Source organism: Hanstruepera marina (assembly GCF_019880635.1).
GTDB classification, from domain to species: domain Bacteria; phylum Bacteroidota; class Bacteroidia; order Flavobacteriales; family Flavobacteriaceae; genus Hanstruepera; species Hanstruepera marina.
In genome coordinates this window covers 1-57,671 of record NZ_JAINVX010000005.1, presented here as the reverse complement: position 1 = coordinate 57,671, position 57,671 = coordinate 1, and the positions used below count along the sequence as shown (strand labels likewise).

Here is a 57,671-nt window from a genome sequence, read left to right as displayed (position 1 = left end):
ACCGTACAGGAAAACATTGAAACCCCTTTACTCTATAAAAACATAAAATCTTCCGAGCGTAAAGCTATGGTTGCCGATATGTTGGATAAGTTTAATATTGTTGGTAAAAAAGATTTATTTCCAGCTCAATTAAGTGGTGGTCAACAGCAGTTGGTAGGGATTGCTAGAGCCTTAATATCAAAACCAAAACTCATTTTGGCAGACGAACCCACTGGAAATTTAAACTCAAAACAAGGCATAGAAATTATGGAGTTGTTTTCGCAATTAAACAAAGAAGAAGGTGTGACCATTATTCAAGCAACACATTCTGAAAGCAATGCTGCTTATGGTTCACGAATTATTAATCTTTTAGATGGCAAAATTGTCACTGATTAAAAACAACATCAAAAATGTTTTCAAAACAAATACTATTTATAATTGCATTGGTTTTTTACGGAACTGTTTATTCTCAAACCGTTCAGAATAGAAGTTATACGTTGGACGAGTGTATTTCCATGGCTTTAGAGAATAATTTGAATTTAAAATCTTCTGAGTTATTGGCTAATTCAGCTAACATTAATCTAAAACAATCCAAAGCAAATATTCTACCTAGCCTAAATGGAAACTATAATATTGGTGTAAATAATGGAAGAAGCATTGACCCTTATACCAACCGATTTATAAATCAAAAACTAACATTCTCCAATGCGAATTTAAGTTTGGACGCTACCATTTTTAATGGGTTTCGATTACTAAATTCTGTAAAACAAGACAAGTTGAACAAGCTCGCTTCAGAAATGGAGGTTGAAGAATCGAAACAAGATTTAGTATTAAGGGTTACCCTAGCCTACCTTCAAGTATTAAACAATCGTGATTTATTAGAGCTGGCAAAAAACCGTTTAATAGCAACCAATGAACAATTAGAACGTCAAGAAAATCTATATAATGAAGAAGTAGGCAATCCTGCAGACTATGCAGACATTGTTGGGCAGAAGTCTATTGATGAAACCAACATTTTAAGCTCCGAGAGTGCATTGAATAATTCAAAACTAAATCTTGTTAGGTTATTAAACTTGCAAAATGAATTGTCAATAAACACACAAGATTTGATTATGGGTTTGGAAAAATACCCATATTCATCAGAAGATGTTTACAATGATGCCCTAGAGAATCTTGCTACATTTAAAGCAAGAACATTCAGAATAGATGCTGCAAAAAAGGGAATCAGTGTTGCCAAAGCACAATTTGCTCCTGAAATATCACTTTTTGGGCAGCTCAACACTAATTACTCTAGTGCTGCAGAAACGTTTACAGAAACAGGCTCCTCAGTTGTAGAAACCGATGATTTTGTAGTCGTAAACAATAACAATCTCCCTGTTTTTTCAAATCGCACACAATTTAGCAGTCAAAATATAAGTTATACGGACCAGTTTGAAAACAATGTAAATACAGTGTTAGGACTTTCTGTTTCTATCCCACTTTTTAATGGTTTTAGAGCAAAAAACAATGTAGCATTACAAAAAATTCAAGTTGAAGAATCCCTCATTGAGCTAGAGCGTACACAACTGGAAATTAAAAATGCCATAAAGCAAGTCCACTTTGATATGGAAGCTGCTTTTTTGCGTTATGAAAGTTTGCTAAAACAAGTAGAAGCGTTTAAGGAATCTTACAGGATAAACGAAATTCGTTTTAATAATGGCGCTTCAAATTTTTTAGCCTATATAACCAGTAAGAACAACCTAGACAGTGCACAAACAAACCTAGCCAATGCTAAATATGAATATTTTCTACGGGTAATTGTGCTGGAATATTACAGAGGGAAATCCTTTGCTTCTATTTAGTGTTTATTTTCTGTTACTAATAAAAACAAAAAAGCCTGAAAAACAGTAGTTTATCAGGCTTATTATGTACTCAAGGTGGGAATCGAACCCACACTTCCGAAGAAACTGGATTTTGAATCCAGCGCGTCTACCAATTCCGCCACTTGAGCGATAGAGATTGCAAAATTATAAAATAAATTAGGACTAACAATTAAAAATAGTCGCTTTTATGCTTTTGCAGTTGAAATAAATTCATAAATTTGCACCTCATTTACAAAAAGCGCTATAATTCGCTTTAAAACAAAAGATTAACGATGCCAAATTTCGCCACAGAAGCCAAAATTTTTACTTGTACACAAAGTAAAGTATTAGCACAGAAAATTGCTGATGCCTATGGCATTAGTATGGGCAATGTAATCACATCAACCTATAGTGATGGCGAGTTTCAACCATCGTACGAAGAATCTATTAGAGGCACTCGAATTTTTATTGTAGGCTCTACACATCCTGGGCCAGAAAATTTAATGGAAATGCTGTTAATGATTGATGCTGCAAAACGTGCTTCAGCTAGACATATTACAGCTGTTTTACCTTATTTTGGGTGGGCGAGACAAGATAGAAAAGATAAACCTAGAGTTCCAATTGCGGCTAAATTAGTAGCTAAAATGCTTGAAGCAGCTGGTGCAACCCGAATTATTACCATGGATTTGCATGCCGATCAAATTCAAGGGTTCTTCGAAAAGCCCGTTGATCATTTATTTGCATCGACTATATTTTTACCATACCTAAAAAGCTTAAACCTAGATAATTTAACCATAGCTTCACCAGACATGGGTGGTTCTAAAAGAGCCTATGCTTATTCTAAAGCATTAGAAAGCGATGTGGTTATTTGTTATAAGCAACGTGCTAAGGCCAATGTAATTTCTCATATGGAATTAATTGGAGATGTAACGGGCAAAAATGTTGTTTTGGTTGATGATATGGTGGATACTGCTGGAACTTTAACTAAAGCTGCCGATTTAATGATGGAACGCGGCGCTTTAAGTGTTCGAGCTATTTGTACGCACCCTATTTTATCAGGTAACGCTTATGAGCGTCTGGAAAATTCAAAACTAGAGGAGTTAATTGTTACCGATTCAATTCCTTTAAAACAAGAAAGCAGCAAAATACGTGTATTGAGCTGTGCAGATCTATTTGCCGAAGTGATGCATAATGTGCATCACAACGAATCAATTAGTTCTAAATTTATCATGTAAATTAATAATTAATATAAATTAAAATGAAGTCAATTACAATTAACGGATCTCAAAGAGAAAGCGTGGGCAAAAAGTCAACAAAAGCCTTACGTAATGCTGGACAGGTACCTTGCGTATTATACGGAGGTGACAAACCAGTGCATTTTTCTGCAGATGAAATTGCATTTTCAAAACTGGTTTATACGCCTAACGCGCATACAGTTGTGATTACTATGGACAATGGTGAAAGCTACAACGCTATCATGCAGGACATTCAATTTCATCCAGTAACAGATAGAATCTTACACATAGATTTCTATCAATTGCACGAAGGTAAGCCTATTACAATGGAGGTTCCTGTACACTTTGTAGGAAATTCTAAAGGTGTTAAAGCAGGTGGTGTTTTACGTAAAAACTCACGTAGATTACGTGTTAAAGCTTTACCTAAAAACTTACCAGATTTTATTGAAGTAGATATTACTCCTATGAAAATTGGTAATAAATTATACGTTACCGCTTTAGAAAACGATCTTTACAAAATAATGCATACTGAAAACACTGTTGTTTGTCAAATTAAACGCGCTAGAGCTGCTATGGCATTGGCAACGCTTGAAGATGATGAAGACGAAACAGAAGAAGGTGCAGAAGGAACTGAAGCTACTGCTGAAGGAGCAGAAGCACCAGCAGCTGAAGCTACTGAAGCTCAAGAATAGATTTCATTCACTTGAAATGACTAAAAAGCATTCTGATTACAGAGTGCTTTTTTTATTTTTACAAAAATTACTGTTATGTGTCATTTCATTTGGAAGTTATTTAGAAAACATAAAAACACTTCTATAACAGAAGAAACAGATACCATGAAAAAGTTTTTGATTGTTGGATTAGGGAATATTGGTGAAAAATATGCCAATACCAGACATAACATAGGTTTTAATATACTAGACTTTTTAGCCGAAAAAGAAGATTTAAAATTTGAAACACAAAAACTAGGCGATTTAACCACCTATAAATTTAAAGGACGAACGTTTATTTTATTAAAACCCAGTACTTATATGAATTTGAGTGGCAAAGCTGTTCAGTACTGGCTAACTAAAGAGAAAATTCCTCTAGAGAACCTTTTAATTATTACCGATGATTTAAACCTCCCTTTTGGAAGTATTCGTTTAAAAACAAAAGGAAGTGATGGCGGTCATAATGGCCTTAAAGATATCCAGGATAAATTACAAACCACTACATATAACCGCTTCCGATTTGGTATTAGCGATGAGTTTAGTAAAGGCAGACAAGTAGATTATGTTTTAGGTGAATGGAATGATGAAGAATCTTTAAAACTCCCTGAACGATTGGAAAAATCTGTTGAACTCATAAAATCTTTTGGTACAGCAGGTGTAAACAATACCATGAATACATTTAACGGAAAATAAAAAGGGAAGCTCGTAAGCTTCCCTTTTTATTTATATTATGTGAATATAATAAACTTATTCTATTAAAATCTTTTTGATTGTTTGCTTATCACCGTCAGTTACTTTAACCAAATATATACCAGATTGTGCATTATTTAAACTAATAACTTGATTAAATGCACCTGCATTTTGAAACGAATTGTTAAACACTGAACGCCCTTGAATATCATAAACTGACACATTAATCTCTGGGTTAGAAGAGTTAAGACTAAGTGTAAACTCTCCATTATTAGGGTTAGGATACAATGCAAATTCATCTACAGAAAATTCATCTACAGATAGTCCAGCTTCACCACAAATATAAATTGACCAATCGTTTAGAGTCCCTAAATCTGCATTCCAAAAATCACGTATGGAAATGGTCCAATCTCCAGCACTATTCAATCCAGAAAAGACAGAAAGCGGATTAGCCGGATTATAGGTTCCCACTGTAGGCTCTGCACACGCAATAGGATCTGCTCCATCTTCAAACGTTACATCTAGATTATTTTCACTGGCACAATTTCTATCCCAAACAATTACTGCGGAAGTTCCATTAGGATGAATTAATGTAATCTCTAAATCATTAATGTAAGTATGCGAAACATCTGTATTTAAAGTAATGAAATCTATAACGGTATCATCTCCCATTGGTACGTTTATAGTATGTGTAATTGGCGCGCCTGGAGAATTAGAACCTACCCCATCAGGAATTGAAAGCCCTAAATTAGGAGCTGAATCATAAGTTATACAAGAAGGGCAAGCATCTCCTGACACCACAGTAATATAATCTGTAAGTGTTAGAGAACTCGTACCATGTGAATTAGTCGCCTCTAAAGTTACATCGTAAACACCTTCAGCAGCATAAGTTACAACAGGGTTTTGATCGTTTGATGTTCCAGGCGTACCGCCTTCAAAAGTCCATGACCAAGATGTACCAGCAGGGGCAGACTCGTCAGTAAAGGTTACTGTATTTCCAGAATCTAAACAAAGTGTCTCCATATCTGCACTAAAAGCTATAATTGGTGGGCCATCTAAAGGTGGTAATGTATATCCACAAGCCGTCAATCCTGAATGGATTGCTTGAATTTCAACATCTGTATAACTTAAATTTAATGCGGCTTGATAAACCGCATTTGCAGCATCGTTTTGATTTGTAGAGCCATTGGTCATTCCTAATCCTTCGTAAAAGATCTTGTCCATTCTTTCTTGACCTATTTCATCCCAAACCGTCATTAAACAACTAGCCCAAATTTGACCATCGGTATGAATTTGACCTACCAGTCCACCAGGATATACCGCTCCATAACCTGTTGTCCTCCCTGGCCAACATGTATTATGCCCATCCCAATTAAACACATAGTTCCAAGCTGGGTCAGCAGAAGTCCAATACCCATTAGCAATATTTACACCTCTATTATAAGACTGTGCGACATAATCCCCACAACCTTCACTTAAACCATCTACTTGTGATAGGCCTCCAGAAGTAACCCAGTCATGTAATCCATGACCTAATTCATGATGTATTACGTCAGAGTCTTCAGCGTCGTCAACACAACCTTCTCCAAAAGACAATCGTCCAGCGCCTCCTGTATAATATGAATTATCTGCTCCTCCTGCTCCATGCGGATCATATTGAACACCGCCATTATATTGATAAGGTAATACATCACAACCTAAATCATCATTTATATAACCTATCAAATAATCAATATGATAATACACGTTTACAGGTTCAAAACCTTGATCTTGTCTGTTAAATTCAAATACAGATGAACTTTGCGTAAACAACCCTGTGTTTGGCGAATCAAAGTCAATAATCTCTGCACGTGGCCCAACCAAAGAATATGTACTTCCGTTTTGAGTAATATCTCTTAACGTCACATTAAATCTAGCCGCATCTAATGAGGCATTGGTTGCATCGTTACCATCTACATATTGACCTCCATAAGCAACCGTATTTGATGTTAATGGATCTGGGTTAAATACAAAACCTGAACCATCTATTCTTCTATAGTATTCTCTTGGCATAGGATAAATCACCTCAACATCATGAGAATCACTTTTACCATAATCGCTATGTTCATTATAATAATGATTCATATCAACTACTTTAAAAATCTCACCATTTAAAGCATCTACAAAAACATGCCACTCACCTAAAGGTTCTGTTGTTGATATTGTGACTTCATGAGCTAGTTTTTTTATTTTAGTGTTTTTATAAACCACTAAACTTGTGTTAGAATAACTAATATCACTTTGCACATTTAAATAATTTATAGCTGCTGAATACGCATCATTAGCTGATACTCTAGGTTGAACGTTAGCCATATCAACATTACTTTCATAACTGTTCATTACATAAACCACCTTATTTTCTGGCGATATGGTAATCGTAACTTCGTTTTTGTTAACTGGATAATTCCCAGAATACTGACGATATCTTACAACGTGTCCAGCATTAGTTGAACGTGTAGCATGATATCTTAAATTTGGTATCTCATTGGTTGGGACACCTAACTTTTTGGCTTCTCTTTCTATATAATACATAGCCATAGATTCTGGTGTGCCCTGCGGCACACTAAAATCCAACCCATAAAGCGAAAGAGGCTTTCCGGTATTAGTATTAAATCGACCGTTTGCCCTAATTTCTGTTTCTATTTTTTCATCTGCTTCTAATGAAATTTCTAAAGCCCGTTCTGGCATAGCTTTTTGAGCCACCAACACTTGGCCAAAAAATAATATGATTAAAGCAGTAAGGCTAAAACCATAATAATTAAAATTGTTTTTAGTAGTTTTTCGCATTGTAAGTAGTTTTAATTTAGTTAATTAAGGGATTGAATTTACTAAATAATAAATGATGTATTAACAATTGATTAACTTTTTTTTCTACAACCATCGTTTTTAAGTTAAAAAAATAGGAATAACACTTTATTTAAAGCTAGTTTTTGTATTTTTAAGGCTTTAATTTCTCTTATACTGAATATCAAATACTTAATTATGAAAAAAATTACTCTGTCCAAAATACTTTTTATACTCGTGTGTATACCAAGTTTTTTGTTGGCTCAAGAAAAAAATTCACGTGCAAACACTAAATGTCTAACCGACATTTATAATGCCGAATTAATTGCTACTAACCCAAATATGATGGGTAGTGAAACATTCAAACAACAATTGCAGTCTAAAATTCAAGAAATGCAAAACACGCCTCAACGTAGGGTTGTTATTTCTATTCCTCTTGTTGTTCACGTATTACACAATGGTGAGCCTGTAGGTACTGGTCCAAATATATCTGATGCCCAAGTACTTTCTCAAGTTACCGTTATGAATGAAGACTTTAGAATGATGATGGGCACTCCAGGAGAAAGTACTGAAGGTGGTGTAGACGTTGAAGTTGAATTTGTAATGGCTCAACGTACTCCAGATGGGTGTCCTACAAATGGTATTAACCGTGTAAATATTTGTCAGGATGGTACTAACCAATCTGATGTTCAATTCTGGAAAACACAAACATCTTGGGACCCAAGCAAATACATGAATATGTGGTCTTCTAAATATGTTGGAGATTTAGCTGGAATTTTAGGTTACGCACAATTTCCAGGCGGACCAGGCAATACTGATGGCGTTAGTGCTGGTCATACCTTTTTTGGAAGTTCTGATTATGACGATGGATCTTTTGAGTTAAGCCCACCATATGATAAGGGTAGAACCATGACTCATGAAGTTGGGCACTATTTAGGCTTATACCATACTTTCCAAGGTGGCTGTACAGCTCCTGGCGATGAAGTAGATGATACACCTGCTGTTCAGTCTCCAAACTTTGGATGTCCACCAAATAATATTACCTGTGGCTCTCGAGATATGGTTGAAAATTATATGGATTACAGTGATGATACGTGTATGAACACTTTTACTCAAGGGCAAAAAGATAGAGTTCAAGCTGTTTTAGCTACTTTCGCAAACCGCTCAACGTTAGCAGCTTCTGATGGTGCAGACCCATTACCTGGTGTTTCTGATGATGGTGCTATTCAAGTTGCCGCTGTCAACCCATCGACTTGTGGGCCAGAATTTACACCTTCGGTTACTATTACAAATTATGGTACTTCAACAATGACATCAGCAACTATTTCTTATGATGTAGATGGTGGTTCTTCAACAGATTATAACTGGTCAGGCTCATTAGCTGCAGGCGCTTCTGTTGATGTTGACTTGCCTACAATTGCTTCTACAGCTGGTGACCACACATTAAATGTTAGTATTTCTAACCCAGGAAATGCACGTACATGTAATGATGATGCAAGTGCTTGTGTTACATTAAATCCTGCACCTAGCATGGTTTCCACTACTCAAGTCCATTTAGAATTAACTACAGATAATTACTGTGAAGAAACTACTTGGGAGTTCCGTGATGTAGATGGTAACGTATTATATAATGGTGGTCCTTATGCTCAAAATGCTGAAGACAATACAACATTTAACTATGATTTTGATGTAACTCCAGGTGAGTGTTATTCATTTATAATATTTGATGCTTATGGCGATGGAATTTGCTGCGGATTTGGAAATGGATCTTACGAACTAACAACTGATGATGACACTGTTATTTTTAGCGGCGGCGAATTTGGATCTGACGAAACAACAAACATGGCTACACAGTCATTAAGTGTTGATGAGTATACTTTAAACAGTATTCGTATTTACCCAAACCCAACAACTTCTGAATTAAATATTAAATTGAGTAATACAAATGATTTACCTAATGGTTATAAAATTTACAACATGTTAGGTCAATTAGTTACCGAAAAAACAATTGATAGCAATTTGGATCTTATAATAAATACATCTGCTATGAGCAATGGTATGTATTTTATTAAAATTGCCAAAGGTAATAGTGCTTTAACTCTTCCTTTTGTTAAGGAGTAATTAAACGCTTTAATAACTTCAAAAGAGGATTGGCTATTATGTCAATCCTCTTTTTTATTTTTGTAAAAACACGTTTCTCAACTTGAAAATTATACAATCGTCTAAAAGCGAGACCTTACAAAATTCGGCAGTTACCATTGGCACCTTTGATGGTGTACATATTGGTCATCAGAAAATAATAAAACGCCTTATTGACACTGCAAAAAAAGAAGGGTTAGAATCTGTTGTACTAACCTTTTTTCCTCATCCTAGAATGGTCCTACAAAATGATGCTGACATTAAACTCATAAACACCATAAAAGAACGCCAAGACATTCTGGATGAATTGGGTCTTGATTGCCTTTTTTTAAAACAATTTACCAAAGATTTTTCCAGATGGTCTGCTGAAGATTTTGTTCAAAAGCTTTTGGTAAATCAGCTAAACGCTAAAAAAGTAATTATTGGTTATGACCACCATTTTGGCAGAAATAGATCTGCAAATATTGACGATTTAAAAGCCTTTGGAGAACAGTACAATTTTGAAGTTGAAGAAATTAGTGCACAAGATGTCAATGATGTTTCTGTCAGTTCTACCAAAATACGTAAGGCTCTATTAGAAGGCGATATAGCAAACGCCAATAGTTATTTAGGTTATAATTTTATGCTAAATGGTATAGTTGTAAAAGGGAAGGGGCTTGGGAAAAATATTGGCTACCCAACAGCTAATTTATATATTGAAGAAGCTTATAAACTAATACCAAAACAAGGTGTCTATATTGTTCAATCAACTATAAGCAACAAACGTGTTTATGGCATGATGAACATTGGTCAAAATCCCACAGTTAATAACAGCCAAAGTCAAAATATTGAAATTCATTTCTTTGATTTTAATCGCTCTATTTATAATTTAGAATTAAAAATAGAGCTGCTTGTTAGAATACGTGATGAAAAAAAATTCGATTCAATCGAAACTCTATCGCAACAGCTTGAACAAGATAAAATTACATCATTAGCTTATATAAAAAATCTAGATGGCAAATAATTTTCTTTTTAAACAAATTGATAACAGTCCCTTAATAGTGTTCCGTATCATTTTCGGATTGCTTTGTTTTTTAGAATCGGTTGGAGCCATTTTTACAGGTTGGGTAAGAAAAACACTCGTAGATCCTGATTTTACATTCTCTTTTATTGGTTTTGAATGGATACAACCACTACCAGGATATAGTATGTATGTCTATTATATTATTATGGGTGTTTTTGGTTTGTTTATAATGCTTGGCTACAAATATCGGTTTGGTGCCATTATGTTTACCACCATGTGGTTAGGCACATACCTCATGCAAAAATCATCGTATAACAATCACTATTATCTGCTAATTTTATTAAGCGCAATAATGGCCATATTACCGGCTAATCGTTATGCCTCTCTAGATGTAAAAAAGAATCCCTCGCTTAAACGTATTTCAATGCCCAATTGGTGTAAATGGATTTTAATTTTACAAATGTTTATTGTTTATACCTACGGATCAATAGCCAAAATATATCCTGATTGGTTAGATGCCAGTGTGCTTGGTATCTTGATGAAAAGCAAACAACATTATGTTTTAATTGGAGACTTTTTGCAACAAAACTGGCTACACTATTTTTTAGCTTATGGTGGCATTTTATTTGATGGCCTCATTATTCCGCTCCTATTGTTTAAACCAACAAGAAAGTTGGCTTTTTTTGCATCAATATTTTTTCATTTATTTAATTCCATTGTATTTCAAGTTGGTATTTTTCCATATCTATCTTTAGCATTTACTTTATTTTTCTTTGAGGCTAAAACAATTCACAGGATATTCTTAAAAAGCAAACCTTATTATGAAGGCAATGACATAGAAATTCCATCATATAAAAAACCTATGTTATTGGTGTTTTCAGTTTATTTTATAATTCAAATTCTTTTACCAATACGTCATCATTTTATTGAAGGCAATGTGTTTTGGACAGAAGAAGGGCATCGTATGTCCTGGCGTATGATGTTACGTTCTAAATACGGATTCGCCATTTATCAAGTGGTTGATAAAGACACCAACGAAAAGACAACCATTAATTTAAATGATTATCTAACCAAAAAACAACAGCGCCATGTAGCTACAAAGCCAGATTTTATCTGGCAATTTGCACAACGCCTAAAACAAGATTACGCTAAAAAAGGTAAGGACATTTCAGTTTTTGTTGATTGCAGAACAAGTTTAAATGGTAAGCCGCACAAAACCTTAATAAATCCTGAAACAGACCTTGCTGCAATAGAATGGTCTGCTTTTAAGCATAGCCCTTGGATTTTACCTTTAAAACAAGAATAAATCTGTTTGTAATTCCTTAAATTTGTGCCTTAAATTTTAAAGCACATGTTACAAGTACCTTTTATAAGAGAAAATAAAACGTTAGTTATCGCGCGTTTAGCAAAACGAAATATTGAAGCTACTCAAATAATTGAGGAGGTTTTAGCATTAGATGAAGAGAGAAGAGGTATTCAAACTCAATTAGATTCTATTTTAGCCGAATCTAATTCTATTTCAAAAGAAATAGGCATGTTGTTTAAAACTGGAGAGGTTGAAAAAGCAAATATTTTAAAAGAAAAAACTACCAATTTAAAAAACAGCTCTAAAGAATTAAGTGATAAACTTAATGATACGGCCAATGCATTAAATCAGTTGTTATACACAATACCAAATGTTCCCAATGAATTAGTTCCTAATGGAAATTCTGAAGATGATAATGAAACGGTTTTTCAAGAAGGGACTATCCCGCAATTACATAATGACGCACTTCCTCATTGGGAATTGGCTAAAAAGTACGACATAATAGATTTTGAATTAGGCAACAAAATAACAGGAGCTGGATTTCCTGTCTATAAAGGCAAAGGTGCCAGATTACAGCGGGCTTTAATTGCTTATTTTCTAGATAAGAATACAGAAGCTGGCTACACTGAATATCAATTACCGCATTTAGTAAATGAAGCTTCAGGTTTTGGAACAGGTCAGTTACCAGACAAGGAAGGCCAAATGTACCATGTTACAGAAGACAATCTATATCTTATCCCAACTGCTGAAGTTCCTGGAACCAACATATTTAGAGATGTTATTTTAAACGAAAACGAATTGCCTATTGGCATCACTGGTTATACACCCTGTTTCCGTCGCGAAGCTGGCAGTTATGGTGCTCATGTTCGTGGTTTAAACCGTCTACATCAATTTGATAAAGTTGAGATTTTACGTGTGGAACACCCAGAAAAATCTTATCAGGCTTTAGACAATATGGTGAACCATGTTAAAACCATTCTACAAGAATTACAATTACCTTATAGAATCCTCCGATTGTGTGGAGGCGATTTAGGGTTTACATCGGCTTTAACTTACGATTTTGAAGTGTTTTCTACGGCTCAAGATCGTTGGTTAGAGATATCTTCTGTTTCAAATTTTGAAACCTATCAGGCTAACCGATTAAAATTACGCTTTAAAAATGCTGAAGGTAAAAAAGAATTAGCGCACACTTTAAATGGTAGTTCTTTGGCATTACCAAGAGTGTTGGCAGGTATTATTGAAAATTACCAAACTCCTGATGGCATTAAAATTCCAGAAGTTTTAATCCCTTACACAGGCTTTTCAATAATCAATTAGTTGTTAGGTTTTTTCTTACTTTTCGATTCAATTTTATTTGTTTTTATCGATTAAATACAAATAACGCATGCCGTTTAACGAAAAAACAATGATTTTTTTTGTTTTTTTAAAAAATAGTTTGAAGTTAGTAGTCCCAAAAACCAAAACCTACTGACCATGAAAAATTTATTACGAGTTTTTCTTTTAATAGCATTGGCTTTTTTAGCCAACAAAGTACTACTAACAGACTTTGAATTTACACCAGAACAAACAACAAAACATACTGCTGCTTTAACTTTGGCAGAATAAACTTAAATGCCCCAATCGAGTAATTGAATCATGTTAAAGTAACAATGGTTAATAGCACTATTATTTTGGTTGGTAAATGCCTGATTTTAAATCAGGCATTTTTTTTATAAAAACATTCACAAATACTACAAGTTACATTTGCTATATTTACACAAATGTCTGTTATGCGCCTTTTTGTTTTAGCCTTTTTTCTAATCCCCTTTTTGAGCCTATCTCAAGATGATATTCTTGCTAAAGAATATTTTAAAAATGGAGAGTTCGAAAAAGCATTGACATACTATCAATCTATTTATAATAAAACCCCAAACAATAATACTTATTTGGTAGGGCTGGTTAAAACACATCAACAACTGGAACAGTTTAATGAAGCCGAAACATTATTATTAAATCAAATAGACCGTATAGTTTATCCTGCTTTGTATGTAGAACTAGGCTACAATTATTATTTAAAAGGTGAAGTAGACCAAGCCAATTCTAATTACAACAAGGCTATATCGTATATTGATGAGAACGTTAATTACGCTTTTACTATTGGTAAATATTTTGAAGACCGTTCGCTTTTAGACCAAGCAGTTATCACGTACGAAAAAGCTATGCTGTTAAAGCCTAGTCTAAATTTCAATTCACACCTTGCCCGAATTTATGGAGAACAGGGCAATGTTGAAAAAATGTTTGAAAGCTATTTAAACTTTATTGGACACAACGAAACGTACATTAATACCATAAAGAGAGCTTTTAATGAGTTTATATCTGAAGATAGTGAAACTGAATACAACCAAATGCTTAAAAAAATTCTATTGAAAAAAATTCAACAGAATCCTGATATCATGTGGAACGAACTATTAAGTTGGTTGTTTGTTCAGCAAAAAGAATACAAAAAAGCTTTCTTACAGGAAAAAGCAATTTTTAAACGACAACCTGAAACTTTAGACCGCATTTACGAATTGGCGTTTATTGCAACTAACGACGAAGATTATGAAATTGCTACAGAAATATTCACCTATTTATCAGAAACCGCTCAAGATTTAGATACAAAAATCGATGCCTACTATAATTTATTGCAAATAGACCTTAAGACACAGTCTGACCTTAAAATAATTGAAGACAAATACACCAATCTATTCAATTTATATGGCAAGCAAACCCAAACTATAAACCTCCAAATATCCTATGCTCACTTTTTAGCTTTTTATAAGAATGAGCCTGATAAAGGCATCAGAATTTTAAAGGAAAGTCTAGATTTACCATTATCGGCCCTTGAAATTGGTCAGGTTAAATTAGAACTTGGAGATATATTGGTTTCTCAAGAAAAGTTTAACGAAGCATTAATTAATTACACTCAAATTCAACGTAATTTAAAAAACAGCACCATATCGCAAGAAGCTAGATATAAAGTTGCTAGAACAAGTTTTTTTAAAGGTGATTTTGATTGGGCTGAATCACAGCTTAAAGTATTAAAATCATCTACATCACAACTTATTGCCAATGATGCTTTGGATCTTATGTTACTTATTCGCGACAACAAATATGAAGACTCAACTCAAACTGCACTAAAACTATATGCCAAGGCAGATTTGTTAGCTTTTCAGAACAAAACAGACGAGGCTATTGTGGTTTTAAATGATATTTTAGCAAATCATAAAGGCGAGTCAATTGAAGATCAGGCTTTATTCAAACAAGGTAAATTATACGAAACCAAACAGCTTTATGAAAAAGCTGAAGAAAATTACAACCTTATTATAACAAATTTTAAAGACGATATTTTAGCTGACGATGCTTATTTTGCTCTAGCTGAAATCTATCAATATAAATTAGACCAATCTCAACAAGCCAAAACCTATTACGAAAAAATACTGTTTAATCATGAAGATAGTATTTACTTTGTTGAAGCAAGAAAACGTTACCGATTACTACGTGGCGATGCCATAAATTAAACCCATATGATTATTGCCGAAACCAAAAGGCTTATAATTTCTAAATTCACACCAGAAGATGCTGCGTTCTATTTAGAGTTGCTAAATACGCCTAAATGGATAACCTACATTGGCGATAGGCATTTAAAAACCGTTGACGATGCCAAAAATTACCTACAAGAAAAAACCATTCCTGCGTATGCAAAGCAAGGTTTTGGCTTCTATAAATTAACTAAAAAAGAAAGTAATAGACCAATTGGAACTTCCGGCCTAATAAAAAGAGATACATTAGATTTTCCTGATATAGGATTTGCCCTTCTTCCAGAATATGAAGGAAAAGGATATGGCTATGAAGCCTCTATAAAAATACTGGAATTAGCCAAAACAACATTTAAATTAAACAAAGTTTTAGGCATAACTTTGGAACACAATACAAATTCCATTAAATTACTTGAAAAACTGGGACTATCCTTTGAAAAAAAGATAAAACCCTTTGAAGACGACGAAGAACTCCTGTTATTTGCAAAAAACTTAAATTAATTGGTTGTTCTTGCTATTTTCTACAAAACTAAACTTTAGTAAGACAGGAATCCATTATCTTTAATATTATGATAATATACAACGTAACAGTAAACATAGACGATAGTGTTCATGACCAATGGTTAGACTGGATGAAAACCGAACATATTCCTCAAGTATTAGCTACAGGCAAGTTTAAGGAAGCGCGTTTAACAAAAGTATTGGTTGAAGAAGAACAAGGCGGAACAACGTATTCCACCCAGTTTAGAGCGTTTTCTCGTGAAGCACTAGACGACTACTATAATAATTATGCAGACGCTTTACGAAATGAAAGCTTGAAAAAGTTTGCCGATAAAATGCTGGCGTTTAGAACCGAGTTGGAAATAATAGATGAATTTACTGTAAATTTTAAGTAATCAATTATGTCAGTAAAAGCAAAAAAACATCTTGGTCAACACTTTCTAAAAGACGAAAATATTGCTCAAAAAATAGCAGATACGTTGTCCTACAATGGTTATAATCATGTTTTGGAGATTGGACCAGGGATGGGTGTTTTAACCAAATACTTGCTTGAAAAAGATATTACAACCCACGTTATTGAAATTGATACCGAATCGGTTGACTATTTAAAGGCCAATTATCTTAATCTAGCCAACAGAATTATTGAACAAGACTTTTTAAAGTACGATTTAAAAACTGTTTTTAAGGATGACCCGTTTGCCATCATTGGAAATTTCCCCTATAATATTTCTTCACAAATAGTTTTTAAGTTACTGGAAATACGACAACAGGTTCCTGAATTTTCAGGCATGTTCCAAAAAGAAGTCGCCTTAAGAATCTGCTCGAAAGAAGGCAGCAAAGTTTATGGTATTCTTTCGGTACTTACACAAGCTTTTTATGATGCCGAATACCTTTTTACCGTTCCGCCTTCAGTTTTTAACCCGCCTCCAAAAGTAGATTCTGGTGTACTATTATTAAAACGAAAGGATAATTTCACATTACCTTGCAGCGAAAGTCTATTTTTTAAAGTTGTAAAAACCAGTTTTCAACAACGTCGCAAAACCCTTCGCAACAGTTTAAAAACATTCAATTTGTCAGATAATTTAAAAGCAAATGTTATATTTGACAAAAGACCAGAACAATTAAGTGTTGCAGAATTCATAGAGCTGACTTCACGAATTGAAAATGACTAAATCCTTTGGTAGAAGAAAACGAAAACATACAATTTCAACTAACTGAAGAGCTTATTGAAAAGGTTGAGACCCTTATTGAACAACAAGATGATAAGGAATTAAAAAACCTCTTTAAAGAGTTTCATTATGCGGATATTGCTGAAATTCTTGATGAACTCAATCAAGACGAATCGGTCTATGTCATAAAATTGCTAGATTCTGAAACTACTTCGGATGTCTTAATGGAATTGGATGAGGATATCAGGGAAAAAGTTCTAAAAAATCTTTCAGCAAAAGAAATTGCCGAAGAAATTGAAGAGCTCGATACCGATGATGCTGCTGACATGATTTCAGAACTTCCCGAAGAACGTCAGGAAGAAGTTATCTCCAACATTGAAGATGCCGAACACAAAGCCGAAATTGAAGAACTTTTAGCTTATGATGAAGATACGGCTGGTGGTCTCATGGCCAAGGAATTGGTAAAAGTTTATGAAACCTGGACCGTTGCAGGTTGTATGCGTCGTATTCGTGGCCAAGCCAAAGATGTCACACGTGTGCATTCCATTTATGTTGTCGATAAAGAAGATAAACTTATTGGAAGGCTCTCTTTAAAAGACCTCATCACTGCAAAAAGCGACCAGAAAATTGCTGAAATATCTAACTCCAATGTGGATTATGTTTATGTTGATGAAGATGTTGAAGATGTTGCCAAAATCATGCAAAAATATGATTTGGAAGCCATTCCTGTTTTAGACAAAAACAACACGCTTGTTGGCCGTATTACTATTGATGATATTGTAGATGTTATTCGAGAGGAAGCCGATAAAGATTATCAGTTAGCAGCAGGTATATCACAGGATGTTGAAGCCGATGATAGTATCCTTGAACTCACTAAAGCACGATTGCCCTGGTTGGTTTTAGGTTTGTTTGGAGGTCTTGGTAGTGTGTTTATTATGAAAGATTATGAGCATATCATGTCTACCGTACCGTCCTTATTTTTTTATACACCTTTAATTGCTGCCATGGCTGGAAATGTAGGTGTACAATCCAGTGCCATTATTGTACAGGGTTTGGCAAATGACAATGTAAAAGGCAGTTTGCTAAATAGACTTTTAAAGGAAATTGGCTTAAGCCTCATCAATGGTTTAGCATTGGCAGTATTGGTTATGCTGTTCGGATTTATTATTGGTCAAGACACCACGGAAAGTTTCGCCATTGCCGTGTCTATGATGTCAGTAATTGTAGTCGCAGCACTCGTAGGAACATTTGTGCCTATTGTTTTAGACAAACGAGGCATAGATCCAGCTATAGCAACAGGACCTTTTATTACAACCAGTAATGATATATTGGGTATCTACCTATTCTTTGTTTTGGCAGGTTTAATTATCGGGTTTTAAATACCCCTAGCTTTCGTACCTTTACATTATGAAAGCAATTAATATTCAAGATAAATTTTCAAAATTTTCAAAAAACTGGCATCCGCATCAAATTGCAATTGTGGATAACATGCAAGTTATATTAGCCAAATTAAAAGGTGAATTTGTATGGCATAAACACGAGGATGAAGACGAACTGTTTCAAGTAGTAAAAGGTACCTTATACATGCAATTTCGTGACCGAATTGAAGTTATTAAAAAAGGTGAAATTATAGTCGTCCCAAAAGGAGTTGAGCACAATCCTATGACCAAAAATGATGAAGAAGTCCATGTGCTTTTGTTTGAAAAATTATCAACTGCCCATACAGGTAATGTACAACACGAAAAGACCCAAACCCATTATCCTAAAATTTAACCATGAAAATTCTTCATCTAGATACCAATCATCCATTACTCTTAAATCAACTCAATGAACTAGGTTTTGTTAATCATGAGGATTACACCTCTTCTAGAGAAGCTATTGAAGCTAAAATTCATGAATATAATGGTATTGTCATTAGAAGCCGTTTTACTATTGATAAACAGTTTTTGGATGCAGCTACAAACCTAAAATTTATAGCTCGTGTTGGTGCTGGTCTAGAGAACATTGATTGTGGGCACGCTGAAAAAAAAGATGTTTATTTAATTTCTGCTCCAGAAGGCAATCGCAATGCAGTTGGCGAACACACATTGGGCATGCTGTTGTCACTTTTCAACAAACTCAACAAAGCCGATAAAGAGGTGCGTCAAGGTAAATGGTTGCGTGAGGAAAATCGTGGCATAGAATTAGATGAAAAAACCGTTGGATTAATTGGTTATGGCAATATGGGAAAAGCCTTTGCCAAAAAGTTACGCGGTTTTGATGTTCAGGTTTTGTGCTATGATATACAAGAACAGGTTGGTGACGAAAATGCCAAGCAAGTCCACTTAAAAGAATTCCAAGAACGTGTTGATGTGGTGAGTTTACATACACCTCAAACACCCTTAACCCTTAACATGATTAATGCAACATTTATCAATTCTTTTACAAAACCGTTTTGGTTTATTAACACAGCACGAGGCAAAAGTGTGGTGACAAGTGATCTCGTTTCTGCTTTAAAATCGGGCAAAATTTTGGGTGCAGGATTGGATGTTTTAGAATACGAAAAGTCGTCTTTTGAAAGTGTCATGTCGAGCGCAGTCGAGACATCCCTACCGCTTCAGTATCTCATAAAAGCCGAGAATGTACTATTAACACCTCATGTTGCTGGTTGGACTATAGAAAGCAAAGAAAAATTAGCTCAAACTATAGTAGATAAAATTAAAGCAAAATTTTGCTAACTTTCAGTAATGAAAAAAACAGTTCTTGTTTTTGGTTTGCTCATCATAGCGTTACTTATCTTATTTCAATTAAGTAAATTTTCTGTGCTTTCTGGCGATTTAAAAATTGAAACAATCATTGCCATAATAGCTTTGGTCTTCTTTTTTATTGGTGTCTTCATTCATAAAAAAAGTATACTCAATAAGCCTGTGGCAATTCATACAATTGATAAACATAAGATTGAAGAATTAGAGATTACAACTCGAGAATATGAAGTTTTAAAACATATTTCAGAAGGGTTATCCAATAAAGAAATCGGTGAAAAATTATTCGTTTCCGAAAGTACCATAAAAACGCATGTATCCAATCTTTTGATAAAGTTGAATGCCAAACGACGAACAGAAGCTGTAAATATCGCCAAACAACTTCAAATTATTTAATTTTTTTACTTTTAGACTAAAGTATGAGGCATTTGGTACTTTAGTATGAGCTTTTTTTCTACCGTTCTCCTACTTTTGAATCGTAATTAAAACTTTTAAACTATGACATTAGGTGCTTTTTCAATAAGCTTAAGTGTAAAAGACTTAACAATTTCAAAACAATTTTATGAAAAATTAGGCTTTCAGGTATTTGCTGGAGATATGGACAAAAACTATCTCATCATGAAAAATGGCAATGCTTTAATAGGCTTGTTTCAAGGGATGTTTGAAAACAACATCTTAACGTTTAATCCAGGTTGGGATGAAAATGCGAATACGCTTGAAAATTTTACAGATGTTAGAGATATTCAAAAGCATCTAAAAAATAATGCTATCAGTTTTCATTCGGAAGCAGATGAAAACTCCAAAGGTCCAGCTAGCTTTGTAATAAGCGATCCTGATGGAAATACCATTTTAGTCGACCAACATGTTTAACAACTAACTATTTAAATATTATGAGAAACACAGTTTTAAAATATGGAAGCTATGGCTTTCTAGCAGGTATTATATTTTTTGGGCTAGCCTTTTTACTTGGCGACAACCTATCCTACTCCGTTCAAGAAATCATTGGGTATACATCTATGGTTGTATCACTTTCATTTATCTTTTTTGGCATTAAACACTATCGTGATAAAGTAAATCAAGGAACTGTAACCTTTGGAAAAGCCCTTGTGATTGGATTGTTGATTTCCATATTTGTTGGAATTGGCGTGGCCATTATTGATTACATCTACACAACCGTAATCAATCCAGATTTTGCTACCGAATATTTAGATAAAACTCTGGCAACCATGAAAGAAACAATGTCAGCTGAAGAATACGATGTTGAAAAAGTTAAACTATCTGAACAGATGGAAGCTTATGGTGGTTCCGGGTTTATGGCTTTTATCATGTTTGCAACTGTTGTAATGATAGGATTTGTTATATCTTTAATTTCCGGATTAATTTTACAACGTAAAAACTAATATTATGCAATACGAAGCTACATCTCCTGAAGACTATATAAGTCAGGTTCCTGAAGACCGACAGGAAGCCTTAAAAAAATTACGAAAAACCATTAAAGATAATTTACCAAAAGGGTTTGAAGAAGGCATACAATATAAAATGATTGGTTATTATGTACCACATTCTGTGTATCCAGATGGTTACCACTGCGATCCAAAAACACCATTACCGTTTATGAGTTTTGCCTCCCAAAAAAATTCGGTGAACCTTTACCATAGCGGTATTTATGCTAAAAAAGAACTACATGACTGGTTTGTAAGCGAATATCCGAAGCATTGTAAACGAAAGCTGGATATGGGCAAAAGTTGTATTCGGTTTAAAAAGGTTGATGAAATTCCTTTTGAACTCATTGGTGAACTTACCCAAAAAATGCCTTGTGATGAATGGATAGATATTTACGAAACAGCTTTAAAAAAGAAATAATTATGAAAAAACGTGTAACAGGAATAGGTGGTTTGTTTTTTAAAACCAAAGACCCAAAAGCAACTAAAGATTGGTATAAAAAGCATTTAGATTTCAATACCGATGATTATGGCTGCACTTTTTGGTGGCAAGATAAGGATGGTAATGATTGCTCTACACAATGGAGTCCTTTTGCAGAAGACACCAAATACTATGAGCCTTCAAAAAAAGACTTTATGTTCAATTACCGTGTTGAAAATCTAGCAGAACTTCTAGAGGCTCTAAAAGAAGAAGGCGTTACCATTGTTGGAGATATGGAAGAATACAGCTACGGGAAATTCGGTTGGATTTTAGATAATGATGGCAATAAAATAGAGCTTTGGGAACCTATTGATAGTGCTTTTCAATAAGTTAAAGCGTTAGCTCTAGATTTGTGACATTGGATCGTAATCCAATGGTAAATTATCTCCAACACGTTGCATACCTATCTCGCCAGTAAAAGTTACAGCTTCTATTGGTGAGTAATTACCTTTTAAATTAAGATAAAAATACTCGTTGTTTGGTATTATGGTTGATTGTCGAGAAACCGTTAAATCGTAGACAATTGTTAAGGGTTTAAATACCTTGACCTTATAAATTGTTGGATCATCAGTTACGTATTTACTAATAAAATTTTCGGCAGGCACAACTTTATCTTCATAGAATAAAGTAAACTTATTGTCTTCTAATTTATCATACAACAACGAACGCATAAAATGTAACATAGAACCGTAATAAGCGTTTTGCCTCCTTTTTATTGTTTTACGATTTGTCTTATTAGATCTGTAGAATGTTGTTCCAGAATAAAACACCGAAGAAACCGTATTAATTTTCAAATCTCCAGATGATATTTCATATTGAATTTCAAAGTCTTGCAAATCATATTCAATATCATATCCAAGGTTTGAATTGCGTATTCTAATAGGCCTTTTTGCATTGGCCACCAACAAATTATCATTTTCTAAATACCGTAAGTTTATATCATCTTCATTTAGAATTTTACAGGACAAACTATTACTTGAAAACCCCAAAAATTGTAGCTTGAATTGCTCTAACTTTTTCTCTCTCGACCATGAGTCTTTAGACCCAATAACAACTTCATTTAATGTGTTTAAATCTTCCTCTAGTTCTATTTTGAGAATAACATCCTTATTATAATTTGAAAAAACCTGTTTCTTATATCCCAAAAAGGAAATAACCAATGGTGTATTGATAGATTCGTCAAACGGAATTGTAAACGCTCCATCAGAATTAGAAATTACGCCTATGGTAGTATTGTCAAAATAGACTGATGCGCCTTCAATTGGTTGCTTTGAGTTATTATCAATAATAACACCCGATATTTCTTGGGCAAACAGATTTGTAATACAGAAAAGAAAAAGAAACAGACCTAACTTAATCTTCATTTTGTTCAGATATTTTTCGCTCCAACTCGGCTTGAAACTCTTCCATAACTGGTTTTACAGTACTTTCAGGAAGGTCAGCAATTTTAATATACATCAAACCATCAACCGAATTGTTAAACAATGGGTCTACATTAAAGGCTACCAATTTGGCATTTTGCTTAATGTATTTTTTAAGTAATACAGGTAATCGTAAAGCACCTGGTTCAACCTCATCAATTATTTTATCAAACTTATTTAAATCGGCTTCGGCTTCATCAAAAACGAAATCTTTATCGGCATCTTTAAGCTTCACCTTAAAAGCCTTTTTAGGATGCACATATTGCGCAACATAAGGGTCATAATAATGCGACATCATAAACTCAATCATCAATGACTTTGAAAAATTAGAAAACTGGTTGCTTATACTTACGCCTCCTATTAAATATTTGTGTTCGGGGAAACGTAGTGTTGTATGAACAATGCCTTTCCATAGTAAGAATAACGGCATTGGTTTTTGTTGATAATCTTTGATTATAAACGCACGGCCCATCTCGATGGATTGGCTCATCATTTTATACAATTCGGGTTCAAAACGAAATAAATCTTGTAGATAAAACCCATCTATTCCATAACGTTGGAATATTTCGGAACCCAATCCCATTCTATAAGCGCCAGCTATAAGTTTTTCATCTCCATCCCATAAAAACATGTGATGGTAATACGTATCAAACGCATCTAAATCTATAGCTTCATTAGTACCTTCACCAACTTCTCTAAAAGTAATTTCTCGTAATCGTCCTATTTCTTGAAGTATATTAGGTATTTTTTTAGCTGGGGCGAGAAAAACCTCGTAGTTCTTACTCTGTAGTAGTCTAAAGTTTTCCTCTCGCAACGCTTCAACTTCTTTAACCATTAAGGCTTTATCTACTTGGCCAACAATTCGCTTTGGAGGCTTTGGCACTTTTAAAGTAGTAGAAATGTTACCCAACAATTTTTCGTTATCGTCAAAAGAATTAGAGAGCATGTAGGTCTTTTTTCTTAAAAATTCAGAAAATGACTCTAAAGACTCGTGCTCCTTTTGATCGTTAACAGAAATCGGTTTCCCAATTCTAACCTTTATGGTTCTTCGCTTTTGGGTTAAAAGTTCAGAAGGTAGTTTTGCTGTCCTAAAAGTGTCATTAATTTTAGAAAGCTTATAGAATAGCTTACTATTTTTAGCATGAAAATATATAGGTACTACAGGTACTTCTGCTTTTTTTACCAATTTCATGGCCGCTTCTTCCCAAGGTCTATCAACTACTAGCCTTCCGTCTCTATATGTAGAAACTTCTCCTGCGGGAAAAACACCAAGAGGGTGCCCTTCGCGTAAATGCATAATGGCATTTTTGAATCCTGCTATACTAGATTTTACATCTTTTCTATCTTCAAAAGGATTCACAGGTAAAATATAAGGTTTTAAGGGTTCTATTCTATGCAATAAAAAATTGGCAATTATTTTAAAATCCTTTCGTTGCTCCAACATAAGTTTAAGCAGTAATATCCCATCAATACCTCCTAATGGGTGATTGGAAACTGTTATATAACTTCCATCTTTTGGTAGCCTTTTTAAGTCTTCTTCTGGAATTTCAAATTTTATTTGAAATTCATCTAAAATGGCATCCAAAAATTCTAAATCAGACAAATGCTTATTACGATTGTAAATAGCGTTTAAAGTAGATATTTTCAAGACCTTCATGAGCATCCAACCTATAAAAGTACCTACAAAACCATACTTATCTAATTGTATGGCCGAAGCAACTTCTTTAGCCGAAACTAATCCTTTGTCTTGAGCTTTTGTCATATATACAAATGTAATTAAATAGTTGGTTTTGTAACCATTTGCATGGTTTCTTGTGTTAACTGCTTTAATAACACCGTTTTATTTTTTTCAATCTGTTCAATAGCTTGTTTATCATAATGCCTAATAGTGTATAAAGCTACATTTTCATGACAAGTTACTTTAAATTTCGCTTTTAAATGCTGAAGTAATTTTTCTAAATTATTGTAAATATTATCTACACAAACTGAAAAACTAATAGCAGAATTCTGAATAACATCTACCTTCATTTTATAAAGGTGAAGCAAATTAAAAATTTCGCTGATGTTCTCTTCAACTATATACGAAAAGTCTAAAGATGATAAGGATATTAATACTTGGTTTCTTTTAAGGATAAAGCACGGAATATTGGGTTCAATTCCAATACCTTTTGAAACCTTTGTACCATCGCCATCTGGGTTTAAAAACGATTTTACAAATAATGGTATTTCTTTACGCTGTAAAGGCTGCAGCGTTTTAGGGTGAATAACCGATGCTCCGTAGAAGGCCAACTCAATTGCCTCACGGTACGAAATATTATGAAGTAATTGTGCGTTTTCAAAATATCGAGGATCCGCATTAAGAACACCCAATACGTCTTTCCAAATCGTTACGCTTTCTGCATTTAAACAATAGGCGAAAATAGCTGCAGTATAATCACTTCCTTCACGCCCTAGAGTCGTGGTGAAATTATTAGAATCGCTACCCAAAAATCCTTGTGTAATATTGAGTGTATTGCGTTGAAAGTTTTCAGTGATATTTTTTTGTGTTAACTCCCAATCAACATTTGCTCTCCTATAATAGTTATCTGTTTTTATATAATTTCTAACATCAACCCAATTGTTCTTAATATTTACTTCGTTTAAATACTCACTAACAATTGTTGTAGAAACTAATTCACCATAACCAATTACTTGATCGTAAATAAAATTGTAATCCGGTGATTTGTTGATTTTAAAAAACCCATCCAGTTCATCAAACAAATCAGATACTTTTTTAAAAACGGGATGTCTCTCGTTTTCAAATAAATCTAATAAAATAGCATTGTGATATTTTTTCACATCCTGAAAAGAACTCTGCAATTCAGATTTATTATTTAGGTAATTATCAATTACACCTTCTAATGCATTGGTGGTTTTACCCATGGCAGAAACAACAATTAATGTATTGTCATAGCCTACTGCGTTTAAAACTTCAATTAAATTTTTAACTCCTTCTGCATCTTTAACCGATGCGCCTCCAAATTTAAATACTCGCATTACACTTTTAATAAATAGTTTTGTATTCCTTGCTCGTCTAGTTGAACCACATCCCAATCTCGTAATATGGTTGCTCCTTTTTGTTCATAAAATGTTATGGCTGGTTCGTTCCAATCAAGAACTTCCCAACTTATTCGTTTTACGCCTAAACTGTGGCCATATTTTACAACTTCATCTAGCAATAAAGTTCCTATGCCTCTTCCTCTCATGGCTTCATCTACAATCAAATCTTCTAAATGTAAAGCTTTACCTTTCCAAGTTGAATAGCGCTGATACACCAATGCAATTCCAACCACATCCTCTCCTACTTCAGCAACAAAACATTTAAAAGCTGGATTTTCACCAAAACCATCCTGTTTTAAATTTTCTAAAGTAACTTCCACGGCTTCTGGTTCTTTCTCAAAAACAGCAAGTTGTTTTATCAGTTTTAAAACCGAAGACATATCTTCAATAGTAGCTTGTCTTATTTTAATATCCATAAACTGAATTTGCCTTCAAATATAGTTTATTCTAACCGATTAATATTTCGCGAAAACGTTGTAGTTTATTAAAAAATCCGATATTTGTACAAACAACAACATCCAGCAGATTTATGTCTCAAAAAAATCAAACTTTAGGTGAATTTATTATTGAAAACCAATCTTCTTTTAAATACACTTCAGGTGAATTATCAAGACTTATAAACTCTATACGATTAGCTGCAAAAGTAGTTAACCATGAAGTAAACAAAGCCGGATTAGTTGATATAATTGGCGCTGCTGGAGACACCAATATTCAAGGGGAAGATCAACAAAAGCTTGATGTTTATGCCAATGAGAAGTTTATTCAAACACTTACCAACAGAAATATTGTTTGCGGTATAGCAAGTGAGGAAGAAGACGATTTTATTTCCATAAATAGTCAAGATGAAAACAACAATAATAAATATGTTGTTTTAATTGATCCTTTAGATGGTTCTTCAAACATTGATGTTAATGTTTCAGTAGGTACGATATTTTCGGTTTATCGTCGTGTTACTCCTGTTGGAACTCCGGTTACCCTTGAAGATTTTCTTCAAAAAGGAAATCAACAAGTGGCAGCAGGCTATGTAGTCTATGGTACATCAACCATGTTGGTTTATACAACTGGAGCTGGTGTTAATGGGTTTACGCTTAATCCTGCAATTGGTACGTTTTACTTATCTCATCCGGACATGCAATTTCCAGAAAACGGCAAGATTTATTCTGTAAACGAAGGGAATTATATCCACTTCCCTCAAGGTATAAAGAATTATATTAAATACTGTCAGATGGAGGAAGGTGATAGGCCTTACACGTCAAGATACATCGGTTCGTTGGTATCAGACTTTCACAGGAACATGATAAAAGGTGGTATATATTTATATCCTAAAAGCTCAAAAAATTCAAATGGGAAATTACGATTGCTTTACGAATGTAACCCTATGGCATTTCTTGCAGAACAAGCCAATGGAAAAGCAAGCGATGGTTTTACCCGTATTTTAGATATTGAACCAACAGAATTGCACCAACGCGTTCCTTTTATTTGCGGCAGTAAAAACATGGTAGAAAAAGCTGAAGAATTTATGCGTTTAGCAGAATAAAAAAAGCGAACTTAAAAAGTTCGCTTTTTTCTTAATGTACAGAATTACTATCTGTTCATATTTTTTATTTCTTCTACAAAAGTGTCTAAATCCACACCATTGCCAACTAATGTCAAGGCCTTATCTACAACATATTTCACATTGTCGGGTGAAAAACCTAATCCAACAGCTATTTTTCTTAAAACCAACTCTTCATGATCGCCTTTAATGTGGTCAACATGAACCATTCTAGCTAAATCATACAAACGTTCTAAACGTCTATCGTATGAGGTTGGTGGATTTATAGGGTGCGATTTATAGTCTTTAAGTATGGCTTTATACTCACTCTCACTAACATTTAATTTATGAGCCAATCGGTCTAAAAATGCTTTCTCTTCATCAGTAATTATACCGTCATCCATAGCTACTCTAACTATGGCAGCAAAATGGTCTTCGTTGCGTTTTTTAAATCCGCTATCAAATAAATCTAAAAATGACATATATTCTTGTTTTAAAGTGATGCAAAGATAATTTTAATAATAGTTTTAATCAATAAACTGTTAAACAAAATTTTATATTTGCACAAAATAAATTGTCTTGAGTAAATCTTATCTCTCGCAAAGGTATGCACAGGCTTTGCAAACGCAAAATCTGCAAACTGCTATTACCCAAAATCATTCCAAAACACATGTTAAAGGACTCGTTGGATCATCGTTTTCTTTGGTAGTAAGCGAAACCTTTAAACAAACCGACAAACCCTTCTTGTTAATTTTTAATGATAAAGAAGAAGCTGCTTTTTATTTAAATGATTTAGAGTTATTGTTAAATGACAAGGATGTATTGTTCTATCCTGGAAGCTATAGAAGGCCTTATCAAATTGAAGAAACAGATAATGCCAATGTCCTATTGCGGGCTGAAGTTTTAAACCGTATTAACTCACGTAAAAAACCTGCAGTAATTATTACCTATCCTGACGCTTTATTTGAGAAAGTGGTTACTAGACGAGAACTTGAAAAGAACACTTTAAAGATTTCGGTTAATGATGAGTTGTCTATTGATTTTGTAAACGAAGTACTGTTTGAATATAAATTTAAACGAGTCGATTTTGTTACCGAACCAGGTGAATTTTCTGTTCGTGGTGGTATTGTTGATGTCTTCTCCTTCTCACATGATGAACCCTACCGCATTGAGTTTTTTGGTGATGAAGTAGACAGTATTAGAACATTTGATGTAGAAACACAACTTTCAACCGATCAAATTAAAAAAATAAGCATTATCCCCAACGTGGCCAATAAGTTTTTGGAAGAGAGCAGACAAAGCTTTTTAAAATATATCGCTCAAAAAACGGTAGTTTTTACAAAAAATGCAGATATATTGTTTTCGAGAATTGACGATTTTTTTGTCAAGGCAGAAGAAGCATTCAAAAACCTATCAACCGAAATAAAACATGCCGAACCTAACGAACTTTTTTGTGATTCCAAACTCTTAAAAAAGCAGTTACTAGACTTTAACCTAGTTGAGTTTGGAACAGCATCTTATTTTAATTCAAATACAGTAAGTTTTAATACAGTACCTCAACCAGCATTTAATAAGCAATTTAATTTGCTGATTGAAAACCTAAATTCCCAACACGCAAAAGGATACACCAATTACATTGCTTGCGTTAGCGAACAACAAGCCAAACGATTTCATGATATTTTTGAAGATGTAGAAGAAGAGGTCCATTATAAAACCATTGTACTATCATTATACCAAGGATTTATTGATAATGACAATAAAATAACCTGCTATACCGATCATCAAATATTTGAACGCTATCATAAATTTCATCTCAAAAATGGTTATGCCAAAAAGCAAGCCATCACGCTTAAAGAGTTAACCAATCTTGAAATAGGTGACTACGTCACACATATTGATCATGGTATCGGAAAATTTGGAGGTCTTCAAAAAATTGATGTCGAAGGTAAAAAGCAAGAAGCCATTAAACTTATATACGGTGAACGCGATGTCCTTTATTTAAGTATTCATTCGCTACATAAAATCACCAAATTTAACGGTAAAGATGGTAAGCCCCCAAAAGTTTATAAGCTAGGTAGTAAAGCGTGGAAAACGCTAAAACAAAAAACCAAATCACGGGTTAAAGAAATTGCTTTTAATCTTATTAAAGTATATGCCAAACGTAAACTTGAAAAAGGCTATCAGTACAAACCCGATAGCTATATGCAGCATGAGTTGGAAGCTTCATTTTTATATGAAGATACGCCTGACCAAATAACGTCTACTGCTGATATTAAGGCTGATATGGAAAGTGACAGACCAATGGACCGTTTAGTTTGTGGCGATGTTGGCTTTGGAAAAACCGAAGTCGCCATTAGAGCTGCATTTAAAGCTGTAGATAACGGGAAACAAGTTGCCGTATTGGTGCCCACAACAATTTTGGCTTATCAACATTCCAGAACGTTTAAAGAACGGCTAAAAGATTTCCCCGTAACTGTAGACTACCTCAACCGATTTAGAACAGCAAAAGAAAAACGCGAAACCCTTGAAAGTTTAGAAAAAGGCGGTGTTGATATTATTATTGGCACACACCAGCTGGTAAACAAAAATGTAAAGTTTAAGGATTTAGGATTGCTGATTGTTGATGAGGAACAGAAATTTGGTGTTGCCGTAAAGGAAAAGCTTAAAACCTTAAAAGAAAATGTAGATGTTTTAACACTAACAGCTACGCCAATTCCAAGAACCTTGCAATTTAGTTTAATGGCGGCACGAGATTTATCAGTTATAACAACACCTCCTCCAAATCGTTATCCAATTGAAAGCCATGTCATTCGATTTAATGAGGAAACCATTCGCGATGCCATTAGTTATGAAATTGAACGCGGTGGTCAAATTTTCTTTATCCATAACCGTATTGAAAATATAAAAGAAGTTGCTGGTATGATTCAGCGGTTGGTACCCGATGCCAAAATAGGTATAGGCCACGGACAAATGGAAGGTAAAAAATTAGAACAGCTTATGCTCTCATTTATCAATGGTGGGTTTGACGTATTAGTAAGCACAACTATTGTTGAAAGCGGATTAGATGTACCAAATGCCAATACCATTTTTATTAATAATGCCAATAATTTTGGATTAAGCGATTTACATCAAATGCGTGGCCGCGTAGGTAGAAGTAACAAAAAAGCCTTTTGTTATTTTATAACACCAGAATATTCAGCTATGACCAACGATGCTAGAAAACGTATTACTGCGTTGGAACAATTTACCGAATTGGGAAGTGGCTTCAATATCGCTATGAAAGATTTGGAAATTCGTGGCGCTGGTGATTTATTAGGCGGAGAGCAAAGTGGATTTATTAATGAAATAGGTTTTGACACTTATCAAAAAATCCTTAACGAAGCCATTGATGAATTGAAGGAAAACGAATTCAAAGATCTTTACCAAGATGATGGAAAACCTAAAGAGTTTGTAAAGGATATTACAATAGATTCTGATTTTGAATTGTTGTTCCCAGATGATTATGTAAACAACATTACAGAACGTTTAAATTTGTACACCCAACTTAACAATGTAAAAACAGAAGAAGATCTAGAGCAATTTGAAACCGAACTCACAGACCGTTTTGGGGAATTACCTGTTCAGGTTGTAGACCTACTAAATAGTGTTCGTTTAAAGTGGGCTGCCACTAAACTTGGATTGGAAAAGGTAGTTATGAAACACGGTAAACTGGTTGGCTATTTTATAAAAGATCAACAAAGTGCTTTTTATCAAAGTATTGGTTTCACTAAAGTTTTACAGTTTATTCAAAGTCACCCACAGGCTTGTAAGATGAAAGAAAAACAAACCCGTCAAGGCTTACGATTATTATTGACTTTTGAAAACATTAAAAATGTAGAACAAGCTTTATCGGCTTTAAATCAAATTTTGGCATAGCTATTGAAAACAGTTTTAAAACAACACATCTTGATATGAAAAAATGGTTTTACATTTTCTGTATAATGCCGTCATTGATAATTGCTCAACATAAAATAAGCGGTGCTTTTTCACCAGCAAGTGAATTTACTTATGCATTTTTATATCAAGCTACACCAACTTCAGTAAATTATATTAACCAAGCACAGGTAAACCCTGATGGCAGTTTTGAAATTACGTTAGACGCTTCAGTAAAAAAAGGTGTTTATAAAATTGTATACGCCGTACCACCAGAAGACAATAATTTTGAAATTTTCTATGAAGGCAATGAAGACGTTGAACTTCAATTTGATTTAGAAAAAGGATTGAGTTTTTCATCATCTAAAAGCAACTTACTTTGGACGTCTTATTCTGAAGCCATCTCAAAAATAAATGCTGACATTAGTGTGTATTACAGCAATAACAAACAAAACGAAACGCAACTTTTAGAGTTGTTTCAGCAATTAAAAAGCATACAAGATTCTTTCGAATCACAATCGCAAGGAACCATTGCACATGCTTTTATCACATCAAACCGATTGTATATACCCAATAATGCTGAAGATGTTGAAACCTATTCTCAAAATATTATTTCATATTATTTTGACCATGTAGATTTCAGTAATACATGGATTCAAAGTTCAGATTACATTACAGACCGTATTGTAGCTTATGTTTTTGCCATGCCTCCTAATGAAACTTATTACAAAAAAGCTATTGATGAAACCGTTACAGCAATTGGTAATAACCAAATAATAAAACTGACCATTTTACAGGAACTGTGGCAAAACATGATACAAAACGATTTTTCTGAAGTTGCCCATTATATTAGTGACACCTATTTATTGGAACTTGCCAAACAGCAAAACAATGAGCTACTTGTAGAAACCTTAATGGACTATAAAAAAACAGCTGTTGGCGTTCAAGCGCCTAATTTTAATATTACTACAAAACAATCCCTATACGATTTAAATTCGCACAACAATTATGTCCTGGTTTTTTGGAGTAGCAGTTGTGGGCATTGCTTAAATGAACTACCTATTTTAAAATCGTTTATGGAAAGCTATCCTAATTTTAAGGTTGTTGCTTTTGGTATTGAAGATAACGCTGAAAGCTGGAAGGCTGAAATAGAAAGTTACCCAGAATTTATTCATGTTTTAGGACTTGAAAAATGGGATAATCCGGTTGTGGTGGATTATGGGATACAAGGAACTCCCAGTTATTTTATTTTAGACAAGGACAAAACCATAGTGGCTAAACCTGATGATGTTGAAGAGCTAAAGGTGTTTTTGGAAAAAAACTAAAAATGGAAAAAGGCGTTTTCTAGATGCTCAATGTTGTAGCCCTTGCCTACTTTTGTTATAGCAATAATATCAAAACGAACCTCTACATCTAAATCGTTTACGGTAACATATTCGTCAACTGCCTTAACAAGATTTTTTATTTGCTTGGGCTTAACAAAATCTTGCGGGTCACCAAAATCTGCTGTTGATCTGGCTTTAACCTCAACAATGGCCAATACGTCATTCAGCTGTGCAATAATATCAACTTCAGCTTTATCAAATCGGTAATTTCGCTCAACAATATCATACCCGTTTTCTAAAAGATAATCTACAGCTAACTTTTCTCCTTTTTTGCCAAGTTCGTTGTGTTGTGCCATACTCATTCCCCACGAAAGTGGGAATCTTATTTACTCCTCGAAAACCACAGTAGATTGCTCTTTACCAACTTTCATTTCAATCGTTCGTCCCAAAATCATAGCACGATTATCTTTTTCGTGACCAGCAGGCATATTAAACGCAATAGGAAAATCGTATTCAGATAAGGCATCTAAAATCAATTGTTCTATTGAGCTTCCCCAAAGGGTTGTGTTTTTACGAAGCTTACTCATGTCTCCAACCAAAACACCTGCACATTCATCAAAATAGCCTGCGCGTTTCATGCTTTGCAACATGCGATCTATATGATACTTATACTCGCCTATCTCTTCAATAAATAGAATTTTTCCAGAGGTATCGATACTGGTTTTTGAACCCAACATGGTATGCAACATCGTTAAATTTCCCCCTACCAATTCACCCGATGCTGTACCAACTCTATTATACTTTGAACCTTCTAAAGTATATGTCAACGGTTCTCCAAAAATCGCTTTTCTAAAAGTTTCTATAGACTCTGAAATATCGTTCAAATCATCTGTTAAACTGGTACACATTAAGGCGTGTATACTTTCAAAACCTTCATTATGAAATTGATTATGTAAGGCTGTAATATCGCTATAACCTATAAGCCATTTAGGTTTTAATTTAAACGTGGCAAAATCCAATTTATCCAAAATTCTAACGGTTCCATAGCCGCCTCTAGCACACCAAATAGCACTAACTGTTGGGTTATCCATAGCTTTTTGAAAATCTTCACAGCGTTGGGCATCTGTACCTGCAAAGTGATTATCTTGACTAAACACATGATCTCCAACAATGGCATGTAAACCCCAACTCTTTAATAAATCAACAGCTTGTTGAACCTCTTTTTGCCTATTTTTTAAAATGCCCGAAGGCGCAACAATAGCTACTGTATCGCCAGCTTTTAAATATGGTGGTTGTATCAAAGTTATCGGTTTTATTTTTTTTGATTCATGCACTTGCGATTGATTATTTTCTCCTAAAAAAAGAAGGCAACACAAGCTAAATAATATGGTGATTTTTGACATATTGTAAATGTACATTTTTTTTCAGAAACGCTCTTAAATTACGTACTTTTGTGGCTTGTAAAATCAAAATACCATGTCAAAACGATATACCATTACAGCTGCATTACCTTATACAAATGGCCCTATACATATTGGGCATTTAGCAGGTGTTTATGTGCCTGCCGATATTTATGCGCGTTATTTACGCTTAACAGGAAACGATGTCGCATTTATGTGTGGTAGTGACGAGCATGGTGTTCCTATTACAATAAAAGCAAAAAAGGAAGGTGTAACACCTCAAGATATTGTAGATAAATATCATGCTATAATTAAAAAATCGTTTGAGGATTTTGGAATCACCTTTGATAATTACTCAAGAACATCTGCTAAAATTCATCACAATACAGCTCAAGAGTTTTTTAAAACGCTTTATAATAAAGGTGAATTTATTGAAGAAGTAACGGAACAATTATACGACGAAGAAGCCAATCAGTTTTTAGCCGATAGGTTTGTAACAGGAACTTGCCCAAAATGTGGGAACGAAGAGGCCTATGGCGATCAATGCGAGAATTGTGGAACCAGCTTAAATGCAACCGATTTAATCAATCCTAAATCGGCCATAACGGGAAACACGCCTACTTTAAAGCAAACCAAACATTGGTTTTTACCATTGGACAAACACGAAGATTTTTTAAAAGAATGGATTTTAAAAGGCCATAAAAAAGATTGGAAACCCAACGTTTACGGACAAGTAAAATCTTGGATTGATGACGGTTTGCGTCCAAGAGCTGTAACACGCGATTTAGATTGGGGAATTCCAGTACCAGTTGAAGGCGCTGATGGCAAAGTGCTTTACGTTTGGTTTGATGCACCAATTGGTTACATTTCTGCAACCAAAGAATGGGCAGAACACGAAGGAAAAGATTGGGAACCATACTGGAAAGACAAAGACACCAAATTGGTGCATTTTATTGGGAAAGATAATATTGTGTTTCACTGTATTATTTTTCCAAGTATGTTAAAAGCCGAAGGCTCATATATTTTACCAGATAATGTGCCTGCTAACGAGTTTTTAAATTTAGAAGGCAATAAATTATCCACTTCAAAAAACTGGGCCGTTTGGTTACCAGATTATCTTGAAGATTTTCCTGGTCAACAAGATGTCTTGCGTTATGCATTAACAGCCAATGCCCCAGAGACTAAAGACAACGATTTTACATGGGCGGATTTTCAAGCACGAAACAATAATGAATTGGTTGCCATTTTTGGAAACTTCATTAATCGCGTTGTAGTATTGACCAACAAATATTACAATGGTGTTATTCCCGAACCTTCAGATTATACAAGTATTGACGAAGAAACGTTAGCTGCTGTAAAAGCGTATCCTACTGTTATTGCTAGTTCTATTGAACGTTACCGTTTTCGTGAAGCTAGTCAGGAACTGATGAATTTAGCACGATTGGGTAATAAGTATTTAGCTGATGAAGAACCATGGAAGGTTATTAAAGAAGACGAAGCTCGTACAAAAACGATTATGTTTGTGGCACTGCAAATAGCATCCGCATTGGCCACCTTAAGCGAACCGTTTTTACCGTTTACTTCAGAAAAATTGAAAAAGATTCTTCGCGTTGCTCTGAATGACAACGTCAGTTCGAGTGATTCGACAAAGGAGAATTGTATCGAGAACTCTTGGGAAGACATTTCAACTAAAGATATTTTGCTTCCTGCAGGACATCAAATAGGAAAAGCTGAACTGTTATTCAACAAAATTGAAGATAAAACCATTCAAGCGCAATTAGATAAATTAGAAGCTAGTAAACTAGCTAACGAAGCAGCCAACAAAACAATTGAACCACAAAAGGATACCATAACATTTGAGGATTTTACCAAACTTGATATTCGTGTAGGCACTATTTTGGAAGCTGAAAAAATGCCAAAAACTAAAAAGCTATTGGTATTAAAAGTTGATACAGGTATTGATGTGCGTACTATTGTTTCTGGTATTGCAGAAACCTTTACGCCAGAAGAAGTAGTTGGTAAAAAAGTAACCGTTTTAGTGAATTTAGCACCAAGAGCTTTAAGAGGTGTGGAAAGTCAAGGTATGATTTTAATGACCGAAACACCTGAAGGCAAATTGGTATTTGTAAACCCAGATGCCAATCAAGAAACTACTAATGGGCTACAAATTTCTTAAACAGTGTTTATGAGAAAAAAGCTTGTTGTTTTTAGCTTCATATTCTTGGTGTTAAATATATGTGTTGCTCAACAGAATTGGATTATAGTTGACGCTAAATCAGATTTCCCTGAAGAAAAAATAAAAGAAGTCATTCCAATTGTTAATGAAGAAGAAAACAATCTTGCTCTTTTCTTTAAAACAAAAAAAGGGCTTGAAGCATATTTATACAACGATAAGCAAGAACTTGTAAATCATATCTCCATTGATAAGCTACCTTCTAAATCGGATGTTGTAATAGGAAACGCCTATCATGGTATGAACTATCAGATATTTTTTTCCAATAACTCGGAATCTCAATTTAGTGTTGTTTCATTGAACTTTAAAACTGGGGAGTATCAAATAACTGAAGACCTAGGCCTTGAGATTAAAGGAGAGAAGTTTATTAAATATGTCAATCATCAAAATACATTGTACCTCTTAACTTTAGAACACCTTTCTTCTGTTCTAAAATTATATACTTTCAAAATGGATGGTAGTGTAAAGACTAGCCGTTTCGATCTGTCTAATGAAATCTTTGTAAATGATAATGGATTAGAATACGATTTAAGCACGCTTCTGTACAATAACAATGTATCGAATAATGAATTCATGTACGTACAATCTGGTGTACCAACTTCTTTGGAAGTTGCTTCATCTATTACAAAAGCATACTATCAAAATAATCATCTGATAATCACCAACAACTTATATGACAAATTCACCTATAATATTGATATTGATATAACTAATGATTCCTACTCGTTATCAAAAATAGAAAATACGCATTTTGTTAAAGAACGTAACTCGGCTATTTCCAATTCTTTTGTTATTGATTCATTTATTCTAAATACCTACGCACATAGTGACAATGTATTCTTGGACATATATAAAAATGGTGGTTCTGAACTTTTAAAAACATTTGTTATAAACAAAGACGAAGAAATTACATTTAAAAACTCCCCTATTATTATCCAAAATGGAAATCCCAATAATTTACGTGAAACAGAAAAGACTTCTAAATTCATAAAAAATGTATCCCGTTCTTTAATTGGTGTTTCTGCATATAAGATTAATGATAGTTTTATATTAACACTTGGTTCAGTTAGTCCCAAAAGTGACGGAGGGTTTATTTTTGTTGGTGCTGTAATTGGTGGCTTGGTCGGAGCTGCTATTTTTGCGGCTTTTTATTCGTACTCACAAACACAATCTACTAGAATCAATTGTTTGTTTGATGAAAATTTCAACCATGTATCTGGAGATATTCTATTAAACGGATTCGATAAAATAAATCATTTCATTATCAATAATAAACTCAAGTATTTAAAACATCAAACTGTTTTTAAATTCAAAGACCAGTATATTTGGGGTTCATACAATAAAACAGCTGGGTTTTATAGATTGTATAGTTTTAATTTAAACTAAAATACTTTCCGGTAATTAAACCTATAATATTTTACGTGTTAAAAAATTATAGTATTTCTTTAACATCTGTCTCTAGTTTATAATCGTAAATAAAGTAAAGAAGCATTTTCTTATAACTAATTATAAAACTATGAAGCAACTACTAGTACTATTGATAGCCATAACGTTTTTATCGTGTGGTTCTTCAAAAACAGTTCGAGATTCCAAAAAAGTCATAAAAGGAGAATGGGTTTTAAACTCCATTAATTACAGTGAAGCAGGTACTTATAATGTAACCTTGCTTAACGATGTGTCCAAAACATGTTTTGAGTATAGTACTTGGAATTTTATTCCAAACAACAACACTGGAAGCTACAACATTAAAGACTCCTCATGCCAAATGGGCGATCGTTATTTCATATTTACCATTCAAGAAATTGACGAGCAAACAGGCCTATACGACTTTTTATTAAAGCCTACAAACGAAAAAGGGAAGTCTGAAACCAACCAAGGTTTTAGATTAAGGTTATCTGCTATTTCTGACACATCCATGCAATGGCAACAAACAGTCACAGTAGACAACAAGCCTTTTACTATTACAATGAACTTTACAAAACTTTAAAAAATCATGAAAACAACCATAAAAAACTTTAAACTTTTTGCAATAACTGGAATTCTTGTCATGAGTTTAACCAACTGCAAATCTGTTCAAAATGCAAATAACAAACAAAAAGGTGCAGTAATTGGTGCCACAGGAGGTGCCGTATTAGGAGCCATTATTGGCAACAATGTTGGAAAAGGTGGCAATGGTGAATTGGGCGCGGTAATTGGCGGTGTTGTTGGAGGTGCTGCTGGTGTTATTATTGGAAACCAAATGGATAAACAAGCCCAAAGAATTGAGGAAGAAATTCCTGGAGCACAAGTAGAACGTGTTGATGATGCCATAGTGGTTACCTTTGATGAGAACAGCGGTGTTTATTTTGCCACTGATAAGTACAATATTAACAGTGCTTCTCAAGAAACACTTAATAAGCTTATTGGGGTTTTCAAGGAATATCCAGACACCAATATACTCGTAGTAGGCCACACGGATTCTGTTGGTGCCGAAGATTATAATATGACCCTGTCTAAAAACAGAGCTTATGCAGTAACTGATTATCTTTCTGGTAATGGTATTAGCCAAGGACGTTTAAATACCAATTGGTTTGGAGAAACACAACCTATGCATGACAACTCCACTGCTGCTGGACGTGCTAAAAACAGACGTGTTAACGTGGCTATCTTGCCAAGTGACGAAATGGTTGAAAATGCCAAACAACAAGCTGGCAATTAAAAACTCAAAAATATTTTTTTTATTGGCGTTGACATGTTAATCTTGTCAACGCTTTTTTTATGCACAAAAAACAATTTGAAAATATGTCAAGTATAATACATTATATCGTTTCTAAAAGCAATTTAAATGACATCTCGGTAAAAAATACAGTTGCCTTACTTAATGAATCCTGTACCATTCCTTTTATAGCACGGTATAGAAAGGAAGCCACCGGAAATTTAGATGAAGTTCAAATTGGAGATATCGTAAAATATAAAGAACTCTTTGAAGCTTTGGAAAAACGCAAAGTAGCTATTTTAAAAGCCCTTGAAGAACAAGGTGTTTTAACTCCAGAATTAGAACAAAAAGTAAAAGATGCTCAAGATATCACAACGCTTGAGGATATTTACTTACCGTATAAAAAAAGCCGAAAAACCAAAGCAGATACTGCCAAATCCAACGGATTAGAACCATTAGCTAAAATCATCATGAGTCAAAATGTCCATGATATTGAAAGTATCGCTTTTAAATACGTAAAAGGTGCTGTAAATTCGGTTGAAGATGCGCTTGAAGGTGCACGACATATTATTGCCGAATGGATTAATGAACGTAGCGATGTTCGTAATAATCTACGCTATCAATTAGGACGTTTTGCAACCATTACGACTAAAGTTGCTAAAAAGAAAGCCACTGAAGAAGACGCTCAAAAATTTCGTGATTATTTTGATTGGAGCGAGTCTTTGAGTCGTATTCCTTCACATCGTTTGTTAGCTATTTTACGTGCCGAAAACGAAGGGTTTATTCGTGTAAAAATTGAAATTGATGATGAACGTGCTTTAGATAAAATAGCGCAACGGATTATCAAATCTGACAATGCGTGTTCCGGCCAAATTGAGATGGCTATAAAAGATGCGTACAAACGCTTATTGTTGCCTTCATTAAGTAATGAAGCATTACAAAATGCTAAAGCAAAAGCCGATGAAGCTGCAATAACGGTTTTTGCCAAAAACCTAAAACAATTGTTGTTGGGTTCGCCATTAGGAGAAAAGCGTATTTTAGCTATAGATCCTGGTTTTAGAACCGGTTGTAAAGTGGTGTGTTTAGATGCGCAAGGGCAACTTAAACACAATGAAACCATTTATCCGCATGCGCCTAAAAACGATAGCGCAGGCGCAATAAAAAAAATAAGTACACTTGCTGAAGCTTATAAAATTGAAGCTATTGCTATTGGAAACGGAACCGCTTCGCGTGAAACAGAATCGCTGATTAGACGTATTCGTTTTAAAAATGATATTCAAGTATTTGTGGTAAGTGAAGCAGGAGCCAGTATTTATTCGGCTTCAAAAATTGCTAGAGAAGAATTTCCTAATTATGACGTTACGGTAAGAGGTGCTGTGTCGATTGGTCGTCGATTGCAAGATCCGTTGGCAGAGTTGGTGAAAATTGATGCAAAATCCATTGGTGTTGGGCAGTATCAGCATGATGTAGATCAAACCAAGCTAAAAACCGAATTGGATACGGTTGTAGAAAGTTGTGTGAATGCTGTTGGTGTTAATCTAAATACAGCCAGTAAAAGTTTGTTGAGTTATGTTTCTGGAATTGGCCTTAAATTAGCCGAAAACATTGTGAATTATCGCGATGAACATGGTGCATTTTCTTCAAGAAACGATTTAAAAAAAGTGCCACGTTTAGGTGACAAAGCTTTTGAGCAAGGATCCGCATTCTTGAGAATTAAAGAGGCTGAAAACCCGTTAGATGATTCTGCTGTGCATCCTGAAAGCTATAGTATTGTAAAAGCTATTGCAAAAAATGAAGGAAAACGTGTTTCGGAACTTATAGGAAATTCTACCGTTTTGAAGGGTATTGATTTAAAACCGTATTGTACAAATGCAGTTGGTTTGCCAACACTTAAAGACATCATAAAAGAACTTGAAAAACCAGGATTAGATATCAGAGAACAAGCCAAAGTGTTTACCTTTAATCAAAATATAAAATCCATCAACGATGTGCAAGAAGGTCAATTACTTCCTGGGATTGTCAATAATGTAACCAATTTTGGAGCTTTTGTTGATATTGGCATTAAAGAAAGTGGCTTAATTCATATTTCAAACTTATCCGATGGTTTTGTAAGTGATGTTAGTGCCCATATTAGTTTGCATGAGCAGGTCATTGTAAAAGTTTTAGAGGTTGATATTCCGCGTAAGCGTATTCAGTTAAAGCTGCACAAATAACAGACTAATTTAAATTTATTCTAATAGCTTAATTGATTAACTTTACGTAAAATCAAAGACACTATGTTATCAAAAAAAATAGAAAAGGCGTTAAATGATCAAATTAGAGTTGAAGCTGAATCCTCTCAAATCTATTTAGCAATGGCTTGTTGGGCTGAAGTAAAAGGGCTTGAAGGTGTAGCCGGTTTTATGTATTCACAATCTGATGAAGAGCGTGCGCATATGCTTAAACTAGTTAGATATGTAAACGAGCGTGGTGGACATGCTCATATTTCAGCATTAAAAGCACCTAATGTGACCTTTAAATCATTCAAGGAAATGTTTGAAAAATTATTTGAACATGAAGTGTTTGTATCAGAAAGTATTAATGAATTGGTTCATATCGCTTTACAGGAAAAAGACTATTCTACGCATAACTTCTTACAATGGTATGTTGCTGAACAAATTGAGGAAGAAGCTATGGCTCGCACCATTCTTGATAAAATAAATATGATAGGAAACGATAAAGGTGGTTTGTATTTATTCGATAGAGACATTCAGCAAATGACTGTCAGCACAGCGGCTTCTGAAAGCCCTGAATAATTTTAACAATTAAGTTTATTTAGAATTAATAAAAATAATTATTTTTGCCTCACATTCTACAAGTTAGCATACATTGGGCAAGAAGAAAAAAGAAAAAAAGCAACATAAAAAGGCTTTAAAAACCTTACATAAGGCAGGTGTTATTAATGCTGATAAGGTAAAAAGTAAGTGTTGCAAAAAATATAAAAAAGGCGAGAACAAGCGTTGCGGTAAATGCCCTTGTTTTGATTTACTTAAAAAGGTAGCCTAGTTATAACTTCTCATCAGAATTATTGATTACATTTTAGCATGACTAAAATCATGTTTTAAAAACTTTTTGGGTCGTAATTTTACTGTATAAACGTAAGATTATGAAAAATTTAGTTATTCTGGGAGCTGGTACTTCAGGAACTATGATGTCTAATCATTTGGTTTCAAAACTCCCAAAAAAGGATTGGAAAATTACTGTAATAGATCAATACAAAACCCATTATTATCAACCTGGTTTTTTGTTCTTGCCTTTTGATATATATACTACAAAACAAGTTAAAAAAAAGGGCAAAAAATTTATCCCTAAACACGTTAATTATATTCAGGAAAAGATTGAATTAATCGTTCCAGAAAATAATCAGGTTAAACTAGAAAGCGGAACAACTTTAAATTATGACATCCTAATTATCGCTACGGGTACTAAAATAGCTCCAGACGAAATTGAAGGTATGAATGGCCCTGAATGGCATAAAAGTGTATTCGATTTCTATACCTATGAAGGTGCTAAAGCACTACGAAATAAATTAAGAGACTGGAAAGGCGGAAAATTAGTCGTTCACATTACCGAAATGCCCATTAAATGTCCCGTTGCTCCTTTGGAATTTGCTTTTTTGGCAGACTCTTACTTTAAAAACAAAGGTATGCGAGATAAGGTAGATATTACGTATGTAACACCATTGGGTGGCGCATTTACCAAACCTAAAGCTACCGAAGCGCTTCATTATTTATTGGAAGAAAAGAACATTAAAGAAGTTACTGACTTTAATATTGAGCGTGTTGATTATGAAAACAACAAAATAATAGACTATGCAGATACTGAAGTTGAATATGACCTATTAGTTACTGTGCCTACAAATATGGGAGACGCATTAATTGAGCGTTCTGGAATGGGAGACGATTTAAATTTTGTTCCTACTCATAAAGCTACCCTTCAAACTAAAGACTACGAAAATATATTTGCCATAGGTGATGCTACAAATTTACCAGCTTCTAAAGCTGGTTCTGTAGCCCATTTTGAAGCCGAAATTTTAACCGAAAACATATTGAGATTTATTGAAGGAGAACCTTTAAAAGAAGAGTTTGACGGACACGCCAATTGCTTTATTGAAACAGGAAACGGAAAGGCGCTTTTGATTGATTTTAACTATACCCACGAGCCTGTTGAAGGCACATTCCCATTTCCAGGAGTTGGTCCATTAAAACTATTAAAAGAAAGCAGAACAAATCATATGGGTAAAATGGCATTTAGATGGATTTATTGGAATATGCTCATTAAAGGTATTCATATTCCTTTTGTATCAGCTACCATGTCAGAAAAAGGAAAAGAATTTGAAAAAACAACATAATTAAATACTAAAGATCATGAAAAAATTTATAGCAAATACAGAAATTGATGTAAACGACGAAGGCTATTTAACCGATTTCTCACAATGGAACAAAGACATTGGAAATGAACTGGCCAAAGAACAAGAAATAGAAATGACTGACAAGCATTGGGAAGTAATAGACTATATACACGATAAATACAAAAATGAAGAACCTTTGTCTATTAGAGGAATCAAAAAAAGTGGTGTCATCAACATTAAAGAGTTCTATGCGCTATTCCCAGCTGGACCATTAAAAAAAGCAACGTTAATTGCTGGAATTCCAAAACCTAAAAGTTGTATTTAAAACGTAGAAACTATGAGCACAAAAGTTAAGAAGATGCTTTTTATACTATCAAAAGCAACAATAGAAAATGCGTATGCTGCCTTTGTAATGGCTAATGGAGCTAGAATGGAAGGTATAGAATCTGAAATATTCTTTACGTTTTTTGGACTAGAAGCCATTCAAAAGAAAAAACTTGAACACCTAAAAGTAGCCACAGTTGGTAATCCGGGAATGCATATCCCAACCATGATTGGTGGTTTACCAGGAATGGAGGCCTTGGCGACAAAAATGATGAAAAAAGAAATGGATAAATTGGATATGCCTCCTGTTGATGAGTTCTTGGAAATCCTATCAGACTCTGGTTGTAAACTTTGGGCCTGTAAGTTAGCCGTGGATATGTTCCACCTTGATCGTGAAGACTTAATAGATGATTTGGATGGCATACTTACCATAGGCGATTTTTATAGCAGGGCAGACCAAGAAGGTTGTCAGCTACTGTTTATATAAAACAAAAATGCGTTAGAAATTTCTAACGCATTTTTTCTACACCACCTATTTTCCAGAGAAAATCTCTTTCAATTGTGTTACGATGTTGCCATTACCTGCTATGGTAATTTCGCCAATTTTATCGGCGATTTTTTCAACATACTCCATCTCCTTAAGCTTATACAACATGTCGTTTTCTTCCATTAGTTTTGCTGTGTTTAGCAAACTACGTGTAGAAGCTGTTTCTTCACGACGTGTGATGATGTTGGCTTGAGCTTGTTTTTGTGCAACCAAAACTTGGTTCATGATTTCTTTCATTTCACCTGTTAAAATCACATCTCTAATTCCGCAGTTCAAAACGCTTACACCCAATTTAGTTGCACTCGTTTTTACGTCTTCAAACACCGCTTCTGCAATATTATCTTTACGCTCCAGCAATTCATCCAAAATGTAAGCTCCAACATATGCACGCAATACTAATTGCATTGTAATGTACAGTTGCTTTTCGTAATCTTTGTTTTCCAAAAGTGCTTTTTCGATATCTGTAACCTTATACTGTGTATAAAAGTTGATACGGATTGCAGCTTTGTCTTTTGTCAACAATTCCTGACCTGAAATTTCCAATTGCAATTGACGCAAATCGGCTTTAGCGATTTTAATGGTTGTATCGTTTCTCCAAAATCTGTATGTACCACCTTCTAAAGTTTTGGTATATACATCATCAACCAAAAGCACTGCTTTTTCATAAGTTGCAACTTCAAATGCGCGAATGTATTTGCTCAATTCATAATTGCTGAATAGTGACTTGTCAATTTTTTCAGTAATATAAATTTTGCTCAAATCGGCACGTACAAACTCACGCTCAATCAAACCCTTCCAGTACACGTAACGTCCAGCAGTTAAAACCGTTTTGAAGTTACCTTTTTCATAAATTAAAACTAGTTCACCATCTTTAACCTCAATCACGTCTAACATCGCTTTTAGCGTTTCGTCTTTTAGTAAGAGTTCTAACGCTATTGGAGCCACAAAGGTGTTTGCAAGGTCGTACATCAATACACGTTGATTAAAACCAAGCCAATGTTTTCCTTGTGTAATTACTCTCAAGTAATCACCATTTTTGAAAACTAAACCTACTTTTCCTGCATTAATTCTTACTCGTTTCATTGTTTCTAATTATTTAAATTAAACATTCTAATTTGTCCACTATGGACGTGGCAAAACCTGTAACGGAAGGGTTGCACGCTTCATCGCCAAATAACGAGTTCATTTGGTTTTGAAGTTTATTTTTAAATTTTTAGTCTTTTATATATAAAATAGCAGATTGTAAATCATCTTTTCGGTACGGAAATTCTCATAGTAATAACTGAGACTAAACGTGTTGAGCAATGGGATTAAAAATGCGAAATCAAATGCATGCTCTAGTTAATAATCTAACTACAAAACTTAATTTAGCTTTGGTATATTACAAATCAGTATTTCAAGGTACTTTCAAGATTGCCAGTCAAAAACCTTTTGGTTTATTACTTGCCGATTCACAACCTGACTATTTTGTCAATTTTTGATGAGCAGTTTTGACAAACTGCATGGCTATCAGTTTTACAAGATGATAAGCTTTGGTGGATCTACTAAACCCTTCTTCTACATTAAAAGTGTAGCACTCTGCCAATTGAGTTAAACGGTAACTAAAACCGTTGCAGGGCTCGAACCTGCACAAATAATCTATTGTTCTAACCAACTGAACTATCTCAAAAAAAATGAGAGTGGGAGTCGAACCCACGACCTATAGAGTCGCGACTATTTTTTGGATAACAGTCCATCCTTCAAGTCTAGTTGAATATGAAACTGTGATACGAAACCGCAACCTTTCATACAATAGTGCTATACCGAAACACCCAACACGACTAGCTTGATATTTTTAAAAAGTGCGCTGAGAATACCTTCACTTATAGACAAGCTTTCCTAAGATTATAGACAATCCTTTCCTTAGTTTTCCACGATCTTCCTATTGCTTAAGGAATCACGTACTTGTCTGATGCCAAAATACACTGTAACTGTTCGGCAACTTAGACTTGGCTTGCATAGTGGCTTATTATCCACGCTTTGCAATTACAAGGGTTGGCTCCCTCACCATTCATAGGCGTCCTTCTTCAAGGCGGCCTATTAGAATGTTTACCACATAGTAAAGGTTTGCGACCTCAACTATCCCATATATTACAATGGGTTTAGGCAACTACTAACTATTACAGTGCCCGAAGTCTTTTGCGGTTATCTTTTCTGTATTAAAAGTACAGTGCTCTACCAATTGAGCTATCTTCAAAAATGGTTTTGATACCAGGACTCGAACCTAGACTATTAAGATTTTGGCCTAGAAGAAGGGCTTCGGAAATGGCTTCGTGGATTTTTGCCCACAAAATACCAACCTTCTTCTTGCATGTCTCCCAACACACGGTATTTTAAGTTGTCGAATTGTTTCCAATCAGATAACTCTTATACTGCAGAATGCTCCGTAAGGCTGGATGACCTCCACGTAACCCTCTACTACAACTTTTCCTATTGATGTCTCCATCTCAAGCTTCCAAAATATTGGCTATGAACCCTAATTTCCCTCAGCGGTTGCCCCTTGAAAATTGTGATTTATGTTTGTTGCTTGCTTACCTGTACTGCTTTCAAAAGATTACAGTCTCCATTTACAGTACCTGCAAACAGATTTATCCTTGTTACCAAGTTTATCTAAAGACGATAAGCCGCCCCATCATTTAATAATGACGATTTTTTGTTAAACGAACCCTAAAATATTAGAGATCGTATATTTCAATGAACGTATATTTTTAACTGTTTTAATTCAGCTCTTGTGGAACAGACAGGAATTGAACCTGTATCCTCGCATTTTCAGTGCGTTGCATTGACCAACTTTGCTACTGTTCCTATTTAGATAATCCGAAAGGACTTGAACCTTTACCTCAAGAGTCAAATTCTTGAATGCCACCATTACACCACGGATTACTTTTGTAAACCCAACAGGACTCGAACCTGTACCACAAGGTTCGTAGCCTTGGATGCTTTCCAATTACACCATGAGTTTATTTGTTGAGGTATTAGGACTTGAACCTAAATCACCCGAGTTAAAAGCTCGGTGCTTTAACAATTAAGCTACACCTCAATTATAGTTGAGATATTAGGAGTCGAACCTAAACTTTTCGCCTTATGAGAGCGATGCTCTACCAGTTAAGCTATATCTCATTTTGTACTCTATAAGGGAATCGAACCCTTGTCTTCTAGGAGAAAACCAGATGCACTAACCACTATGCTAATAGAGCATTATGCGGAGAGCAAAGGAATCGAACCTTCATTACCTTTTGGTAAACTTACTTAGCAGGTAAGCACAACAAACCAATATTTGCCTACTCTCCAATATTTTGCAGTACCGACGAGATTCGAACTCGCAACTTCTCGAGAGACAGTCGAGCACTCAACCATTGAGTTACGGTACTATTTGCACGTTTGTAAGGATTTGAACCTCAACCATAAGTTTTGGAGACTTATATGCTACCCATTACACCACAAACGCTTTTTGCGATATTGGAAAGATTCGAACTTTCAACCTAGTAGTTAACAGCTACTTGCTCTACCATTGAGCTACAATATCGATTATGAGACAAGAATGAGATTCGAACTCATATAAAACAGATTTGCAATCTGCTGCCTTAACCATTCAGCCACCTTGTCCAATTGTGGGAATTGTAGGATTCGAACCTACTCAGTTATTAAACAACAGTGTTACAGACTGCTTCAGCTCTCCCACGCTGACGAATTCCCTTGATAATCGGCAAACAATTACGTTTGCCGATTATTAAAACCTCCTTTTTTTATAATAAACTATTCAACCTATTCTGAAACCAGTTTGTTTTGGTTTCTTCTTCTACCTTCTTTTGTAAGTTTTCGAGTTTTCGTTCCTTATTTTTTTGGAACTTATGCTTTTTACTTACTCTAGATAATATCTCGTCAGCATAGCTAATGAAATCATTATTCATAGCTAATTGCTTTGCTTCTTTTATGGTATTCTCTGCCAAATCAAATTGTTCCTGTACCTCATACAACAAACCTTGATTCAACATAATACCAGCCTTATCAATACCCTTGACAGTTACAGCAAATTCAATTAAGTTTTGAGCTTCTTCATAGTCTCCATAGTTAATCAACAATCTGATATATTCAGGATATATGAACGGAACTTCCAAACTCACAGACAAAGCTTTTTGGTAATAGCTTTTTGCCAACTCATAGTTTCCTAACTGTTCAATTTGTATCGCAGCCATGAGACTTAAAGCTTTAACATTTTCAGGATCATAAGACAAAGCGTAATTTAATGCCTCAATAGCTTTTTCAAGTTCCCATGGGTAAGCTTCTATTGCGCGAAACAAATAGACGTTATGTAAATTATTTTCCATAATTTCTTTCTAAAATTTTAATTGTTTAATGCTTCGCATGATATATGCGAATGCAAAACTGTTTAGATTTAGTTTTCTTGATTTTTTGTGAAATAAAAAATCCGAAACAGTTTGATTTGCTTCGGATTTATTTCTGGAAAGAATTTTACAGAAACGTCCGAAGCCCATTTTGCGATTTAAACTCGCAACTCTCATTTTGATACATGTTATGTATTAGCATGGCTTCTTGTTTTTAAAAATTGTTAGCAGATGGATTGTTTAATTCTGCGATGCAAATATGAAATGGATTTTTTTATTATGCAAATAAAATTTTGATTTAACTATTTGATTTTCAGTAATTTAAGTCATAGTTATTCCTGTCCGAATTACTTCAGATATTCTAGATTTTATGCAATAGACTGTCTCTCAATCGCTTAATCTTCAATGCCTTTTATTTTAGTTTTTTAAAATTTTGTTCAAAAAAATTGTTTTTTTTCATAAAAAAAGCGCCCAATTTCTTGGACGCTTACTGTTATTATATATTTAGTTGATTTAATTCACACTTAAATTCGGTTAAAAATAGCAATAAACGTCCCTTTTGGAAATAGATTTTTCATCTCAATTCCACGATAATCGCACTGACTTAACAGTGACCAAGGTGCTTTATGTACTATTGTTTTTCTCATTTGTGGTACAAATATGCCATTTTATGAGTTAATAATCCAAACGAATCGCCTAAAATTTATGCTGAATTCCTACTGGCGTTAATATTTCCGAAAAGTGAACGGGTCACTAATTTTTCAAAAACCTCAATTTCTTCTTTGGCTTCTGGCTTTGTTTTTTGCAATTCCTGAATTTTCTTGAGTGCATATTGTTGAATAGTTAATAACGGTAGCACAATAGACTCGCGAACATCAATTGACGCCTTTCCAGCTGGTTCTTCTTCCATAAGAACCTTATATCCCGTCAGTTTGAGTATGAGCCGTTTTGATGTTTCATATTCAGTGTATATAATTTTCCAAAACTCCCCAAATTCAGGATCATCAGCCATATACTTGGTTAAATCAAAAAATGATTTAGATAAGGACATCATACTATTTTCAATTAAGGTTTTGAAAAAACTGGAACTCTGATACAGTTGTTTTACTTTATCAAATACTCCTGAATCTTCATAATGTTTCAATGCTGTACCAACGCCGAAAAATCCCGGAACGTTTTGTTTTAACTGGCTCCAACTTCCTACAAAGGGTATGGCTCTCAAATCAGAAAACACCAGTTCAGAAGATTTTCCTCGTTTTGATGGACGACTCCCAATATTGGTTTTAGCATAATATTTCAAAGTACTCATACGCTCTAAATAGGGCAAGAACATGCTATGACTTTTGAAATCTGAATAGGCCTTGTAGCTTCTTTCGGCCAAATCATTAATTATTTTTCGGTTTTCAGGTGACATGGCCAAATTACTTTCATTCAGGCGATTATAAATACCGGAACTTATTAATTGCTCCAAATTGTATTGTGAAGAATCCAACGTGCCAAAATTGGAACTAATAGTTTGCCCCTGAATGGTTAACTGCACCTCCTTATCTTCAATCGTAGGGCCCAGGGATGCATAAAACTGATGTGTCTTACCGCCACCACGAGCTGGTGGTCCGCCACGACCATCGAAGAAAATAACTGTTACATCATATTTTCTGGATACTTCGGTCAGGCGCTCTTTAGCTCGATAAATACCCCAATTAGCCATAAGATACCCACCGTCTTTGGTACCGTCAGAAAATCCTAACATGATAGTTTGTTTGTTACCACGCTTCTTTAAATGAGTTGCATAATTTGGATTTGTGTACAATTCTTCCATCACTTGAGGCGCGTTTTCCAAATCTTCGATTGTTTCAAATAATGGCGCAATATCCACGGTTAACTCATCATGAAAAGCCACTAACTTGAGCATGGCAAACAATTGCATGACATTTAAAGTCGTTTGATTATTACTAATAATATAGCGGTTTGCAGCACGCTCACCATTGGCATCTTGAATGGTTTTTATAACTTTAATGGTCTGTAACGTTTTTAAAACATCTTCATCTTCAAAAAGGTTTAAGTCTATTTCGCCTTGAATTTTAGATAGGACTGCAACTTGTTCTTTTTGGGTAAGGTCGTGGTAATTTTTCGGAAAAATATTACTACCATGAGCAATTAAGCTATCAACCATGCTGGTAAATACGGCATCATGGGCACGACTATCCTGACGAACATCTAATACCGCAAAATGAAACCCGAACAAATGCACTTTGTTGATGAGACTAGAGACATCAGAAACGAACAATGACTGATGCTTATCTATTAATTCATTTTTTATCTCCTGAAGCTCTTCTTTAAATTCGGATAGCGTCAGGACACTCTCCATATTGGAACCAAAACTTATGGCATATAGTTTTTGCTCTAATAAGGTTATACAATCTTCAATGCCTTCAAAGGTCAAACGCCTTTTAAGTTTTCTGACATCACGATAGTAATTTTTTAAAATGGTTTGTTTTAATCTCGTCGCTACTTTTAGGGTAATCTCTGGTGTTACGTAGGGATTCCCATCACGATCGCCTCCTGGCCAAAAACCAATATTAATAATATCATTTTCAATGACCTCATCATCAAAAATATTTTGTTGTATGTAATCAAAAATGCTTCCGAAGGACTTATAAAATACATTTTCCAAATACCATATTAAACTAACGGCCTCGTCATAAGGCGTTGGTTTTTTATGCTTAAAGAAAGGCGTTTTGCCTAATTGAGCCAATAGGTCATTTATTTTTAGCAAGTCATTGGTTTTTATAGCATTATCCAAATCAGTTATGATACCCAAAACAGCACCTGGATAAAATTGGGTAGGATGCGCTGTCAATACAATGCGAACCTTAAAGGCCTTGAGATAATTACGCAATTGTTCCATTTTACCTTCTGAAGCAGCCGTTTCCTTTAAACTCCGTAAGGTTCCAATACCATCCATGTTATTGACTATTGGAAAGGCGGCGTCTTCAATGGCATCAAACAAAACCACTTGACGTTCGATATATTGGATAAATCGAAACAATAAATTAATTTGACTTTCTGCCGAACGTCTGGCTTGATATTTTTTAAAAAACGTTTCAACTATGGTCGTAGGATTATCTCCCTGTTTAAATCCCAATTCGCAAGTTTCATGAAAAAGTGGTAATAAAGCTCCCGTTTTTGTAATGGAGTCGAATGGAAGGGTCATGAAAATACTATTGTAAATCTGAAATTTAGACAGCACATTTTGTTTAAACCGAACTAATTTTGGTGACGTTGGCATGACCTCATTTTTCATAAAAATACTAAAGCTTGGCCAAAATGAATAATTAAATAATGACAAATTTTTAAACATAAAAAGGCTCCTTATCAAATACATGATCTTGGAGCCTTTTTGAAAAAAACTACTACTAAATATTAACCTACTTCACTATTATTTTTTTTGTTAAAACGGTATTATCTGCATATAACTTGACAAAATAAATACCACTTTGCAATGTGTTTACGCTTTTAGTCACCTCTCCATTTTTAAATTCTGATTGTGAAATACTTAATACCTGCTTACCTAGAGAATCATATATTTCTACCGGTTTGTCTAATTGAATGTTAGACAAAATTTTAATAGTAATATCATCCTCGGCTGGAACAGGATAAATTTGAATATCAGATGCTATAAAATCGAAATCCGTCGTACTTAGTAGACTACCTATTATTTCATTAGAAAATGTAACTTCAGATTGACCATTGGTATAAATGGTTTCAACTGCATATCTGTATAACACATTTGGGTCTATATTGGTTCCATCTGTATCTACTAGATCTAAATCGGATACTGGTGAAGCATTCAATTGTGTCCAGTTGGATGTATCTGGAAATTCACTTGCTAAACCACGATAAATATTATATGTTACCGATTCGTTATTTGTAATTGGCGAACCATCATCTAAAGTATTAACCCGTAATAAAAAAGAACTAGGTACTCCAATTAAATCTGATAATAATCCTGGTAACTCTCCTGGATAACGAATAACTGCTCCGTTAAAAATATTAGCATCAGAGTAATCAACAGATAAAAAGTTTGTGGTTTCAGCATTATTTTGCCAATGCACTGCAGCCATAAAGGCATCACTAACTACAATATTAGGTACATCAATAACTTGCGTACTGTTCTGTAAAATTAAAAATGGTTCACTAGATGCTAATATTTCATTAGAGTTTAAATCTATAATATCAATAGTAACAAAATCTTCTACACCTTGATAAATAGATGTTTGTATTTCAATACTTGTAATTGTTGTTAGCTCTGACACCAAATAATAATTACCAAGCCAAACTTCCTCATCAGGCTCGTTTGCATAACCATTGGATTCTTCATTAAAATCGTGTTGTAATTTTACTTTTGAACTTAATTTTGGGCTTTTCCATGACACAGTTGGCCCCGTATTACCATCAACTTGAACATCAAATGGACTAATGAATTCTTCACTTAAAATAATGTTACCAAAATTGATGTCGGCGTCAACAGCTGCAAAAGGTATTATCATTTCATCATAACCATACATGAATAATTTAACCTCGTAATCTGAACCGCCATAAACAAGTGGAAACGTAAAACCTCCAGAACTATTCGTCGATATTGTTTCTAATATGTCGCCGTTTTTTGTTAAAGTTACTTCCACAGACTCTAATGGTGTCGATGGTGCATTGTTCCCAAAAACAGTTCCTGTAACTACAATTTCTGGTAGTTGACTCAAAAAGAAATCTTGCGTTTGGGATGAAGAATTAAAATCTATTGTTTCGTTGTTATCTAAATAGCCATCTGCTCCTGCTGTTATATTATATGAACCAAATGGTAATGCTGGCAATGTGTAATTACCATTTATATCAGTTTGCGCAGTTATAGAAGACCCTTCAAAAGCTATTGTTGCTCCAGGAATAGGATCGTTTGTAGCTAAATCATATACCGTACCTGAAACTGTCGCACTTGATGAAACTGGATCTATTACAAATCGGGTCTGATTATAATTTGTGTCTTCAAAAAACCCTGTTGGTGGATTATCTGGATCTAAATCAAAAACATCTAATGCACCAATGCTTCTTGTTTCACCTCTAGTTTCTAAATCACCAATAAAACGCAGTATAGATGGTGGCCATTCTGGATCATACTGATAAGACCTGATGACGACATTTTCAGTTCCGTTAAGTAATATGGGTTGACTAAAAGGAATGTATAAGTCTTTGTTGAAGCCTGGTAGTATTTCAGCAACACCATCAAATACGAGTATTAAGTCTTCATTATCAGTCCATCCTCCTTGCAAATTTTCTTCACTTGTTTGCGTAACCCAGACTTGTAATGGATATTCTTTCGCTTCATCCGTAAGCAAAAGGTTGTCATATTTATAGGCTACACCATAGGCATATCCTCCTGTGGTACTAAACTCTTCATTATAGTACATGGCTTCTGTTAAGTCGTCTTCGCCTAGGGAAAAAGTATTACCTCCTGGGGTAAAAGGCATATTCAGATATTGTTCTAATTCACCAATAGTATTAATTTCGACTGTGTTAGGTACGACACTAACTTCTGCTTCTCTAAATGTATTGTTTGAAGGGTTGTCATCGTTTACAAAAGCTATTTCAAAATAAAGCCTTTTACTATTTTCTATTGTAGAAAAAGAATGATTAATATTTAAAATTACTTCTTCAAGTGAATTAAGGTTTACACCATTAACAGAGGCTAATTCAGTATTTGGTGCTTCCATGAGCTTTATCGTATAATCTGAACCTAAAACATTATTCTGACCTAAATTCTTAATTTGAACTGGAAAGTTTTCAGTAATATTCTGCCTTGCCAAAAAGTACATTTCCCCATTAACCACTTTTAAATCATTGTTAAACTGATACAATTTGGCATCAGAAGTAAATAAGTCATATTTGGTCAATCCACTATTACTGGATGTTGTAACTATTCCAATATAGTTCACTCCTGCTGCGGCTGAAATATCAATATCGCGTTGCTCCCATGTATTCATCCCTGGTGTATTTGGAATATCTGCAATAAAATTGACTTGTCCTGAAATGCCATCTTTCCAAACCAAAGTTTGATTAGTTGCTTGTGCTAGGCTACTTTTTATAAAAAATTTAAAATGATCACCATTGTCAATTTCTAGTAACGGTGTATATAAGGTATCTGTTACAACACCAAAATAATTTTCAGCTGGTTGCGATGCATAATAATAATTACCTTCTACTGGATCATCAAAATTAACATCATCTCTAACGCCAAAATTAATACTCCAACCTTCTGGTGGAAAACTCGCTCCTTCAAAGCTCTCCCAAAACACATCTACGGGTATAGTTTGTTGGTATTGATCGTTACTGGAGTCTATATCTCCTAACACATTTAAAGTAACTATTAAATCGTTTAATCCTGTTGTAAATACATATTGTCCAAGGTTAACAGTTGTGGTTTGCCCTGAAGCTAAGTTTAAATTATTAGTTGTAAATGGTGTTTGATTTATACCATTAACAGACCACTCAATTTCTGCTATGTCAATAGTATTGATACCAAAATTCTGAACAGCAACCAAAACATCCAACGTTGTTGGATTGGCAATCATCCCGTCTGGTGTAATAGCAACAATACCACCATCTTTAAACGATGAAACTTCGTATGTAGAAATTATTTGATCGTTTGACGTGTCAAAATCTCCGGATAAATTAACCTGAGCATCAATATTGTAAAATCCTTCTGAAGCAAAATCATAGTTTCCCAATACGATGGTTGTACTTTGTCCTGGTTGTAAGTTAAGAGATGTCCCATTAAATGTAGGTTGTGAAACCGTGTTTATTTCCCAAGTTATGGTAAAATCGTTAATTACTGTAGTTCCTAAATTTTGTAGTTCTACCTCCACAGACTGAATTCCGCCAGTTTCAGAAACTCCAACTGGATTACTTACGCTAATCAATGCGGCATCAGAAAAACTAGATGGAGCTACTGTCACGTCGTCTACAAACCATTGGTGATAGGTTCCTTCATGCCTAAATGCAATGTATATGGTTTCGCCATTGTATGCACTTAAATCTATAGTACGCTGTTCCCAATCTGTGGTATTCAAAACATTAGCTTCGTAAACTTCAACATAGTCACCATTGGCTGGATTTGGACTTCCAGTAGAAATTAGAACAGAAGATTTATCATAAAATTCAATATCCCTTTCATCGCTTATTTCCCAATACTTTAACTCATAATTTCCATTTACCACATTAATTAATGGACTTATCAACCAATTATCCATTTGAGCGTTAGAAATATTCGAATCTGCTGAATGCTCGCCTGTATGCGAAATATTCTCAAAATCTTGACGCCAACCTCTGGTGCTAGGTCCTTCAAGATAAATTTCCCAACCACTAGCTGGCCAGGTTTCAAAACCTTCATTTAATGTAGTTTGTGCAAATGTCAGACTCATCATGAATACCGACATTAAGAATAGTATTATTTTTTTCATAGTAGTTTTAATTTAAGAATGCACCATTTTAGAAATGGTGCATTCAATTTTTAATTCTTATTTCTTAATAATTAAAGACGTTTTGGTGCTACCATCTGCATTAATCTTTAATATGTAATTTCCTGATGGTAAGTTTGACATATCTATATTACAGTCAATACTATTTGTTTTATTAATAGAATTAATTAATTGTCCAGTAATTGAGTATACTTTAATGTTAACGTCTTCATAAGTTCTTCCTAATGATACATTAACGCTATTAACTACTGGGTTAGGATATACTTTAATGTTTAATGGACTTTCAAATGAAGAAACACTTAACGTATTTACTTCAAAACAAGCTGATGTGTCAGATACGCCACAATCAGTATTTGTGATAATAACTGCATAACTACCATTTGATGTTGCTGTGAACATTTGATTAATTTCACCATCAATCGGCGCATTTCCATTATTACAATCTATCCATTGATATTCAATTCCCGCACCGCTAGCATTTGCAGTAAACATCTCTGCATTTTGCGTTACTGAAACATCTACTGAAGCATCTTCTGATACTATCGGTAAAAATACATTGCCTGATTGTGATTCTATGGTACTACAGTCTACTACTACTGTTCCTGTTGCATCACATGCACCTGGTCGTGTAAATGTGTAGTTGTATGTTCCAAAGGCTACATTAGCTACTATATTGTCAAATTCTGTTACTGAATACGTGTACGTGTTATTACCATCGGTCAATTCTATATCGCCATCTACCCAAGCTCCTATTATTGGATTGCTCGATGTCGATACAAATACATTTGCTGATGTCTGATCTTCTGATACTATCGGTAAGAATACATTGCCTGATTGTGATTCTATGGTACTACAGTCTACCACTACTGTTCCCGTAACATCACAAGCTCCTGGTCGGGTAAATATGTAGTTGTATGTTCCAAAGGCTACATTAGCTACTATATTGTCAAATTCTGTTACTGAATACGTGTACGTGTTATTACCATCGGTCAATTCTATATCGCCATCTACCCAAGCTCCTATTATTGGATTGCTCGATGTCGATACAAATACATTTGCTGATGTCTGATCTTCTGATACTATCGGTAAGAATACATTGCCTGATTGTGATTCTATGGTACTACAGTCTACCACTACTGTTCCCGTAACATCACATGCACCTGGTCGGGTAAATATGTAGTTGTATGTTCCAAAGGCTACATTAGCTACTATATTGTCAAATTCTGTTACTGAATACGTGTACGTGTTATTACCATCGGT

At 34.4% G+C, this 57,671-nt stretch carries 48 protein-coding genes and 12 tRNA genes (1 of these 60 running past the window's edge); 34 read left to right on the top strand and 26 right to left on the bottom strand.

The genetic code is table 11. The features are described 5' to 3' along the window. Both K7G76_RS12795 and K7G76_RS12790 read left to right on the top strand, forming a co-directional pair. A protein-coding gene (locus K7G76_RS12795) for an ABC transporter ATP-binding protein (protein WP_223034616.1) crosses the window boundary here: on the top strand, nt 1-375 show its 3' portion. It extends 297 nt beyond the left edge of the window; 375 of the gene's 672 nt are visible here — the last part of the coding sequence; the start codon falls outside the window, past its left edge; the stop codon is at nt 373-375. Between the two features lie 14 nt (nt 376-389). After that, nucleotides 390-1,820, top strand: coding sequence for a TolC family protein (locus tag K7G76_RS12790; protein WP_223034615.1), 1,431 nt, complete (start codon nt 390-392; stop codon nt 1,818-1,820). A gap of 67 nt (nt 1,821-1,887) precedes the next feature. Here K7G76_RS12790 and K7G76_RS12785 read toward each other — a convergent pair. Then, a tRNA-Leu gene (locus K7G76_RS12785) sits at nt 1,888-1,969 on the bottom strand. Between the two features lie 144 nt (nt 1,970-2,113). Between K7G76_RS12785 and K7G76_RS12780 the strand changes: the two genes are divergently transcribed. The 3 genes from K7G76_RS12780 to pth all read left to right on the top strand — a co-directional run bounded on the left by K7G76_RS12780 (nt 2,114) and on the right by pth (nt 4,458). Next, on the top strand, nt 2,114-3,055 hold the full coding sequence (locus K7G76_RS12780) for a ribose-phosphate pyrophosphokinase (RefSeq protein WP_223034614.1): 942 nt from the start codon (nt 2,114-2,116) through the stop codon (nt 3,053-3,055). A gap of 23 nt (nt 3,056-3,078) precedes the next feature. Next, entirely contained in the window at nt 3,079-3,747 is a 669-nt protein-coding gene (locus K7G76_RS12775) for a 50S ribosomal protein L25/general stress protein Ctc (protein WP_223034613.1), read from the top strand. Nucleotides 3,748-3,822: 75 nt separating this feature from the next. Then, the gene (gene pth / locus K7G76_RS12770) at nt 3,823-4,458 is read left to right on the top strand and encodes an aminoacyl-tRNA hydrolase (protein WP_223034612.1); all 636 of its coding nucleotides are present in this window, start codon (nt 3,823-3,825) and stop codon (nt 4,456-4,458) included. A 54-nt stretch (nt 4,459-4,512) separates the two neighbouring features. On the opposite strand, the gene K7G76_RS15535 is transcribed toward pth, so the two are convergent. Beyond that, nucleotides 4,513-7,281, bottom strand: a complete 2,769-nt coding sequence (locus K7G76_RS15535; RefSeq protein WP_223034611.1) for a T9SS type A sorting domain-containing protein — start codon at nt 7,279-7,281, stop codon at nt 4,513-4,515. Nucleotides 7,282-7,476: 195 nt separating this feature from the next. Between K7G76_RS15535 and K7G76_RS12760 the strand changes: the two genes are divergently transcribed. The 17 genes from K7G76_RS12760 to K7G76_RS12685 all read left to right on the top strand — a co-directional run bounded on the left by K7G76_RS12760 (nt 7,477) and on the right by K7G76_RS12685 (nt 21,946). Beyond that, nucleotides 7,477-9,399 (top strand): M43 family zinc metalloprotease, encoded by a 1,923-nt coding sequence (locus K7G76_RS12760; protein WP_223034610.1) that lies wholly within the window; start codon nt 7,477-7,479, stop codon nt 9,397-9,399. 82 nt (nt 9,400-9,481) lie between these two features. Continuing rightward, nucleotides 9,482-10,420, top strand: a complete 939-nt coding sequence (locus K7G76_RS12755; protein ID WP_223034609.1) for a bifunctional riboflavin kinase/FAD synthetase — start codon at nt 9,482-9,484, stop codon at nt 10,418-10,420. After that, complete coding sequence (locus tag K7G76_RS12750) at nt 10,410-11,726, top strand: HTTM domain-containing protein (protein WP_223034608.1); 1,317 nt, start codon at nt 10,410-10,412, stop codon at nt 11,724-11,726. Before K7G76_RS12755 ends, K7G76_RS12750 begins: the two co-directional genes overlap by 11 nt. 45 nt (nt 11,727-11,771) lie before the next feature. Continuing rightward, nucleotides 11,772-13,043 carry a serine--tRNA ligase gene (gene serS / locus K7G76_RS12745; protein WP_223034607.1) on the top strand — a complete coding sequence of 424 codons (1,272 nt, stop codon included), beginning with the start codon at nt 11,772-11,774 and terminating at the stop codon, nt 13,041-13,043. A 156-nt stretch (nt 13,044-13,199) separates the two neighbouring features. Continuing rightward, nucleotides 13,200-13,331, top strand: coding sequence for a hypothetical protein (locus tag K7G76_RS15445; protein WP_255573021.1), 132 nt, complete (start codon nt 13,200-13,202; stop codon nt 13,329-13,331). A gap of 164 nt (nt 13,332-13,495) precedes the next feature. Next, on the top strand, nt 13,496-15,265 hold the full coding sequence (locus K7G76_RS12740) for a tetratricopeptide repeat protein (protein ID WP_223034606.1): 1,770 nt from the start codon (nt 13,496-13,498) through the stop codon (nt 15,263-15,265). A gap of 6 nt (nt 15,266-15,271) precedes the next feature. Then, the gene (locus tag K7G76_RS12735) at nt 15,272-15,784 is read left to right on the top strand and encodes a GNAT family N-acetyltransferase (protein ID WP_223034605.1); all 513 of its coding nucleotides are present in this window, start codon (nt 15,272-15,274) and stop codon (nt 15,782-15,784) included. Between the two features lie 68 nt (nt 15,785-15,852). Then, nucleotides 15,853-16,179, top strand: a complete 327-nt coding sequence (locus K7G76_RS12730; RefSeq protein WP_223034604.1) for a DUF4286 family protein — start codon at nt 15,853-15,855, stop codon at nt 16,177-16,179. A gap of 6 nt (nt 16,180-16,185) precedes the next feature. After that, complete coding sequence (rsmA, locus tag K7G76_RS12725) at nt 16,186-16,956, top strand: 16S rRNA (adenine(1518)-N(6)/adenine(1519)-N(6))-dimethyltransferase RsmA (RefSeq protein ID WP_223034603.1); 771 nt, start codon at nt 16,186-16,188, stop codon at nt 16,954-16,956. 26 nt (nt 16,957-16,982) lie between these two features. Continuing rightward, nucleotides 16,983-18,332, top strand: a complete 1,350-nt coding sequence (gene mgtE, locus K7G76_RS12720) for a magnesium transporter (protein ID WP_223034884.1) — start codon at nt 16,983-16,985, stop codon at nt 18,330-18,332. A 28-nt stretch (nt 18,333-18,360) separates the two neighbouring features. Continuing rightward, nucleotides 18,361-18,726, top strand: a complete 366-nt coding sequence (locus tag K7G76_RS12715; protein WP_223034602.1) for a cupin domain-containing protein — start codon at nt 18,361-18,363, stop codon at nt 18,724-18,726. Nucleotides 18,727-18,728: 2 nt separating this feature from the next. After that, on the top strand, nt 18,729-19,670 hold the full coding sequence (locus K7G76_RS12710) for a 2-hydroxyacid dehydrogenase (protein WP_223034601.1): 942 nt from the start codon (nt 18,729-18,731) through the stop codon (nt 19,668-19,670). 9 nt (nt 19,671-19,679) lie between these two features. Continuing rightward, nucleotides 19,680-20,090 carry a response regulator transcription factor gene (locus K7G76_RS15460; RefSeq protein WP_223034600.1) on the top strand — a complete coding sequence of 137 codons (411 nt, stop codon included), beginning with the start codon at nt 19,680-19,682 and terminating at the stop codon, nt 20,088-20,090. A 102-nt stretch (nt 20,091-20,192) separates the two neighbouring features. Further along, the gene (locus K7G76_RS12700; RefSeq protein WP_223034599.1) at nt 20,193-20,564 is read left to right on the top strand and encodes a VOC family protein; all 372 of its coding nucleotides are present in this window, start codon (nt 20,193-20,195) and stop codon (nt 20,562-20,564) included. A 20-nt stretch (nt 20,565-20,584) separates the two neighbouring features. Next, nucleotides 20,585-21,094 (top strand): DUF4199 domain-containing protein, encoded by a 510-nt coding sequence (locus tag K7G76_RS12695; protein ID WP_223034598.1) that lies wholly within the window; start codon nt 20,585-20,587, stop codon nt 21,092-21,094. A 4-nt stretch (nt 21,095-21,098) separates the two neighbouring features. Next, nucleotides 21,099-21,557 (top strand): DUF1801 domain-containing protein, encoded by a 459-nt coding sequence (locus tag K7G76_RS12690; protein ID WP_223034597.1) that lies wholly within the window; start codon nt 21,099-21,101, stop codon nt 21,555-21,557. 2 nt (nt 21,558-21,559) lie between these two features. Next, nucleotides 21,560-21,946 carry a VOC family protein gene (locus tag K7G76_RS12685; protein WP_223034596.1) on the top strand — a complete coding sequence of 129 codons (387 nt, stop codon included), beginning with the start codon at nt 21,560-21,562 and terminating at the stop codon, nt 21,944-21,946. Nucleotides 21,947-21,961: 15 nt separating this feature from the next. Here the strand turns inward: K7G76_RS12685 and K7G76_RS12680 are convergent, their stop codons facing one another. Genes K7G76_RS12680 through K7G76_RS12665 form a run of 4 tightly spaced genes read right to left on the bottom strand, consistent with a single transcriptional unit; the run spans nt 21,962 to nt 26,553 of the window. Beyond that, complete coding sequence (locus K7G76_RS12680) at nt 21,962-22,981, bottom strand: carboxypeptidase-like regulatory domain-containing protein (RefSeq protein WP_223034595.1); 1,020 nt, start codon at nt 22,979-22,981, stop codon at nt 21,962-21,964. After that, nucleotides 22,971-24,800: a GNAT family N-acyltransferase gene (locus tag K7G76_RS12675; protein WP_223034594.1), complete on the bottom strand. Its 1,830-nt coding sequence runs from the start codon at nt 24,798-24,800 to the stop codon at nt 22,971-22,973. The genes K7G76_RS12680 and K7G76_RS12675 overlap by 11 nt, the downstream gene beginning before the upstream one ends. 14 nt (nt 24,801-24,814) lie before the next feature. Next, the gene (locus K7G76_RS12670; RefSeq protein ID WP_223034593.1) at nt 24,815-26,074 is read right to left on the bottom strand and encodes an aspartate kinase; all 1,260 of its coding nucleotides are present in this window, start codon (nt 26,072-26,074) and stop codon (nt 24,815-24,817) included. Continuing rightward, nucleotides 26,074-26,553, bottom strand: a complete 480-nt coding sequence (locus K7G76_RS12665; RefSeq protein WP_223034592.1) for a GNAT family N-acetyltransferase — start codon at nt 26,551-26,553, stop codon at nt 26,074-26,076. The genes K7G76_RS12670 and K7G76_RS12665 overlap by 1 nt, the downstream gene beginning before the upstream one ends. Before the next feature lie 113 nt (nt 26,554-26,666). Between K7G76_RS12665 and fbp the strand changes: the two genes are divergently transcribed. Next, nucleotides 26,667-27,674, top strand: coding sequence for a class 1 fructose-bisphosphatase (gene fbp, locus K7G76_RS12660; protein ID WP_223034591.1), 1,008 nt, complete (start codon nt 26,667-26,669; stop codon nt 27,672-27,674). A gap of 47 nt (nt 27,675-27,721) precedes the next feature. Here the strand turns inward: fbp and K7G76_RS12655 are convergent, their stop codons facing one another. Further along, the gene (locus K7G76_RS12655) at nt 27,722-28,153 is read right to left on the bottom strand and encodes a tellurite resistance TerB family protein (protein ID WP_223034590.1); all 432 of its coding nucleotides are present in this window, start codon (nt 28,151-28,153) and stop codon (nt 27,722-27,724) included. Nucleotides 28,154-28,250: 97 nt separating this feature from the next. Between K7G76_RS12655 and mfd the strand changes: the two genes are divergently transcribed. Next, a complete protein-coding gene (mfd, locus tag K7G76_RS12650) occupies nt 28,251-31,586 on the top strand; it encodes a transcription-repair coupling factor (RefSeq protein WP_223034589.1) in 3,336 nt (1,111 codons plus the stop codon). Between the two features lie 35 nt (nt 31,587-31,621). Further along, the gene (locus K7G76_RS12645; RefSeq protein ID WP_223034588.1) at nt 31,622-32,908 is read left to right on the top strand and encodes a TlpA family protein disulfide reductase; all 1,287 of its coding nucleotides are present in this window, start codon (nt 31,622-31,624) and stop codon (nt 32,906-32,908) included. Here K7G76_RS12645 and K7G76_RS12640 read toward each other — a convergent pair. Both K7G76_RS12640 and K7G76_RS12635 read right to left on the bottom strand, forming a co-directional pair. Then, on the bottom strand, nt 32,905-33,264 hold the full coding sequence (locus K7G76_RS12640; protein ID WP_223034587.1) for a YraN family protein: 360 nt from the start codon (nt 33,262-33,264) through the stop codon (nt 32,905-32,907). The two genes, K7G76_RS12645 and K7G76_RS12640, sit on opposite strands and share 4 nt — an antisense overlap. A gap of 30 nt (nt 33,265-33,294) precedes the next feature. Then, nucleotides 33,295-34,311, bottom strand: a complete 1,017-nt coding sequence (locus K7G76_RS12635; RefSeq protein WP_223034586.1) for a S66 peptidase family protein — start codon at nt 34,309-34,311, stop codon at nt 33,295-33,297. Nucleotides 34,312-34,384: 73 nt separating this feature from the next. Between K7G76_RS12635 and metG the strand changes: the two genes are divergently transcribed. From metG to K7G76_RS12590, 9 genes are all read left to right on the top strand, one after another. Beyond that, nucleotides 34,385-36,484, top strand: coding sequence for a methionine--tRNA ligase (gene metG, locus K7G76_RS12630; protein WP_223034585.1), 2,100 nt, complete (start codon nt 34,385-34,387; stop codon nt 36,482-36,484). A gap of 9 nt (nt 36,485-36,493) precedes the next feature. Next, nucleotides 36,494-37,927, top strand: a complete 1,434-nt coding sequence (locus K7G76_RS12625) for a hypothetical protein (RefSeq protein ID WP_223034584.1) — start codon at nt 36,494-36,496, stop codon at nt 37,925-37,927. Between the two features lie 130 nt (nt 37,928-38,057). Beyond that, the gene (locus K7G76_RS12620; RefSeq protein ID WP_223034583.1) at nt 38,058-38,528 is read left to right on the top strand and encodes a lipocalin family protein; all 471 of its coding nucleotides are present in this window, start codon (nt 38,058-38,060) and stop codon (nt 38,526-38,528) included. A gap of 6 nt (nt 38,529-38,534) precedes the next feature. After that, the gene (locus K7G76_RS12615; protein ID WP_223034582.1) at nt 38,535-39,239 is read left to right on the top strand and encodes an OmpA family protein; all 705 of its coding nucleotides are present in this window, start codon (nt 38,535-38,537) and stop codon (nt 39,237-39,239) included. Between the two features lie 83 nt (nt 39,240-39,322). Then, entirely contained in the window at nt 39,323-41,449 is a 2,127-nt protein-coding gene (locus K7G76_RS12610; RefSeq protein ID WP_223034581.1) for a Tex family protein, read from the top strand. A gap of 63 nt (nt 41,450-41,512) precedes the next feature. Next, the gene (locus K7G76_RS12605) at nt 41,513-42,031 is read left to right on the top strand and encodes a ferritin (protein ID WP_223034580.1); all 519 of its coding nucleotides are present in this window, start codon (nt 41,513-41,515) and stop codon (nt 42,029-42,031) included. Nucleotides 42,032-42,381: 350 nt separating this feature from the next. After that, nucleotides 42,382-43,626, top strand: a complete 1,245-nt coding sequence (gene sqr, locus K7G76_RS12600) for a type III sulfide quinone reductase, selenoprotein subtype (RefSeq protein WP_223034579.1) — start codon at nt 42,382-42,384, stop codon at nt 43,624-43,626. 16 nt (nt 43,627-43,642) lie between these two features. After that, a complete protein-coding gene (locus K7G76_RS12595; RefSeq protein ID WP_223034578.1) occupies nt 43,643-43,951 on the top strand; it encodes a TusE/DsrC/DsvC family sulfur relay protein in 309 nt (102 codons plus the stop codon). Between the two features lie 12 nt (nt 43,952-43,963). Continuing rightward, on the top strand, nt 43,964-44,437 hold the full coding sequence (locus tag K7G76_RS12590; protein ID WP_223034577.1) for a DsrE/DsrF/DrsH-like family protein: 474 nt from the start codon (nt 43,964-43,966) through the stop codon (nt 44,435-44,437). 45 nt (nt 44,438-44,482) lie between these two features. Here K7G76_RS12590 and K7G76_RS12585 read toward each other — a convergent pair whose 3' ends face one another. From K7G76_RS12585 to K7G76_RS12510, 17 genes are all read right to left on the bottom strand, one after another. Further along, entirely contained in the window at nt 44,483-45,580 is a 1,098-nt protein-coding gene (locus K7G76_RS12585) for a slipin family protein (RefSeq protein ID WP_223034576.1), read from the bottom strand. Between the two features lie 1,688 nt (nt 45,581-47,268). After that, nucleotides 47,269-47,341, bottom strand: a tRNA-Phe gene (locus K7G76_RS12580). Between the two features lie 7 nt (nt 47,342-47,348). Beyond that, nucleotides 47,349-47,419: transfer RNA gene (locus K7G76_RS12575), tRNA-Gln, on the bottom strand. 6 nt (nt 47,420-47,425) lie between these two features. After that, nucleotides 47,426-47,498, bottom strand: a tRNA-Arg gene (locus tag K7G76_RS12570). Between the two features lie 5 nt (nt 47,499-47,503). Next, nucleotides 47,504-47,576, bottom strand: a tRNA-Lys gene (locus K7G76_RS12565). Between the two features lie 7 nt (nt 47,577-47,583). Then, a tRNA-Met gene (locus K7G76_RS12560) sits at nt 47,584-47,656 on the bottom strand. A 5-nt stretch (nt 47,657-47,661) separates the two neighbouring features. Then, a tRNA-Glu gene (locus K7G76_RS12555) sits at nt 47,662-47,733 on the bottom strand. Between the two features lie 102 nt (nt 47,734-47,835). Then, nucleotides 47,836-47,907, bottom strand: a tRNA-Asp gene (locus K7G76_RS12550). 5 nt (nt 47,908-47,912) lie between these two features. Further along, nucleotides 47,913-47,984, bottom strand: a tRNA-Trp gene (locus K7G76_RS12545). Between the two features lie 6 nt (nt 47,985-47,990). Then, nucleotides 47,991-48,062, bottom strand: a tRNA-Asn gene (locus K7G76_RS12540). 7 nt (nt 48,063-48,069) lie between these two features. Further along, nucleotides 48,070-48,142: transfer RNA gene (locus K7G76_RS12535), tRNA-Cys, on the bottom strand. A 6-nt stretch (nt 48,143-48,148) separates the two neighbouring features. Further along, nucleotides 48,149-48,232, bottom strand: a tRNA-Tyr gene (locus tag K7G76_RS12530). Nucleotides 48,233-48,282: 50 nt separating this feature from the next. Beyond that, a complete protein-coding gene (locus K7G76_RS12525) occupies nt 48,283-48,864 on the bottom strand; it encodes a tetratricopeptide repeat protein (protein WP_223034575.1) in 582 nt (193 codons plus the stop codon). Nucleotides 48,865-49,406: 542 nt separating this feature from the next. Further along, nucleotides 49,407-49,529, bottom strand: a complete 123-nt coding sequence (locus tag K7G76_RS15435; RefSeq protein ID WP_255573018.1) for a hypothetical protein — start codon at nt 49,527-49,529, stop codon at nt 49,407-49,409. A gap of 56 nt (nt 49,530-49,585) precedes the next feature. Further along, nucleotides 49,586-52,171, bottom strand: coding sequence for a phosphoenolpyruvate carboxylase (locus K7G76_RS12520; RefSeq protein WP_223034574.1), 2,586 nt, complete (start codon nt 52,169-52,171; stop codon nt 49,586-49,588). A 139-nt stretch (nt 52,172-52,310) separates the two neighbouring features. Further along, a complete protein-coding gene (locus K7G76_RS12515) occupies nt 52,311-56,393 on the bottom strand; it encodes a T9SS-dependent choice-of-anchor J family protein (RefSeq protein WP_223034573.1) in 4,083 nt (1,360 codons plus the stop codon). Between the two features lie 57 nt (nt 56,394-56,450). Next, nucleotides 56,451-57,671, bottom strand: a 1,221-nt coding sequence (locus tag K7G76_RS12510; RefSeq protein WP_223034572.1) for a T9SS type A sorting domain-containing protein, incomplete at its 5' end; no start/stop codon positions are given.

Coding starts and splice junctions, on each gene's coding strand:
- K7G76_RS12790 (WP_223034615.1), top strand. CDS start 390: ATGTTTTCAAAACAAATACTATTTATAATTGCATTGGTTTTTTACGGA.
- K7G76_RS12780 (WP_223034614.1), top strand. CDS start 2,114: ATGCCAAATTTCGCCACAGAAGCCAAAATTTTTACTTGTACACAAAGT.
- K7G76_RS12775 (WP_223034613.1), top strand. CDS start 3,079: ATGAAGTCAATTACAATTAACGGATCTCAAAGAGAAAGCGTGGGCAAA.
- pth (WP_223034612.1), top strand. CDS start 3,823: ATGTGTCATTTCATTTGGAAGTTATTTAGAAAACATAAAAACACTTCT.
- K7G76_RS15535 (WP_223034611.1), bottom strand. CDS start 7,281: ATGCGAAAAACTACTAAAAACAATTTTAATTATTATGGTTTTAGCCTT.
- K7G76_RS12760 (WP_223034610.1), top strand. CDS start 7,477: ATGAAAAAAATTACTCTGTCCAAAATACTTTTTATACTCGTGTGTATA.
- K7G76_RS12750 (WP_223034608.1), top strand. CDS start 10,410: ATGGCAAATAATTTTCTTTTTAAACAAATTGATAACAGTCCCTTAATA.
- serS (WP_223034607.1), top strand. CDS start 11,772: ATGTTACAAGTACCTTTTATAAGAGAAAATAAAACGTTAGTTATCGCG.
- K7G76_RS15445 (WP_255573021.1), top strand. CDS start 13,200: ATGAAAAATTTATTACGAGTTTTTCTTTTAATAGCATTGGCTTTTTTA.
- K7G76_RS12740 (WP_223034606.1), top strand. CDS start 13,496: ATGCGCCTTTTTGTTTTAGCCTTTTTTCTAATCCCCTTTTTGAGCCTA.
- K7G76_RS12735 (WP_223034605.1), top strand. CDS start 15,272: ATGATTATTGCCGAAACCAAAAGGCTTATAATTTCTAAATTCACACCA.
- K7G76_RS12730 (WP_223034604.1), top strand. CDS start 15,853: ATGATAATATACAACGTAACAGTAAACATAGACGATAGTGTTCATGAC.
- rsmA (WP_223034603.1), top strand. CDS start 16,186: ATGTCAGTAAAAGCAAAAAAACATCTTGGTCAACACTTTCTAAAAGAC.
- K7G76_RS12715 (WP_223034602.1), top strand. CDS start 18,361: ATGAAAGCAATTAATATTCAAGATAAATTTTCAAAATTTTCAAAAAAC.
- K7G76_RS12710 (WP_223034601.1), top strand. CDS start 18,729: ATGAAAATTCTTCATCTAGATACCAATCATCCATTACTCTTAAATCAA.
- K7G76_RS15460 (WP_223034600.1), top strand. CDS start 19,680: ATGAAAAAAACAGTTCTTGTTTTTGGTTTGCTCATCATAGCGTTACTT.
- K7G76_RS12700 (WP_223034599.1), top strand. CDS start 20,193: ATGACATTAGGTGCTTTTTCAATAAGCTTAAGTGTAAAAGACTTAACA.
- K7G76_RS12695 (WP_223034598.1), top strand. CDS start 20,585: ATGAGAAACACAGTTTTAAAATATGGAAGCTATGGCTTTCTAGCAGGT.
- K7G76_RS12690 (WP_223034597.1), top strand. CDS start 21,099: ATGCAATACGAAGCTACATCTCCTGAAGACTATATAAGTCAGGTTCCT.
- K7G76_RS12685 (WP_223034596.1), top strand. CDS start 21,560: ATGAAAAAACGTGTAACAGGAATAGGTGGTTTGTTTTTTAAAACCAAA.
- K7G76_RS12680 (WP_223034595.1), bottom strand. CDS start 22,981: ATGAAGATTAAGTTAGGTCTGTTTCTTTTTCTTTTCTGTATTACAAAT.
- K7G76_RS12675 (WP_223034594.1), bottom strand. CDS start 24,800: ATGACAAAAGCTCAAGACAAAGGATTAGTTTCGGCTAAAGAAGTTGCT.
- K7G76_RS12670 (WP_223034593.1), bottom strand. CDS start 26,074: ATGCGAGTATTTAAATTTGGAGGCGCATCGGTTAAAGATGCAGAAGGA.
- K7G76_RS12665 (WP_223034592.1), bottom strand. CDS start 26,553: ATGGATATTAAAATAAGACAAGCTACTATTGAAGATATGTCTTCGGTT.
- fbp (WP_223034591.1), top strand. CDS start 26,667: ATGTCTCAAAAAAATCAAACTTTAGGTGAATTTATTATTGAAAACCAA.
- K7G76_RS12655 (WP_223034590.1), bottom strand. CDS start 28,153: ATGTCATTTTTAGATTTATTTGATAGCGGATTTAAAAAACGCAACGAA.
- K7G76_RS12645 (WP_223034588.1), top strand. CDS start 31,622: ATGAAAAAATGGTTTTACATTTTCTGTATAATGCCGTCATTGATAATT.
- K7G76_RS12640 (WP_223034587.1), bottom strand. CDS start 33,264: ATGGCACAACACAACGAACTTGGCAAAAAAGGAGAAAAGTTAGCTGTA.
- K7G76_RS12635 (WP_223034586.1), bottom strand. CDS start 34,311: ATGTCAAAAATCACCATATTATTTAGCTTGTGTTGCCTTCTTTTTTTA.
- metG (WP_223034585.1), top strand. CDS start 34,385: ATGTCAAAACGATATACCATTACAGCTGCATTACCTTATACAAATGGC.
- K7G76_RS12625 (WP_223034584.1), top strand. CDS start 36,494: ATGAGAAAAAAGCTTGTTGTTTTTAGCTTCATATTCTTGGTGTTAAAT.
- K7G76_RS12620 (WP_223034583.1), top strand. CDS start 38,058: ATGAAGCAACTACTAGTACTATTGATAGCCATAACGTTTTTATCGTGT.
- K7G76_RS12615 (WP_223034582.1), top strand. CDS start 38,535: ATGAAAACAACCATAAAAAACTTTAAACTTTTTGCAATAACTGGAATT.
- K7G76_RS12610 (WP_223034581.1), top strand. CDS start 39,323: ATGTCAAGTATAATACATTATATCGTTTCTAAAAGCAATTTAAATGAC.
- K7G76_RS12605 (WP_223034580.1), top strand. CDS start 41,513: ATGTTATCAAAAAAAATAGAAAAGGCGTTAAATGATCAAATTAGAGTT.
- sqr (WP_223034579.1), top strand. CDS start 42,382: ATGAAAAATTTAGTTATTCTGGGAGCTGGTACTTCAGGAACTATGATG.
- K7G76_RS12595 (WP_223034578.1), top strand. CDS start 43,643: ATGAAAAAATTTATAGCAAATACAGAAATTGATGTAAACGACGAAGGC.
- K7G76_RS12590 (WP_223034577.1), top strand. CDS start 43,964: ATGAGCACAAAAGTTAAGAAGATGCTTTTTATACTATCAAAAGCAACA.
- K7G76_RS12585 (WP_223034576.1), bottom strand. CDS start 45,580: ATGAAACGAGTAAGAATTAATGCAGGAAAAGTAGGTTTAGTTTTCAAA.
- K7G76_RS12525 (WP_223034575.1), bottom strand. CDS start 48,864: ATGGAAAATAATTTACATAACGTCTATTTGTTTCGCGCAATAGAAGCT.
- K7G76_RS15435 (WP_255573018.1), bottom strand. CDS start 49,529: ATGAGAAAAACAATAGTACATAAAGCACCTTGGTCACTGTTAAGTCAG.
- K7G76_RS12520 (WP_223034574.1), bottom strand. CDS start 52,171: ATGCCAACGTCACCAAAATTAGTTCGGTTTAAACAAAATGTGCTGTCT.
- K7G76_RS12515 (WP_223034573.1), bottom strand. CDS start 56,393: ATGAAAAAAATAATACTATTCTTAATGTCGGTATTCATGATGAGTCTG.